Below are 56,911 nucleotides of genomic sequence, written 5' to 3'. Positions count from 1 at the left end.
GCGAAGGCGATGCGCCCGAGCTTCCTGGTGTCGATGGTCGCCGAGTGCATCAGCTCGCTCCCGCACCGCGCGTGGGCTTGGCCGGGCGGCGCAGCTCGAACAACTCGGTGACCCGGAGGTACTGAAAGCCGCCCAGGCGCGCGATCGGCTGCGCCTTCAGCACGTCGAAGTGCCCGGCAGCGTCGAGGTAGTCGTCGGCCACGTGTACGGCGATCACCTGCCCGAACACTGCGGCGCTGGCACGGTCCTGCGGCCGCAGGGGCGGAAAGTCGACGATGCGCATCAGCCGGCATTCGAGCGAGACCGGCGACTCGGCCACGCGCGCGCAGCGCACCAACTCGCACGGCGCGGGCGTCAGCCCGGCAAGCCGGAATTCGTCGACGCTGCGCGGCACTGCGGCCGACGTCGCGTTCATCGCCTCGCGCAAGTCGTAGGTGGCAAGGTTCACGCAGAACTCGCCGCTGAGCCGGACGTTTGCGAGCGTGTCCTTCTCCGCGCGGTCTTCGGGCGCGTTGTTGGCGAACATGACCATGGGCGGCGTCGCCGAAACTCCGTTGAAGTACGAGAAGGGCGCCAGGTTCGCAATGCCGTCCGGCCCGAGCGTGGACACCCAGCCGATCGGCCGGGGCGCCACGACCGAGTTGAAGAGGGAGGTGCGATAGCGCAAATCGTCGGTGGCCACGAACATGGTCAGTCCCGGTCCTCGAGCAGACCCGCACGCCGCAGCACGCCGTCCAGCCGGGCTTCGAGCTCCGGCGTGGCGGGCATCATGGGCAGCCGGTGCTCGTTGCGCGCCAGGATGCCCAGCCGTCGCATCATGTACTTCATGGGGATTGGATTGGTGTCGAAGAACACCGCCTTGTTCAGCTCGTACAGCGAAAAGTGCAGCGCGCGCGCCCGGGCGAGGTCGCCGGCGGCGGTCGCATTCGCCAGGTCGGCCACGAGCCGCGGCGCGACGTTGGCCACCGCGTTCATGAGCCCGCAGGCGCCCACGGCCATCATGGGGAACGAGTACTCCTCGAGGCCCACGAACACGCGGAACTGCGGGCCGAGCACCTTCAGCATGTCGGTGACCAAGCCCAGGTCGGCGACCGCATGCTTGATGCCCACGAGTGTGGGCACTTCATCGGCGATCTGGCGCAGCGTGTCCATCTCGACGTCGATCGCCGTGCGCCCGGGGATGTGGTAGATCATCAGCGGCAGCCGCGTGCGCGATGCGACGTCGCGATAGAACGCCGCGAGGCCCCGCTGCGGCGGGCGCACGTAGTAGGGCGTGACCACCAGCAGCGCGTTCGCACCGTCGCGTTCAGCCGCCTCGGTCAGTTCCACCGTCTCCTTGTGCGACTGCGAACCCGTGGCAGCGACGACCGGCACCCGGCCGCCGGCAGCCTGGACGGCGACGCGCAGCAGTTCCTTGCGCTCGACGAGCGTGAGGGTGGAAGGCTCCGCGGTTGTGCCGTTGACCAGCACGCCGTGCGAGCCGTTGTCGACTTGGTAACGCACGAGGCCGGCGTAGGCGTCGTAGTCCACCTTGCCGTCGCGCAGCGGCGTGACCAGCGGCGTGATGGAGCCGCGCAGGAACTTGTCGTCGAGCGCGATCATGCGGCCACCTCGGCGCGGTTGGTGTCGAAGCCGGCGCTGGAGCCGAGCAGCTTCGCCGGCAGCTTCATGTCCTCCTGCCAGAGCAGCGATTCCATGTAGATGTTCAGCGGCTGGTCCTGTACCGTCAGCTCGTACACCTGCTCGTCATACGAGGCATGGTTGTGGACCGCCCAGCCCGGCGCCGAGAGCATCAGGTCGCCTTCGCTCCATTCGTAGCGGTTGCCGGCCACGTTGCTGAAGCCCCGGCCCTTGAAGTAGTAGTTGATGGCCGCGGACACGTGGCGGTGCGGGCGGTCGACGATGCCGGGGGGACGGATTGTCATGGTCGCGAAGAAGTTCGGCGTGATGCCGTTGAACCGCGTGGTGAGCGGGTTGTACATCATGTAGAGCCGCCGGCCGACATAGCGGCTGCCGAGCGCCTCGAGCTTGTCCAGTTCGCCCTTCACGACCTGCCAGGGGAAGTGCAGCGTGGGCGAGACTGCGGGCGTCGGGTTGATCAGCGTCTCGTAGGGCATCAGCATGCCGCCGTCGCTGCCGATCGGGATCATGCCGAAAGGGCTCTGGCGCGCGGGGTCCGCCGCGTGTGCCTCCTCCTGCTCGACGTGCACGGCGTCGCTGTCCGCGCGGACATCCTCCGGCAGGTACACGTTCATGCTCTGCAGCAGCGGCACGTTGGAATAGGTCAGTCGCGCGAGCAGCGATTTGCCGGTGTTGCGATGCACGTAGGGCGTGAACGAGGGGTGGTTCCAGACGTCGTAGCGGCGGTGGCGGATCGTCTTGTCGCCGACCGTCACTTCGCCTTCGCCCTCGATGTTGAAATTCACTTCCGTTGCGTTGTGGCGGAACGCAGCGGTGGATTCACCGGGCTTGAGGACGCTCAGCTTGACCTGTATGCCGGGCGCCAGCCCGGGTGCGTTGGCGGGCGCCATGGGATGCACGATCAGGCTTTCCCTGCGGCCGTTGGCAGGCTTCGGCAGTTCGGCCAGGCGCTGTATCTCGGCATCGATGGTCGCCTTGCTGACCACCAGCGGCGACCAGTAGCTGTTGCGGTCGGCGGCGGCGCGGCCGGTGACGTCGTCGAAGGCGGCCTGCCGGGGCTCGAAGGATTTGCGGAGGGGGTTCATTGGCTTGCTCCAGGAGATGCTGCGGGATCGAAGCCGTCCTCGAAGACGGACGGCACGGGGGGGTCGAGTTCGAGCGTGTTGACGATGAGGGCGTGCGTCACGTAGCGCCCCACGAGGAAGGCGATGGCCATCGCCTCCCCCGGGGCGAAGTGCGGGTCGAGTGCGTCGAATTCGGCGCCGGCGCCGCGGCCGCGGGTGCGAATGGCCGCGATCGCGTAGCGCTGGGCCGCCTGCTGCGCCGGCGTCATGAGGTGCGCGCTGTCAGGCGAGAGGCGCCGCACCTCCGCGAGCCAGTCGCGGCCCAGACCGTGGCGCATCGACAAGCGCTCGTGCTGGTTGCGCTCGTAGCGGTTCTCCATCAGCGTGGCCACGGTGAGTACCACGGCTTCCGAGATGTCGAAGGGCACGGCGTCCTTCAGTGCGTCGGTGAAATGCATGAAGTGCAGCAGTACATCGGGCGCCTGAGCGCCGACCTGGAACATCTCACCGAGGTAGCCGAGTCGCCGCACGCGCGGGCCGAGGTAGGCGGCCAGCGCATCGGGCATCGCGTCCGTGCCCAGGCGTGGAATCCAGTCGTGCTTCATGTCGTGTGGGGAAGAAACAAGGGGATCGATTGCGGTTGGCGGTCAGCTTAGTCCGTTGTCTATAATGGATCAAGATTGATTATCGAGTGCATATACGAAATGAACACCACCGCCCGCACCGCCTCGCCCAAGGAGCCGCCTTCGGACTACCTCTCCGCCAAGGAAGCCGCGCGCATGTTGGGGGTGAAGATTCCCTCGCTGTATTCGTACGTCAGCCGCGGCGTGATCCGCTCGGTCATGCAGCCCGGCACGCGGGCGCGTCTGTACTACCGCGAGGATGTCGAGAGCGCGGGCAAACGCATGGGCGGGCGCGCCGGCATTCCCGACACGGTGGAGACGGCCGTGCGCTGGGGCCAGCCCATGCTGGCCTCGTCCGTCACCGAGCTGACAGATGGCGGGCCGCGCTACCGCGGGCGCGACGCGATCGAGATGGCGCGCCGCGGCCGCAGTTTCGAGTCGGTGAGCGAGCTGCTGTGGAGCGGGCTGGACTTTCCCGCGCTGCCGTGCTGGTCGCACCCCGAACCACCGTCCGAGGTGTTCCGCCGAGTGGAGGTGGCGTGCAAAGACGCGGGCGGGCTGACCAGCGGCCGGCTCATGGTGCTGACCAACGTGATGGTGGCGTTGTCGATGCCCGAGAAGCCCGATTTCGAGCGCGGCACCACGATGGCCGACGCCGCCAGCCTGATCTGCCTGTACGCCTCGGCGATGGGGCTGCTCGGGCCTGCGAAGCGCATTGTGCGGCCGGTGAGCGGGCGGCCGGTGGCCGAGCTGCTCGCCGCTGCGCTGCTGCCTGGCAAGTCGAGCGAGGAGGCGGTGCAGGCGATCAACGCAGCTCTCGTTGTGTGCGCGGATCACGAGCTTTCGCCCTCGACGCTTGCCGCGCGCGTGGCCGCCTCCACTGGCGCTGAACTGCGCGCGTGCCTGCACGCGGCCATCGCCACGCATTCGGGCATCCGCCTGGGCGGCGGCTGCGACCGCGCGGAGCAGCTGCTGGCCGCTGCGCGCAACCCGGAGGACCTGCGGCGTTCCATCGGCACGCTGGAGAGTGCGGGGAGGCAGGTGCCGGGCTTCAACCTGATCGCCTATCCCAAGGGCGATCCCCGCGCGCGTTTCCTGCTGGAGCTCGCGTCGCAACTGCCGGGCGCGGCGAAAACGTCCTACGGGCGGCTGGAGCCGCTGCTGAAGGAAGCGGAGACCTCCTTCGACCTCAAGCCAAGCATCGAGGTGGGGCTGATCGGGCTGGCAATGGCGCTGAAGCTGCCGCCACGTGGCGCCTCCGCGCTCTGGACCATCGGCCGTTGCGCGGGCTGGACGGCGCACGTCGTCGAGCAGCGGCTGGCGGGCTTCATGCTGCGGCCGCGCGCCAAGTACGTGCCGCCGGCATGAACACCCCGCGCTGCCTGATCGAAATCGAAGCCGACTCCAGCGTCGATCAGTCGATCAGTCGATTAGTGGAAAACCCTGATTATCGATTTTGAAAATCAATCTTTATCGATGTTGATCGGCCTTCTAAACTGCCTTCATTCCGACACGAGGCAGACGAGATGCAACCCGAACTCAACGACGAGCAGCGACTGATCCGCGAAACGGTGGCAGGCATCGCTCGAGAGCGGTTCGCCGCGGGCGCTGCGCAGGCCGACCGCCTGCGCGAGCCTCCGGTCCACAACTTGAGGATGCTGGCCGAACATGGTTTCCTCGGCCTCTCCATTCCTGCGGAATACGGCGGCGCCGGTCTCGGGCTCACCGAGGTCGTGCTGGTGATCGAGGAGACCGCCCGGGTATGCCCGAACACCGCGATCCTGCTGAGTTGCACCGATGGTGCGACCCCGCGCGTGATCCAGCACATCGGCACCGAGGCGCAGAAGCGCAAGTACCTGCCGCGCTTTGCCAAGGGCGAACTGCTCGCCGCATGGAGCATGTCCGAGGCCGATGCTGGCTCCGACCTGGCCAGCCTGCGGACCAAGGCCGTGCCGAGTTCCGAGGGCTACGTGGTCAACGGCAGCAAGATGTGGTGCTCCGCCGCGCAGGTGGCCGACCTTTTCCTGGTGCTGGTGCGCGTGGGCGATGCGCCCGGGCTCGGAGGCATCGGCGGCATCCTGGTGGAACGCGGCACGCCGGGCTTCACCATCGGCAAGCACCTGGACCTGATCGGTCTGCGCGGTACGGGCATGGCGGAGCTCGTGTTCGAGGACTGCGTGGTCCCGCGCGAGAACCTCATCGTGCCCGCCGGCGGCATGAAGGACCTGCTGGCCGTGTTCGACGCCGACCGCATCGCGGGCAATCCGCCGATCGCCCTCGGGCTGGCTACCGAAGCCCTCGCGCGCAGCGCCCAGTACCTCAAGGAGCGCCGCCAATTCGGCAAGCTGCTCGGCGATTTCCAGGGGCTTCAGTGGAAGCTCGCGGACATGGCGATCCAGCTGGAGGCCGGGCGCTCGCTGCTTTACCAGGCCGCGCGCCGCGTCGACGCGGGCACGGCGCACATGATGGACGCGTCCATCGCGAAGACCTTCATCAACGAGATGGCGATCCGCGTGACGGACGAGGCGATCCAGCTGCATGGCGCCTATGGCCTGTCCGAGGAGTTCGGCCTCGAGCGTCTGTACCGCGACGCGCGCGGTCTCGCGATCGGCTACGGCACGACACAGATCCATCGCAACATGGTCGCGCGCGAGGTGCTGAACGGCACCTGGTTCGGGTGAGAGGGATCTCCGATGAAATTCGATCGCATCTCGCTGCACACCTACAGCCTGCCCTACCGGCAGAGGGTAACCTGGAGCGACACCGTGGAAGCCGAAGCGAACTACGTGCTGCTGCGCATCGCCGACGACGAAGGACGCGTCGGCTATGCGGAGGCAACGGCCAAGCCCACCTGGTCCGGCTACACGACCCGCGCGCTCGTCGCCACGCTGCAGGAAGTCTTCCTCCCACTGCTGGTGCAGGCGCAGGGCGATTCGCCGGAGCAGCTCGCGCGCAAGCTGCAACTGATCCCCGGCCACCACCAGGCGCGGGGCATGGTGGAAAGCGCGCTGTGGATGCTGGCGCACCCGGGCGCCGGCGCCGGCCTGCAGGTCCCGGTCTCCTGCACGCTGACGCGCCAGGCGCCCGGCGCCGTCGCCGAACAGGCCTGCATGCTGCGCGAGACGCTCGGGGTCGACTGCTTCAAGCTCAAGGGCGGACAGGGCGTCGAGGCCGACGTGGAGGTGGTGCGCGCCGTGCGCCGCGCCCTTCCGCATGCGTTCGTCTACGTGGACGCCAATTCCGCGTACGCGCCGGCCCAGCTCACTGCTTATTCGGCGGCCTTGGCCGATGCCGGCGCAGCGTTCCTCGAAGACCCGTGTGCGTTCACGCCTTCGGGCTTCGGGGCGAAGGCGCAGCAGTCGCACCTGCCGCTGCTGGTGGACCTGGCTGCCACCGATGCGGGGCTGGCCGCCCACTATGCGGCGCAGGGCGCGTTCGCCGTCAGCGGCAAGCCCGGCCGCTACGGCATTCCCGAGACCTTGCGCGTGACGAACGCCGCGCGCGAGACAGGCAAGGGCGTGTGCATCGGCCTCTTCGGCGAAAGCGACCTCGGGAGTCTGCTGAACCTGCAGGTCTACGCGGCCTTGCCGCTGGACAGCGTCATCGCGCCTGCGGAACTCAGTTTTTTCGTCGGCCTGCGCGAGTACGTGCTGCGCAAGCCTCCGGCCATCGTCGATGGAGCGCTGCGCCTGCTCGACTGCGCACTGGACGACGAGGCCATCGATTTCGGGCGCATGCAGGCCCATGCGATCTCGCGCTAGTCCGTGCGGCCACCTGCCATCTGCCACCTGCCGCTTGCCAACGACATCCGGAGTTCCACCATGACCAACCGCCGCCGATTCATGCTCGCGCTCGCCGCCTCCGCGCTGGCGCGTACAGCGCCCGCCTTGGCCGAGACATTTCCGAACGGACCCATCAAGCTCGTCGTGCCTTTCCCCGCAGGCGGCACCGCCGACTTCGTCGCGCGCCTGGCCGGTGACCGGCTCTCGGCGCAGCTGAAGGTGCCGGTCGTGATCGACAACCGCGTCGGCGCGAACGGCAACATCGCCACCGAAGCCGTGGCGCGCGCGCCCGCGGACGGCCAGACGCTGCTGCTGGGCAGCACCCCCAACCTGACGATCAACCCCGCGCTGTACAAGAAGGTCAACTTCGGCACCCTGAAGGACTTCGCGCCGATCACGATGCTGGCGCAGGCGCCCAACGTGCTGGTCGTCCACCCGTCGCTGGGCGTGAACAGCGTCGCCGAGCTGATCGCAGCGGCCAAGGCCAGGCCCGGCAAGATACTGTTCGCCTCCGGCGGCAACGGCTCGACCGGCCACCTGGCCGGCGAGATGCTCCAGCACGCCGCCGGCATCCAGCTCACGCACGTGCCTTACCGCGGCGGTCCGCAGGCCGTCACCGACCTGATCGGCGGGCAGGTGCAGATGCTGTTCTTCACCGTGCCGACGGTGATGCCGCACGTCAGGGCCGGCAAGCTGAAGGCGCTCGCCGTTTCGAGCCTGCGGCGCAGTCCGGTGCTGCCCGACCTTCCCACGGTCGCCGAGTCGGGCATCCCCGGCTTCGATGCGACCCCCTGGTTCGGCCTGCTCGCGCCGGCCGGCACGCCGCGCGCGGTGATCGATCGCATCAGCCTCGAAATCGCCAAGGCATGGGGCGACGAGGACATCAAGGCCAAGCTCGCCGGGCAGGGCGCCGAGCCCTGGACCACCACGCCGGAGCAGTTCACCGCGCAGCTCAAGGCCGACCTGGTGCGTTGGCCCGAGGCCGTCAAGCGCTCCGGCGCCACCGTCGATTGAAATCACCCGAGGACTTTCCCATGGACTACGAAACCATCCTGCTGGACGTCGAGGACGGCGTCGCGACGATCACCCTCAACCGGCCGCACAAGAAGAACTGCATGAACCCGCGCATGCACGACGAAATGACGCACCTGCTGGAGGCGCTGCGCTACGACGACAGCGTGCGCGTGCTCGTGTTCACCGGCGCGGGCGACTCCTTCTGCGCCGGCATGGACATCAAGGAGTTCTTCGTCGCGCTCAAGGACAAGCCGCACGCCTACGACCGCGTGGAGCGCGTCGCCTCGGAGTGGCGCGGGCGCACCTTGCGCTTCTATCCCAAGCCGACCATCGCGATGGTCAACGGCTGGTGCTTCGGTGGCGGCTTTGCCAACGTGGAAGGCTGCGACCTGGCGTTCGCCGCGGACGATGCGCAGTTCGGCCTGTCCGAGATCAACTTCCGCATGCTGCCCGGCGGTGCCGTCGCCAAGTCCATGGCCAACCTCATGCGGCCGCGCGACGCGATGCTCTACGCGCTCACCGGCCGCAATTTCGACGGCCGTAAGGCCGCGGAGATCGGCCTCGTGAATGCGTCCTTCCCGCGCGAATCGCTGCGTGCCGAAACGATGCAGGTCGCCCGCGAGATCGCGGCCAAGGACGCCTGGGCGCTCAAGGGTGCCAAGGAGAGCTACCGCTACGCCCTCGAAATGAGCTGGGACGCTTCCATCAGCTACGTCAACGCGAAGGGATGGGAGCTGGAGAAGGTGCAGAACACCACCTGGATCGGCGGTGCGGCCGACGACTTCGTCGCGGGCAAGTATCGGCCCGGCCTCGAAGGCCACGAGACGCTGCGGGACGAGGGGCAGCCGTGAGCGCGCCGCTGGGCTGGGCCGACCTGCAGGTCGGCCAGGCGTGGCGCAGCGGGGGCCGGACGTTGACCGAGACGGAGCTGTCGCTCTTCGCGATGCTCACCGGCGACCGCCATCCGATCCATGTCGATGCCGAGTACAGCCGCTCGGCCCGTTTCGGGCAACGGCTTTTCCACGGGACTTTCGGGATCGCGATCGCCGTGGCGATGGCGACCGAACTGCCACAGCTGCGCGAACCCGTGGTGGCCGCCACCGGCGTCGACGGCTGGCGCTTCCTCGCGCCGCTCTTCATCGGCGACACGGTGCACGTGGAGGTAGAGCTCACCGGCCTGGGCGTGCCCCAGGGCGGGAAGGTCGGCGTGCTGGAGCGCCGCATCCGACTGGTCAAGCAGGACGGCGCCGTCGCCCAGCAGGGCACCAGCGGCCTCATGGTCACGCTCGCCGCCGCGGCCTAGTTTTTCAGCGAACAGGAGATTTTGAGATGGCAAAGCTTTGCCCGTTCATCGCGCGCCTGCCGGTGGCAGCGCTCGGCGTCTTCATGGCGCTGCCCTCGCACGCGCAGCCCGCGTGGCCGACGCAGCCCGTCAAGCTCGTGGTGCTCAAGGCCACGCAGGGCAAGTGCAACGACGGCTCCTTCGGCCGCGGCAGCAGCGCGCACCTCGCGGCCGAAGCCTGGCGTGCCGGCACCGGCACCGACATCAGGCACATCCCCTGTAAGGGCGTAGCCGAGATCATTCCCGCGCTGATCGGTGGCGACATCCAGGTGCTCTTCGCGTCACAGGCGGCTGCGCTGCCGCACATCAAGGCCGGCAAGCTCGTGGCCGACGCAGGCCTCAAGCCGGAGTGAAGCCATGGAGACGACACTGGCCGCACTGATCGAGCGCAACGCGCGTCTTCATGGGGGAAGGCTGGCCGTGGTCAGCAACGGGCGGCGCTACACCCACCTGGAACACGCGCGACGCATCTGGAAGCTGGCGCGCGTTCTCGGCGCGTTGGGACTCGCGCGCGGTGACCGCGTGGCGATCCTCTCGCAGAACCGTAGCGAAATCCTCGAGGCTTTCGGCGCCGCCGAGTGCGCAGGCATGATCTCGACGCCCTTCAACTGGCGCCTGTCGGTCCAGGAGCTGGTCAGGGTCGCGCTCGACTGCAGGCCGTCGGTGCTGTTCTTCGACGGCGGCAATGCCGAGACGGCGCGCGAGCTCGCCGCGGTGCTGCCCGGGCTTGCGCTCGTGACCTTCGACGCCGCTGTGAACGGCGCGGTCGAGTACGAAGCGCTGCTCGCCGGCGCGGAGTCGGACGCGCCACCGGTCGCGCCACCTGGGCCGGACGACATCGCCAACATCATCTACACCAGCGGCACGACAGGCGTTCCCAAGGGCGTGCAGTGGAGCCACGGTGCGCTGATGCACGCGGCGGGAACCATTGCCTGCCAGGCCGGAGAACGGCCGACGGATCGGCTGGCGGTGGTCATGCCCCTGTTTCACATCGGCGCGCGAATCGAATGGCTGGCGCTGCAGGCCATGGGCGGCTCGGTCATCGTGCTGCCTTCCTTCACGCCCGAGTCCTTCTTCGAGACGGTGGCGTCTGAGCGCGTGACCATGGCGCACCTGGCGCCGGTCATGGTGAACATGCTGGTCGACCATCCGGCGCGTGAGCGGCACGACCTGTCGAGCATGCGCGACATCCACTACGGCTCGGCCCCGGTGCCTGAAGCCAACCTGCGGCGCGCCGTGGCCGCGTTCGGTCCCATCTTCACGCAGCTGTACGGCATGACCGAGCACATCATCTCCTCGATGCTGCTGCCCTACCAGCAGGAGCTCGAAGGCGACGAGGTCGCGAGGCGCCGCCTGCGTTCGGCGGGGCAGCCGTATCCGGGCGTGGGTATCCGCATCCTCGACGACCGGGGCGAAGACGCGGCTCCCGGTGCGATCGGCGAGGTCGCGGTGCGGTCGGCCTCGATGATGAGCGGCTACTTCGGCAACCCGCAGGCCACCGCCGACGCGATCCGCGGCGGCTGGCTGCTCACGGGCGACCTCGGCAGCGTCGACGAGGACGGCTTCCTCTACATCGTGGACCGCAAGAAGGACATGGTGATCTCCGGCGGCGAGAACATCTACTGCCGCGAGGTAGAGGAGACGCTGCTGCTGCACCCGGCCATCCACGATGCCGCAGTGATCGGCGTGCCCGACGCCAAGTGGGGCGAAGCCGTCAAGGCCTTCGTGATCCTGCAGGACGGCGCGCAGCTGTCGCAGAGCGAGGTCATCGCCCACTGCCGCCTGCACATGGCCTCTTACAAGCGGCCGCAGTCGGTCGACTTCGTGGCGCAGTTGCCGCGGCTGCCGCACGGCAAGGTCGACAAGAAGGCGCTGCGTGCGCCGTACTGGTCCGGCGCGGGGCGCAACGTCGGCTGAGCGCTCCTTCTTCCGTCTTGGAACGCACGACGGACTCCTTCGGCGACGCGAGCGCGGCACGGTAGCGAACGCCCTCGGGTAGCTTCAGCTCGACCGTCTCCTTGCGCCCGGGTCCGCAGGCCTCTATTCGCTCGCACCGCACCGCCGCTTCGAGTTCTGTCAGCAAACTGCAAGGCAGAGCCTCATAATTATGAATTCAGTTTCGGCCAGCCGGGTCCCGGCACAGGAGACGAGCCCATGAGTTATGCCGCCTTTTATCGCCACTCCATCGAATCGCCGGAGGCCTTCTGGGCCGAGCAGGCCAAGCTGATCGATTGGCAGACGCCGCCGCGGCAGATCCTCGACGATAGCCGGCCGCCGTTCGCGCGCTGGTTCGTCGGCGGCACCACCAACCTGTGCCACAACGCGGTGGATCGCCACCTGGCCGAGCGGGCCGACCAGCCCGCCCTGATTGCCGTCTCCACCGAGACCGGGACCGAGCGCACGTACAGCTTCCGCGAGCTGCAAGGGCAGGTGCAGCGCGTCGCGGCCACTCTGGTTTCGCTGGGGGTGGGGAAGGGCGATCGCGTGCTGATCTACATGCCCATGATTGCCGAGGCCGCCTTCACCATGCTGGCCTGCGCGCGGCTAGGCGCGATCCATTGCGTGGTCTTCGGCGGGTTTGCGAGCGGTTCGCTGGCCTCGCGCATCGAGGACGCCACGCCCAAGGTGGTCGTCAGTGCCGATGCCGGTTCGCGCGGCGGCAAGGTGATCGCGTACAAGCCGCTGCTGGACGAGGCCCTTCGCCTGTCGGCCCACAAGCCCGATGCGGTGCTGCTGTTCGATCGCGGCCTGGCGCCGATGGATCTCACCGAAGGGCGCGACCACCTCGCGGCGCCCCTGCTCGAGAAGCACCGGGACGCGCAGGTCCCCTGCACCTGGCTGGACGCGACCGACATCAGCTACACCATCTACACCAGCGGCACCACGGGCCGGCCCAAGGGTGTCCAGCGCGACGTCGGCGGGTATGCGGTGGCGCTGGCGGCCAGCATGAAGCACATCTTCGACGGCCATGCCGGCGAGACCTACTTCTCCACCAGCGACATCGGCTGGGTCGTCGGCCACAGCTACATCGTCTATGGCCCGCTGATCGCCGGCATGGCGACGATCATGTACGAGGGCCTGCCCACGCAGGGACTGGACCGGCAGCCCGACGGCGGCATCTGGTGGCAACTCGTCGAGAAGTACAAGGTCACCGTGATGTTCAGCGCCCCGACCGCGGTGCGCGTGCTCAAGAAGCAGGACCCGGCGCTGCTGAAGAAATACGACCTCTCCAGCCTGCGCGCGCTATTCCTGGCGGGCGAACCGCTGGACGAGCCCACCGCGCGCTGGATCAGCGAGGGCCTGCGCGTGCCCATCATCGACAACTACTGGCAGACCGAATCGGGCTGGCCCATCCTCACGGTGGCCAACGGCGTGGAGCCCACGCCGAGTCGCTTCGGCAGCCCCGGCGTTCCGATGTACGGCTACAAGGTCAAGATCCTGAACGAGTCGACCGGCGAGGAACTGACCGGCCCCAACGAGAAGGGCGTGGTGGTGATCGAGGGGCCGACGCCGCCGGGCTTCATGCAGACGGTGTGGAAGGACGACGAGCGCTTCGTCAACACCTATTGGAAGAGTGTGCGGGGCAAGATGGTTTACTCCACCTTCGACTGGGGCATCCGCGACGCCGACGGCTACTACTACATCCTCGGTCGCACCGACGACGTCATCAACGTGGCCGGCCACCGCCTGGGCACGCGCGAGATCGAGGAAAGCATCTCCGGCCATGCCAAGGTGGCCGAGGTCGCGGTCGTGGGCGTGGCCGACAACCTCAAGGGGCAGGTGGCGATGGCCTTCGTGGTGCCGCGCGATGGCGCGGTACTGGGCGATGCCCAGGCCGCCCTGGTGCTGGAAGGCGAGGTCATGAAGCAGGTGTCCGACCAGCTCGGTGCGCTGGCGCGACCCTCGCGGGTGCATTTCGTGAGCGTGCTGCCCAAGACGCGCAGCGGCAAGCTGCTGCGCCGGGCCATCCAGGCCGTGTGCGAGGGGCGCGATCCGGGCGACCTGACCACCATCGAAGACCCCTCGGCGCTGCAGCAGATCCGGCAGTCGGTCGACGTTTCCAGGTAGGCGCCGGGCCTTCTTTCAATTCATCGAGCAAGGGCTTGTGGCGGCGCGCGGCGTCGCCCCCTATCGACCGTGGCACAATCGCGCGGTACTCGGGCCCTTCCCAGCCACAGTCGCATCCGCCAACCGGTTCAGCCGTGTCGCGGAAGGTTTCTTAACCAGCTAATGCTTCCCCCAGGGGAGCGAAGGTCAGCGCAACATGAGCGATTCGACGTCCTCCGCGTCCATCTATCACGCCTACCAAGGCAACACCTACCTCTTCGGCGGCAACGCGCCCTATGTCGAAGAGATGTACGAGAACTATCTCGCCAACCCCGGCAGCGTCCCCGACAACTGGCGCGCCTACTTCGACGCGCTGCAGCACGTGCCGGCCACCGACGGCAGCACCACGCGTGACGTCCCGCACCAGCCGGTCATCAACGCCTTCGCCGAGCGCGCCAAGCTGGGCACCATGCGCGCGGCGCCGTCCAGCGACGCCGACTCCGAGCTCGGCCGCCAGCGCACTGCGGTCCAGCAGCTGATCGCCGCCTACCGCAACGTCGGTGCCCGCTGGGCCGACCTCGACCCGCTCAAGCGCACCGAGCGTCCCGCCATCCCCGAGCTGGAGCCTTCCTTCTACGGCTTCAGCGACGGCGACCTGGAGACGGTGTTCAACACGAGCAACACCTTCTTCGGCCGCGACACGATGTCGCTGCGCGACCTGCTCAACGCACTGCGCGAAACCTACTGCGGCACCATCGGCGCCGAGTACATGTACATGACCGACCAGGGCCAGAAGCGCTGGTGGCAGCAGAAGCTCGAGAGCGCCCGTACCAATCCCAAGCTCTCGACCGAGCAGAAGAAGCACGTGCTCGAACGCCTGACGGCGGCAGAGGGCCTGGAGCGCTTCCTCCACACCAAGTACGTCGGCCAGAAGCGCTTCTCGCTGGAAGGCGGCGAGAGCTTCATCGTCTCCATGGACGAGCTGATCAACCTGGCCGGCACCAAGGGCGTGCAGGAGATCGTGATCGGCATGGCTCACCGCGGCCGCCTGAACGTGCTGGTCAATTCTCTGGGCAAGATGCCGGCCGACCTGTTCGCCGAGTTCGACCACACGGCGCCGGAAGACCTGCCCAGCGGTGACGTCAAGTACCACCAGGGCTTCAGCTCCGATGTCTCCACCCCCGGCGGCCCGGTGCACCTGAGCCTGGCTTTCAACCCTTCGCACCTGGAGATCGTGAACCCGGTGGTCGAAGGCTCGGTGCGCGCCCGCATGGACCGCCGCGCCGATCCTCAAGGCAAGCAGGTGCTGCCCGTGATCGTCCACGGCGACGCCGCCTTCGCCGGCCAGGGCGTGGTGATGGAGACGCTGGCGCTGGCCGAGACCCGTGGCTACTCCACCGGCGGCACGGTGCACATCGTCATCAACAACCAGATCGGCTTCACCACCAGCGACCCGCGCGACAGCCGCTCGACGCTCTACTGCACCGACATCGTCAAGATGATCGAGGCGCCGGTGCTGCACGTGAACGGCGACGATCCCGAAGCCGTGGTGCTGGCGACCCAGCTCGCCCTGGAGTTCCGCATGGAATTCCAGAAGGACGTGGTGGTCGACATCGTCTGCTTCCGCAAGCTGGGCCACAACGAGCAGGACACCCCCTCGCTGACCCAGCCGCTGATGTACAAGAAGATCAGCGCCCACCCCGGCACCCGCAAGCTCTATGCCGACAAGCTGGCCACGCAGGGCCTGGGCGACACCCTCGGCGACGACCTGGTGAAGGCGCAGCGCGCCGCCTTCGACGCCGGCAAGAACACGGTCAACCCGGTGCTGACCAACTTCAAGAGCAAGTACGCGGTCGACTGGAGCCCCTTCCTCAACAAGAAGTGGACCGACGCCGGCGATACGGCCATTCCGCTGGCCGAGTGGAAGCGCCTGGCCGAGCGCATCACCAAGGCGCCCGAGAACTTCACCGTGCACCCGCTGGTGAAGAAGGTGCTGGACGACCGTGCCGCCATGGGCCGCGGCGAGATCAACGTCGATTGGGGCATGGGTGAGCACATGGCCTTCGCCTCGCTGGTGGCCAGCGGCTACCCGGTGCGCCTGTCGGGCGAGGACAGCGGCCGCGGCACCTTCACCCACCGCCACGCCGTGCTGCACGACCAGAACCGGGAGAAGTTCGACGAGGGCACTTACGTCCCGCTTCAGAACGTCGCCGAGAACCAGGCGCCCTTCGTCGTCATCGACTCCATCCTGTCCGAAGAAGCGGTGCTGGCCTTCGAATACGGCTACGCCTCCAACGACCCGAACACGCTCGTGATCTGGGAAGCGCAGTTCGGCGACTTCGCCAACGGCGCGCAGGTGGTGATCGACCAGTTCATCGCCTCGGGCGAGGTGAAGTGGGGCCGCGTCAACGGCATCACGCTGATGCTGCCGCACGGCTACGAAGGGCAGGGCCCCGAGCACAGCTCGGCGCGCCTGGAGCGCTTCATGCAGCTGTCGGCCGATACCAACATCCAGATCGTGCAGCCGACCACGGCCAGCCAGATCTTCCACGTGCTGCGCCGCCAGATGGTGCGCAACCTGCGCAAGCCGCTGGTCATCATGACGCCGAAGTCGCTGCTGCGGAACAAGGACGCGACCTCGCCGCTGTCCGAGTTCACCAAGGGCAGCTTCCAGACCGTCATTCCCGACAGCAAGGACCTCAAGGCCGAGAAGGTCAAGCGCGTGATCGCCTGCTCGGGCAAGGTCTACTACGACCTGGCGAAGAAGCGCGAGGAGAAGGGCAGCGACGACGTGGCGATCATCCGCGTCGAGCAGCTCTACCCCTTCCCCCACAAGGCCTTCGGCGCCGAACTCAAGAAGTACCCCAACCTCGTCGACGTGGTGTGGTGCCAGGACGAGCCGCAGAACCAGGGCGCCTGGTTCTTCGTGCAGCACAACATCCACGAAAACCTGCAGGAAGGCCAGAAGCTCGGCTACGCGGGCCGCGCCGCCTCGGCGTCGCCGGCGGTCGGCTACTCGCACCTGCACCAGGAACAGCAGAAGGCGCTGGTGGATGCCGCCTTCGCCAAGCTCAAAGGCTTCGTGCTGACCAAGTAAGAACATCCAAGCCTGCGAAGAAACACGAAGCGGAATATCCAAAATGTCTATCGTTGAAGTCAAAGTCCCCCAGTTGTCCGAGTCCGTGGCCGAAGCCACGATGCTGCAGTGGAAGAAGAAGGCCGGCGAAGCGGTCGCCGTCGATGAGATCCTGATCGAGATCGAGACCGACAAGGTCGTGCTGGAAGTGCCGGCGCCCTCGGCCGGCGTGCTGACCGAGATCGTTGCCGCCGACGGCGCCACGGTCGTGGCCGACCAGGTCATCGCGAAGATCGACACCGAGGCCAAGGCCGGCGCAGCCGCGCCTGCCGCGGCCCCGGCAGCGCCTGCAGCCGCCCCGGCAGCGGCACCGGCCGCCGCCACTGCCGCTGCCGCTGCCACGGGAGGCGCCAAGTCCGACGTCGCCATGCCGGCCGCTGCCAAGCTGCTGGCCGACAACAAGCTCAGCACCGCCGACGTCGGCGGCACCGGCAGGGACGGCCGCGTCACCAAGGGTGACGTGCTGGCGGCGGTCGCCGGTGGCGCCACCGCGAAGGCGGCGCCCGCGGCCATCCCGACCGGCGTGCCGAAGACGGCTCTGCCGCAGGTTGCCTCGCCGGCCGCCGCGCCGGACCTCGGCGACCGCCCGGAAGAGCGCGTGCCGATGAGCCGCCTGCGCGCCCGCATCGCGGAACGCCTGCTGCAGTCGCAGTCCACCAACGCCATCCTGACCACCTTCAACGAGGTCAACATGGCCCCGGTGATGGAGATGCGCAAGCGCTTCCAGGAGAAGTTCGAGAAGGAACATGGCGTCAAGATCGGCTTCATGAGCTTCTTCGTGAAGGCCGCGGTGCACGCCCTCAAGAAGTACCCGGTGCTCAACGCCTCGGTGGACGGCAACGACATCGTCTACCACGGCTACTTCGACATCGGCATCGCGGTGGGCTCGCCGCGCGGCCTGGTGGTGCCGATCCTGCGCAATGCCGACCAGATGAGCTTCGCCGACATCGAAAAGAAGATCGCCGAGTACGGCCAGAAGGCCCGCGACGGCAAGCTGGGCATCGAAGAGATGACCGGCGGCACCTTCTCCATCTCGAACGGCGGCGTGTTCGGCTCGATGCTGTCCACGCCCATCATCAACCCGCCGCAGTCGGCGATCCTCGGGGTGCATGCCACCAAGGACCGCGCGGTGGTGGAGAACGGCCAGATCGTGGTCCGGCCGATGAATTACCTCGCCATGTCCTACGACCACCGCATCATCGATGGCCGCGAGGCCGTGCTGGGCCTGGTCGCGATGAAGGAAGCGCTGGAAGATCCCGCCCGTCTCCTGTTCGACATCTGAGGAGGAACGGATGTCCAACAAGCAATTCGACGTCGTCGTCATCGGTGGCGGCCCCGGCGGCTACATCGCGGCGATCCGCGCGGCTCAGCTCGGCTTCAACGTCGCCTGCATCGACGAGTGGAAGAACGCCAAGGGCGGCCCGGCCCTGGGCGGCACCTGCACGAACGTGGGCTGCATTCCCTCCAAGGCACTGCTGCAATCCTCGGAGCATTTCGAGCACGCGTCCAAGCACTTCGCCGACCACGGCATCCAGGTCGAGGGCCTGGGCCTGGACCTGGCCAAGATGGTCGGCCGCAAGGATGCGGTGGTGAAGCAGAACAACGACGGCATCACCTACCTGTTCAAGAAGAACAAGGTCACGTCCTTTCACGGCCGCGGCTCCTTCGTGAAGGCCGGCGGCGTCGGCTACGAGATCAAGGTCGCGGGCGCGGCCGGGGCCGAAGAGACCATCGAAGGCAAGCACATCATCGTCGCCACCGGCTCCAATGCGCGCGCGCTGCCGGGCGCGGCCTTCGACGAAGAGTTCATCCTCTCGAACGATGGCGCGCTGCGCATCCCCGGCGTGCCGAAGAAGCTGGGCCTGATCGGCTCGGGCGTGATCGGCCTCGAAATGGGCTCGGTCTGGCGCCGCCTCGGTGCCGAGGTCACGGTGCTCGAAGCGCTGCCCACCTTCCTGGGCGCGGTGGACGAGCAGATCGCCAAGGAAGCGCAGAAGGCTTTCGTCAAGCAGGGCCTGAAGATCGAGCTGGGCGTGAAGGTCGGCGAGGTCAAGACCAGCAAGAAGGGCGTGAGCGTGGCCTGGACCAACGCCAAGGGCGAAGCCCAGACGCTGGAGGTCGACAAGCTCATCGTGTCGATCGGCCGCGTTCCCAACACCATCGGCCTGAACACCGAGGCGGTGGGCCTCAAGCTGGACGAGCGCGGCGCCATCGTGGTGGACGACGAGTGCAAGACCAGCCTGCCCAACGTGTGGGCCATCGGCGACGTGGTGCGCGGCCCGATGCTGGCCCACAAGGCCGAAGAAGAGGGTGTGGCGGTGGCCGAGCGCATCGCGGGTCAGCACGGGCACGTGAACTTCAACACCATCCCGTGGGTGATCTACACCTCGCCCGAGATCGCCTGGGTCGGCCAGACCGAGCAGCAGCTCAAGGCCGAGGGGCGTGCCTACAAGGCCGGCACCTTCCCCTTCCTGGCGAACGGGCGCGCCCGTGCGCTGGGCGACACCACCGGCATGGTCAAGTTCCTCGCCGATGCGGCCACGGACGAGATTCTCGGCGTGCACATCGTCGGCCCGATGGCCAGCGAGCTGATTTCCGAGGCCGTGGTGGCGATGGAGTTCAAGGCCAGCGCCGAGGACATCGCGCGCATCTGCCATGCGCATCCCTCGCTCTCGGAAGCAACGAAGGAGGCGGCGCTGGCGGTGGACAAGCGCACGCTGAACTTCTGACACCTTGAGCGTCAAGCAAGCGTACGACGCCGAGCTGGCGGCGCGGGGGTTCCAGAGCGACCCCGCGCAGCTGCGCGCCGTGGCAGCGCTCGATCGGTGCGCGCAGGAGTGGGCCGACTACAAGGCCCAGCGTTCCAACGCCTTCAAGAAGCTGATCAACCGGCCCGAGATCCCGCGCGGCGTCTATATGTACGGCGGGGTGGGGCGCGGCAAGAGCTTCCTGATGGACTGCTTCTTCAATGCCGTGCCGCTGCGGCGCAAGACGCGCCTGCACTTTCACGAGTTCATGCGCGAAGTGCACCGCGAGCTGGCCGAGCTGCAGGGCACGGTCAATCCGCTGGAAGAGCTGGGGCGGCGCATCGCCAGGCGCTACAAACTGATCTGCTTCGACGAGTTCCACGTCGCCGACATCACCGATGCCATGATCCTGCACCGGTTGCTGGTGGCGCTGTTCGACAACGACGTGGGCTTCGTCACCACGTCGAACTTCAGGCCGGACGATCTTTATCCGGGCGGCCTGCACCGCGACCGCATCCTGCCGGCGATCGAGTTGCTGAACCAGCGCCTCGAGGTGGTCAACGTCGACAACGGCACCGACTACCGCCGCCGCACGCTGGAGCAGGTGAAGCTCTACCTCACGCCCAATGGTGCGGAGGCCGACAGGGAGATGCGCCACGCCTTCGAGCGCCTGGCCGAAAGTGCGGATGAAAATCCCGTGCTGCACATCGAAGCACGCGAGATCCGGGCGCGGCGCAAGGCGGGCGGCGTGGCCTGGTTCGACTTCAAGACGCTGTGCGGCGGCCCCCGCTCGCAGAACGACTATCTGGAGATCGCGAGCCAATTCCACACGGTATTGCTGTCCGACGTTCCGCACATGCCGGTGCGCATGGCCTCGGAAGCACGGCGTTTCACCTGGCTGGTGGATGTGTTCTACGATCGCCGCGTGAAGCTCATCATGTCGGCCGAAGTGCCGCCCGAGATGTTGTATACCGAGGGGCCGCTGGCCCACGAGTTCCCACGCACGGTCTCCAGGCTCAACGAGATGCAGTCAAAGGAGTTCCTCGCGCAGGAGCGCCGCATCGTCGACACCCGTCTTACATGAAGAAGCTGCTGCCCTTGCTCCTGATCTTCCTCGGCACCTTGCAGGCGCCGCTGTGGGCGCAGACCACCGCCACCGCCGGCACCCTGGACGTGGAGGCCGAGCGCGCCCGCCTGGCGGAAGAGCGCAAGGCGTTGGATCAGCGCCATACGCAGGAACAGGCTGCCTGCTACAAGACCTTCGCGGTCCAGGGTTGCCTCGACGACAGCCGACGGCGCTATCGCGCCGACACGGAGCACATCAAGCGCCAGGAGGCGTCGATCAACGACATCGAGCGCAAACGCCGGGGCGCGGCTGCGCTCGATCGGCTCGAAGAAAAGAAGACGACGCCGCGTCCGCAGGACACCGCCGCCGAGCGCGAGCGCGCGCTGAAGGCCCAGGAGGAGCGCGAGCGCCGCGCCGCCGACCATGCCGAAGACCGCGCGCGCATGGCGGCGGAGGCGGAAGGCAAGCAGCGGCAGTTCGAGCGCAAGCAGCGCGAATACGCCGAGAAGCAGGCCAAGGCCGCCCAGCGCCGCGGCGAAGCGGCGGCCAAGAGCGAGGCCAGCGATCGCCGGCTGGAGCGGGCGGAGAAGCATCGCCTCGACCTCGAACGCCGCAACGCGCAGAACACCAAGCCGCGCGCGGCGCCGTTGCCGACCCCGCCCTGAACAAGGCGGCCGCTCGGCGCGGCGGCTTTGTTCACGGCTTCTTCAGGCCTCTTCCGCCTCTTCGGTTTCCGGCAGCGATTCCAGCTTGAGAATGGCCAGCGAGATGTTGTCGCCGGTCCCGCAGGCGCGCCGGCGCGCTTCGGCCACCAGCAGCTCGGCGGCGACGCGGGGCGGTTGCTGCGCCAGCACCCGGCCCATCTCTTCAGGCCTGAAGTAGTGCCACAAGCCATCGCTGCAGGCCAGCAGAAGGTCGTCCGGCTCCAGCCTGGGAACGAAATGGATGTCCACAGGCGGCGGCGTGGACTTCATGCCCAGGCACCCCAGCAGGATGTTGCCTTGGGGATGGATGTTGGCCTCGTCCTCGGAAATTTCGCCGCGGTCCACCAGGACCTGCACGTAGGAGTGGTCCTTGGTGCGCTTGATCAACTCGCCGCGCCGGAAGTGGTAGATGCGCGAATCGCCGGCATGGATCCAGGCGCAGTCGCCCTCGGGGTTCATCAGGAAGGCAGCGAGGGTGCTGTGCGGCTCCTGCTCGCTGGAAATCGCGGTCAGCTTGATGACGGTGTTGGCATCTTCCAGCAACTGCCGCAGCACCTGCACCGACTCATCGCGCCCGGGCTTGTAGCGGGCGAACAACTGGCGGGCCGTCATCAGCACCTGGTCCGATGCCTTGCGCCCGCCGCTGCGTCCTCCCATGCCGTCGGCCACCACGCCGAGCACACACCCGGCCGCCCGCGGGTGGGTCATCATCATGACCTGGTCCTGCTGGTAGGGGCGATCTCCCTTGTGGAGGCCGGTGGCGGCAGCGAGTCGGTAACCTCGGACCGGAAGTGTGCTCGCACCGGCGGCGGGATCTTTCATGGGATCTAGGGGGTGAAACGACGACGTATTATCGAGTCAACCTGCGCCAGGCCCGGCAAGGCCAGAGCGCGCTCATGCGCAGCATTGCACACTGTTCCTTGGACTCCGATCTCCATTCCCCGTCCCGCCTGCTGATCGAATTGCGCATCGAGCATGCCGAGCTGGACGCGACCATCGACCGCCTGATGGAGGTCGCCGAGCCGCGCGACGAGCTTTTGCTGCGGCGGCTGAAAAAAAAGCGCCTGGCCTTGCGCGACCGGATGGTCCAGCTGGAGCGCCTGCTGGACCCGCAGGAGCCCGCCTGATGTCGATCGTGGACTGGCCCGAGGATTTCGAGGCGGACCTGGCGGCGCCGGGCGAGCGCCGCCCCGGTGCAGCGCAGCCCGGGCAACTCGCCGACGAGGTACGCGCCGCGTTCTCGCAGGACGGCGTGCTGTCGCAGGCGGCCGAGCACTTCCGCGAACGCGAAGGCCAGACGCAGATGGCGCTGGCCGTCGCGCGCGCCATCGATGAAGGCGGTGTGCTGGTGGTGGAGGCCGGCACCGGCGTCGGCAAGACCTTCTCCTACCTGGTGCCGGCGCTGCTGAGCGGCGAGCGGGTGCTGCTGTCCACCGCGACCAAGGCGCTGCAGGACCAGCTCTTCGGCCGCGACCTGCCGCGGCTGGTCGAGGCGCTGGGCCTTCCGCTGCGCACCGCGCTGCTCAAGGGCCGCGCGAGTTACCTGTGCCTGCACCGACTGAACCAGGCCCGCCACGATGCCTCGCTGCCGGAGCGCGGCAGCCTGCGGGCGCTGGCCCGGATCGAGCAATGGTCCAAGACCACGCGCACCGGCGACCTGGCCGAGCTGCCCGGGCTGGACGAGCGATCGCCGATGATCCCGCTGGTGACCTCCACCCGCGAGAACTGCCTGGGCGCGCAATGCCCGCAGTTCAAGTCGTGCCACGTGAACCTGGCGCGGCGCGAGGCCATGGCGGCCGACGTGGTGGTGATCAACCATCACCTGTTCTTTGCCGACCTGGCGGTGCGCGAATCGGGCATGGCCGAACTGCTGCCCTCCGTGCGCGTGGTGGTGTTCGACGAGGCGCACCAGCTCAACGAGACCGGCGTGCAGTTCCTTGGTGTGCAGCTCGGCAGCGGCCAGGCGCTGGACTTCGCGCGCGACATGCTGGCCGCCGGCCTGCAGCATGCGCGCGGGCTGGTCGACTGGCAGAAACTCGTGGCAGCCACGGAGCATGCCGCGCGCGAGCTGCGGCTGGCTGCCGGCAAGCAGTGGCCGGGCGCGAAGCTGCGCTGGGCCGGGCCGGCGCCGGAAGGCGTGCCGGCCGAAGCCTGGCAGGACGCCCTCGAGGCCCTGCGCCAGGCTTTCGCGGAAGCGGCGCGCGGGCTGGACACGGTCAGCGAACTGTCGCCCGACTTCGTGCGGCTGCACGAGCGCGCCGAGCAACTGAGCGAGCGTGCCGCACGCTTCGCCCGTGCCTGTGCGCCGGAATCGGTGCGGTGGGTGGACGTGGGCACGCAACTGCGGCTGGTGGAGTCGCCCCTGGATATCGCCGAGGCGGTGCGCACCCGGGTGCTGAAGACCGGGCAGGGCGAGGCGGAAGCGCATGGCCGCGCCTGGGTCTTCACCTCGGCCACGCTGGGCGACGACCCGAAGCTGCGCTGGTTCACCGAGCCCTGCGGGCTGGAACAGGCGGAAGTCCTGCGCGTGAAGAGCCCTTTCGACTATGCGCAGCAGGCGGCGCTCTACGTGCCGCGTGACTTTCCCAAGCCGAACGACCCGGCGCACAGTGCGCGCGTGGCGGAGCTCGCCGCGCGCGGCGCCGCCGTGCTCGGCGGGCGCACGCTGGTGCTGACCACGACCCTGCGCGCGCTGCGCAGCATCGGCGACGCGATGCGGCAGCACTTCGAGCCGATGGAGGCTGCGAGCCGCCCCGAGGTGCTGGTCCAGGGCGAGCTGCCCAAGCGCGTGCTGATGGAGCGCTTCCGCGAGGGGGCTGAACTGGGCCGCGCGGGCTGCGTGCTGGTCGCCTCGGCCTCGTTCTGGGAAGGTTTCGATGCGCCGGGCGATGCCCTGCAACTGGTGGTGATCGACAAGCTGCCCTTCCCGCCGCCCAACGATCCGCTGGTCGAGGCGCGCTCGCAACGCCTCGAGTCGCAGGGCCGAAGTGCCTTCGGCGAATTCTCCCTGCCCGAGGCGGCGGTCGCGCTCAAGCAGGGCGCGGGGCGCTTGATCCGCCGTGAGACCGATCGCGGCGTGCTGGTGATCTGCGACACGCGGCTGGCGACCATGGGCTACGGTCGCCGCCTGCTGGCCGCCTTGCCGCCGATGCGGCGGCTGGAGAGTGGGCAAGCCTTCGAGAGCGCGCTGGCTGACCTGGTCCACTGAAACACCGAAATCGGCTGGTGCCGTCCACCCGATACGGGCGCGCTGCGGCGCTGCAAATGCTCGTGATACCGACGGGAATCGCTGCGCTTTACGCCTTGCATCGCATCCCGTCTCGGGCGGTCCGCGCCACCCGTTTCAATGCTTCACTGGACTAATGCAGCACTGAACGCGCCGTTGCTACCAGAGCTTCCACCAGGGATCGTCCTTGGCGCGGAAGCCACGCGTCAGGTATTCGCTCTGGGGATAGTTGGTGGTCAGGACCCGCTTGGCGTCGTCGCGCAGGTCGGCCATGCCGAGCGCGTCGTACGACTGGACCATGATGTACAGCGCTTCCTCGAGCGCCGGCACCTCGCGGTAGTCGGCCAGCGCGATCTGCGCGCGGTTGATGGCCGCCAGGTACGCGCCACGCGTGTAGTAGTAACGTGCGACGTGCACTTCGTACTGGGCCAGCGAGTTGACGATGTAGTTCATGCGCTGGCGCGCATCGGGCGTGTACCGTGACTCGGGGAAGCGGGTGATCAGATCCTTGAAAGACTCGAAGGACTCCTTGGCGGCCTTCTGGTCACGCTCGGAAAGGTCCTGCCGCGTCAGCCAGGAGAACAGGCCCAGGTCGTCGTTGAAGTTGATGACGCCCTTGAGGTAGATCGCGTAGTCCATCGCCGGGCTGGCGGGATGGAGCTTCATGAAGCGGTCCAGGGTGGCGATGGCAGCAGGCCTGTCGCCGGACTTGAATTGCGCGTAGGCCTTGTCCAGTTGCGCCTGCTGGGCAAGCGGTGTGCCGGCGGCGCGGCCTTCCAGCTTCTCGAACAGGGGCACGGCCTTGTCGTAGGCGCCAGAATCGGCTTCTTCCTTGGCTTCGGCGTAGATGCGATTGGGGCTCCAGTTCGCAGTTCTGTCGGTCGTGGTCGAGGAGCACCCGGCCACCAGCCATGCGGCGGAGCACAGGGCCAGCCAGGCAGGGAGAGCCGATAATTTGGCGCGATGCATCACATCAGGCTTTCGTGAAAAAAACGCCTTCAATTATATCGACCCCCCCCTTGGAGACCCCTGCGGACGAGGGCGAGCACGACGAGGGCGCCGAGCTTTCCGACGTCTCGGAGTCGCGCAGTTTCCTGATCCACGAACCGCTGCATGGCCAGCGGCTGGACCGCGCGCTCGCGGCCCTGGTTCCGGAGTTTTCGCGCAGCTACCTGCAGCAACTGATCGAAGCCGGAGCGGTCGAGGTGCAGGGCCGCGTGCTGACCAAGCCTTCGGCCACGGTGCATGCCGGCGAGATCGGCAGCATCGAGCTGCGCCCGACGCCGCAGAGCCAGGCCTTCAAGCCCGAGTCCATGCCGATCACGGTGGTGCACGAGGACGAGCACCTGCGCATCATCGACAAGCCGGCCGGGCTGGTGGTGCATCCCGCACCGGGCCATTGGAGCGGCACGCTGCTCAACGGCCTGCTGGCGCTGGACCCTCGGGCCGCGCTGCTGCCGCGCGCCGGCATCGTGCACCGGCTGGACCGCGACACCAGCGGGCTGATGGTGGTGGCGCGCAGCCGCGCGGCCATGGATGCGCTGGTCGCGCTCATCGCGGCCCGGGACGTCAAGCGCCAGTACGTCGCGCTTGCGCACCGCAGCTGGCAAGGTGCCCCGACGCGCCATGTGGAGGGGGCGATCGGGCGCGATCCTCGCAACAGGCTGCGCATGGCGGTGGTCGATCTCGAACGGCATTCGGGCAAACCCGCGCGCACGTTGATCGAGGCGCTCGACAGCAACGAGCAGGGCTGCGCGGTGCGCTGCACGCTGGAGACCGGCCGCACCCACCAGATCCGGGTCCACATGGCCTCCATCGGCCATCCGCTGGTCGCCGACACGCTGTACGGCGGCGTGCCGGCGGCCGGGCTGCAGCGCCAGGCCCTGCATGCGTTCAGGCTCGCCTTCCTGCATCCGGCGACGGGCGCGGCGATGGAGTTCCGGGCCCCTTTGCCCCCCGACCTCGCACAGGCTATGCAGGCCTGGGGGCTGGATTACAATCGCGCCTGACGGCCCGAGAGCCGTGCCGGCGCCCCGATGCCGGCTTCGCTGCAATCGCCGACTTGCTGCAGCGCCTTCTTCCATCCTTCTGAAAAACAAGCGCCTGCAAGGCGCCTTTTCCCGGATACCGCGAATCATGAATACGGCGGATGCCAAGCGCATTCTCGAAACCGCCTTGATCTGTTCGACCCAGCCCTTGCCGGTGCGCGAACTGCGCGTGCTGTTCGACGACGAACTGGGCGCCGACACGATCAAGTCGCTGTTGTTCGAATTGCAGGAAGACTGGTCCCAGCGCGGCCTGGAACTGGTGAGCGTGGCCAGCGGCTGGCGCTTCCAGAGCCGACCGGAACTGCGCGACCACCTCGATCGCCTGCATCCGGAAAAGCCGCCGCGCTACACGCGCGCCGCGCTCGAGACGCTGGCCATCATCGCCTATCGTCAGCCGGTCACGCGGGGCGACATGGAAGACATCCGCGGCGTCACCATCAACTCCCAGATCCTCAAGCAGCTCGAAGACCGCAACTGGGTCGAGGTCATCGGCCACCGCGAGACGGTAGGGCGCCCCGCGCTCTATGCCACGACCCGCCAGTTTCTCGACGACCTGGGCCTGGAATCGCTCGACCAGCTGCCGGTGATCGAGACGCCGGCGCAGCAGGCCGGGCTGGTCGATGCGCTGGCGGATGCGGCCGATCATGGGCAGGCCGGCCTGCCGATCGAGGCGCCTGCGGCCGAGGGCGTGCCAGAGGCCGCATTCGAGGCCGCACCCGAGCCAACGCCCGCACCCGAGCCAACGCCCGAGGCCGAGCCGACGCCCGAGGCCGAGCCCGCCGCGACACCTGACATCCCCTTCGAGCCTGAGCTCCCCACCACCACCGTCGCCTCCGAGCCCGATGCCGGGCCCGACGAAGAAGACGACACCCCCGCCGTTCGTTCCGGAACCCGATCATGAGCCCATCCGATCCCGAAGACGCAGCGATGCTGCCGGCAGCCCCTCTCATCGGCGACGAAGCCGCGCCGTCCCCGGCGCCCTCCATGGATGCCGAGGCCGTGCCGGTAGAGGCGCCCCGCAAACGCCGGCCGCGCAAGCCCAAGCCCGTCGCACAGGCGCCGGTGGAGGGTGCCGAGGCCGTGGAAGCGTCTACCGATGCGGCCGCGGCAGTGGCCCCGGAAGTGTCCGCCGAGGCGCCGGCCGAACCGGCTCCCGCCGCCGACGTGCGGGTCGAGCAGCCCGCGCCACAGGTCGTCACATCCCCTCGCGACGAAGGTCAGGATGAGGACGAGGACGATGACGAGGAAGACATCGACGAAGACGAGGACGATCTCGATCGGGCCCGCCGCGCCGCCGAGCGTGAGCAGCGCAACGCCCCGCCGCCCGAGCCGATCCGTTTCACCGACGTCGTCTCGGGCCAGTTCGACGCCGACGAGGACAGTCCCGAGGTCCCACCGCTCAAGCGCGTGCTGCTGCCCGAGGCCGACTCGCCCAAGCTGCACAAGGTGCTGGCCCAGGCCGGGCTGGGCTCGCGGCTGGAGATGGAGCAACTGATCCTGCAGGGGCGCATCTCGGTCAACAACGAGCCGGCCCACATCGGCCAGCGCATCCAGTTCGGCGACCAGGTCAAGATCAATGGCAAGCCGATCCGCTACCGCATTGCGCCGCCGCCGGCGCGCGTGATCGCCTATCACAAGCCGGTCGGCGAGGTCGTCACGCACGACGACCCCCAGAACCGTCCCACCGTATTCCGCAAGCTGCCGCGCCTGCCCCAGGGCAAGTGGCAATCGGTCGGGCGGCTGGACCTCAATACCGAAGGCCTGCTGCTCTTCACCAGCTCGGGCGAACTGGCCAATCAGCTGATGCACCCGCGCTTCGGCCTGGAGCGCGAATATGCGGTGCGCGTGCTGGGCGCGCTGAGCAGCGAAGAGAAGCAGAAGCTGCTCGACGGCGTGCGCCTCGACGACGGCATGGCCCACTTCGGCACCATCGAAGAGGGCGGTGGCGAGGGGTCGAACTGCTGGTACCGCGTCACCATCTCCGAAGGCCGCAACCGCGAAGTGCGCCGGCTGTTCGAATCGGTGGGCCATGCGGTCAGCCGTCTGATCCGCATTCGCTACGGCGCCATGGTGCTGCCGCGTGGCCTGAAGCGCGGCGCCTGGATGGAGCTCGACGACCGCGACATCCGCGCCCTGTTCCAGGCCGCGGGGGGCGAGAGGCCGGGCCGCGGCCCGGGCCCGAAGGGGGGCAACCCGGAGGGTGGCGGGCGCAACAACCGTCATCGCAACAAGCGCCGCGGCAACCGCAATGGCGGCGGTGCGCAGGACGACCACCGCGACGGGCCGATCCCGAATCCGCTCTCCAGCGGCCCGCAGGCCCGGGGCCGCGGCGGCAACGGTGGCGGCGGTGGCGGTGGCGGTGGCGGTGGCGGTGGCGGCGGCGGTGCCCAGGCGCGCCGCAACCGCCAAGGGCAGGGCGGCCGTCGCGACGGTGCACCCGGCGGCGGCAACCAGCCCGATCCGATGAAGACCTCGCTGGGTTACATCGGCGCCGACAGCTTCTCGCGCCAGCGCAAGGAGCAGCGCCCGCGGCGCGGCGGCGGTGGTGGCGGCCCTTCCGGCGGCGGCAACTTCGGCGGCCAGGGCGGCGGACGTCGCCGCGGAAGATAGACCTTCCCGGGATCCCCACTGCGTGGGGGCCTCCGACTTCCTTCGGGGGACAGCACCAGCGGCGCGGCAAAGCCGGGTCCGCGGTGTTCCCCCAAAGGCGGACTTTGCCGGCCGCGTCTTTCGTCCACATGTCATCGGTGGGGATGGCGGCGCCGGTTAAAATCAGAGGCTTTGTCAAGGGAGCGCAGCCGCGGGCTGCAGCTTGACGGAACTCCTCGAAATCCAAGCAATCACGAAAGCACTTCAATGGCCATCGAACGCACCCTCTCCATCATCAAGCCCGACGCCGTGGCGAAGAACGTCATCGGCAAGATCGTCTCCCGCTTCGAGGCCGCCGGCCTCAAGATCGTGGCCGCCAAGCTGGTCCAGCTGTCGCAGGCCGACGCCGAGCAGTTCTACGCCGTGCACAAGGAGCGCCCCTTCTTCGGCGACCTGGTCAAGTTCATGATCTCCGGTCCCGTGTTCGTGCAAGTGCTGGAAGGCGAGGACGCGATCACCAAGAACCGCGACCTGATGGGCGCCACCGATCCCAAGAAGGCCGCCCCCGGCACCATCCGCGCCGACTTCGCCGACAGCATCGACGCCAACGCCGTGCATGGCTCCGACGCCGCCGAAACCGCGAAGGTCGAGATCGCCTTCTTCTTCCCCGAGCTCAAGCCCCTCTGAGGCGAGCCGCCCCTCGCATGACCACGGCCAACCTGCTCGACTTCGATCTGGAGGGGCTGGCCGCGTTCTGCGAAAAGCTCGGCGAGAAGCGCTTCCGCGCCACGCAGCTGTTCCGCTGGATCCACCAGCGCGGCGCCAGCGACTTCGCGCAGATGACCGACCTCGCCAAGTCGCTGCGCGAGAAGCTCGCTGTTCATGCACACGTCGAGGGCCTGCCGGTGCTGACGCAGCAGGCATCGGCCGACGGCACCATCAAGTGGCTGTTCGACGTCGGCGACGGCAATGCAGTCGAGGCGGTCTTCATTCCCGAGGACGACCGCGGCACGCTGTGCGTGTCCTCGCAGGCCGGCTGCGCCGTCGGCTGCCGCTTCTGCTCCACCGGGCACCAGGGCTTCAGCCGCAATCTCAGCACCGGCGAAATCGTCGCTCAGCTGTGGTTTGCCGAGCATTTCCTGCGCAAGCATCTGAAGCGCGACGACCGCGTCATCTCCAACGTGGTGATGATGGGCATGGGCGAGCCGCTGCAGAACTACGCGGCGCTGGTGCCGGCCTTGCGCACCATGCTCGACGACAACGCCTACGGGCTCTCGCGCCGGCGCGTCACCGTGTCGACCTCGGGCGTGGTTCCCATGATCGACCGCCTCGGCGTGGATTGCCCCGTCGCCCTGGCGGTCTCGCTGCATGCACCCGGCGATGCGCTGCGCGATGAACTCGTGCCCCTCAATCGCAAGTACCCGCTGGCCGAGCTGCTCGATGCCTGCCAGCGTTATCTCGCGCATGCGCCGCGCGACTTCATCACCTTCGAGTACTGCATGCTCGACGGCGTGAACGACCAGCCCGAGCATGCGCGCCAGCTGATCGAGCTGGTGCGTTCGCAGGGCATCTCCTGCAAGTTCAATCTCATCCCCTTCAATCCCTTTCCCGCGTCGGGCCTGCTGCGTTCGCCGCAGCCTCGCGTGCTGGCCTTCGCCAAGCTCCTGAGCGAAGCCGGCATCGTCACCACCGTGCGCAAGACCCGCGGCGATGACATCGACGCGGCCTGCGGCCAATTGGCCGGCGACGTGAAGGACCGCACCAATGCGGCCCGTCGCATGGCCGAGCGGCGCACGGTCGTGCTGCATCCGGCGCGCAAGAAGTCTGCCACTTCCCCTGTCCCAGGAGCAATGAACCGATGATCCAGGCCCCTTCGATCGCGCAGCAGAGGATGATGCAAGCCGTGCTCGGTGCCGTCGCCGCCGTCCTGCTGGCCGCCTGTGCGACCAAGGATGTCGGCGTGCCCAGCACCGCCGGCAATGCGGCCGGCATCGTCACCGACTCGGACGAGGGCAATGCACGCAAGCGCGCCCGGCTGCGCCTCGAACTGGCGATCGGCTACTTCGAGCAAGGCCAGCCCACGGTGGCGCTGGACGAGATCAAGCAGGCGCTGGCCGCCGACCCGAACTTTGCCGAGGCCTACAACCTGCGCGGCCTGGTCTACATGCGGCTGGCCGATGCGGGGTTGGCGGAAGACAGCTTCCGCCGCGCCATCGCGCTGAATCCGCGCGACCCGAACACACTGCACAACTACGGCTGGCTGCTATGCCAGCAGAACCGCTTCGGCGACGCGCAACAGCAGTTCTCGGCGGCGCTGGGCGTTCCCACTTATGGGGAGCGGGCCAAGACGCTGATGACGCAGGGCGTGTGCCAACTGCGCGCCGGTCAGCGTGCCGAGGCGGAGCGCAGCTTGACGCAGGCCTACGAGCTCGATGCCGGCAACCCGGTGATCGGCTATAACCTGGCCTCCCTGCTGGCGCAGCGCGAGGAATGGTCGCGCGCGCAGTTCTATATCCGCCGCATCAACAACGGCCCCTCGTCGAATGCCGAGACGCTGTGGCTGGGCATCAAGGTCGAACGCAAGCTCAACAACCGCGAGGCGGTGGCACAGCTGGCCAGCCAGTTGCAGAGGCGCTTCCCCCAGTCGCGCGAGGCGGCAGCCTATGAGCGCGGTAGCTTCAATGATTGAGAAGGCGAGCGAGTTCGGCGCCTCGGCTGCCGTGCCCTTGATGACCGGCGACAAGACCCACATGACGGCCGGCGACATGCTGCGCCAGGCGCGCGAGGCGCACGGCCTGCACCTGGACATGGTGGCCGCGGCGCTCAAGGTCACACCGCAGAAGCTGGCGGCGCTGGAGGCCGACGACATCGAGGCCTTGCCCGATCCCGTGTTCGCGCGCGCACTGGCCGCGAGCGTGTGCCGTGCCCTGCGCATCGACCCGGCCCCCGTCCTCGCCAAGCTGCCGGGCGCCCAGACTTCGGGATTGGCCCAGGCCGACCGCACCATGAGCAAGGCCCTGCCGTCGCAGGTGCGCTCGGGCAACCCTGCCGGCCGGCCGTCGCGCCCGCTGGTGACGGTGGTCGTGTTGCTGCTGGTCGGCGCGGCCGCGCTGTTCTGGCTGCCGCAATCCCTTTTCGACCGGGTCGGCGAACTCGTCGCGCGCGTCACGGCGCGGAGCGAGACGGGCGAGGTTCAGCCTGCATCGGCGGACACGCCGCCGGCACCGCCCGGGCACGTGGTGGAGTCGGTCCAGCCGGCCGCGGTCACCGCCGCACCCGCCGCACCCGCCGCGCGGCCTGTACCGGCGGCGCCGTCGCCCGGGGCGCCTGCGGTCGCGACACCGCCGGCCGCCGCCCCCGACCTGATCGTCTTCGTGGCGCGCGAGGCTTCCTGGGTCACCGTGAACGAGGCCGGCGGCAAGTCCCTGCTGCGCCGCACCGTGCAGGCCGGCGAGACGGTCGGCCTGACGGGCGCGCTGCCGTTGTCGGTGGTGGTCGGCCGCGCATCGGTTATCGACGTGCAGGTGCGCGGCCAGCCCCTCGACCTCAAGCCCCTGACGCGCGCGGGCGGCGTTGCCCGCTTCGAGGTGAAGCCATGAACGAAATCCCCTTGATGTCCGCCGACAGCCTGCCCATCGAGCCCGCCGCGCCGCGCGCGCGCCGTTCCCGCCAGGCCAGCGTGTCCTGGGGACCGCGCATCGTGACCGTGGGCGGCGATGCGCCAGTGCGCGTCCAGTCGATGACCAACACCGACACGGTGGACGCCATCGGCACCGCGATCCAGGTCAAGGAGCTGGCGCAGGCCGGCTCCGAGATGGTGCGCATCACCGTCAACACGCCCGAGGCGGCGGCGCAGGTGCCCTACATCCGCGAGCAGCTCGACCGCATGGGCGTCGACGTGCCGCTGATCGGCGACTTCCACTACAACGGCCATCGCCTCCTGACCGACTTCCCGGCCTGCGCCGAGGCGCTCAGCAAGTACCGAATCAACCCCGGCAACGTGGGCAAGGGCGACAAGCGCGACCGCCAGTTCGGCCAGATGATCGAGGCCGCCATGCGCTGGAACAAACCCGTGCGCATCGGCGTCAACTGGGGCAGCCTCGACCAGGAATTGCTGGCCAGCCTGATGGACGTCAACAGCGGCCGCGCCGAGCCCTGGGACGCCAGGCAGGTGATGTACGAGGCGCTGGTGAGCTCGGCCATCGGTTCGGCGAAACTGGCCGAATCCATGGGCATGCCGGGCGACCAGATCATCCTGAGCTGCAAGGTGAGCGGTGTGCAGGACCTGATCTCCGTCTACCGCGCCCTCGCGAAGCGATGCGACTACGCGCTGCACCTCGGCTTGACCGAGGCCGGCATGGGCACCAAGGGCACGGTCGCGTCGGCCACGGCGCTCTCGATCCTGCTGCAGGAAGGCATCGGCGACACCATCCGCGTCTCGCTCACGCCGCAGCCGGGCGAAGCGCGCACGCAGGAGGTGGTCATTGCCAACGAGATCCTCCAGGCCCTGGGCCTGCGCGTGTTCGTGCCCAGCGTCACCGCCTGCCCGGGCTGCGGCCGCACCACCAGCACCACCTTCCAGGAACTGGCCAAGCAGATCGACGACTACCTGCGCATGCAGATGCCGGTCTGGCGCACCAGGTACCCCGGCGTCGAGACGATGAAGGTGGCCGTCATGGGCTGCATCGTCAACGGCCCCGGCGAGAGCAAGCACGCCGACATCGGCATCAGCCTGCCCGGCACCGGCGAGGCGCCGGCCGCGCCCGTCTTCATCGATGGCGAGAAGGCGCTCACGCTGCGCGGCGAGAACATCGCCGCCGAATTCCATCAACTGGTCGAAAACTACGTCGAGAAGCGCTTCGGCGCAGCGACTGCTGCCTGAGCTTCGTAATCCAATGGCTGACAAACTGAATGCCGTCAAGGGCATGAACGACACCCTGCCGCCGGAATCGGCGCGCTGGGAATGGCTGGAAGGGATCGTTCGCGAGGTGACCTCGCGCTTTGCCTATTGCAACATCCGCACCCCCATCCTGGAGCACACGGCGCTGTTCGTGCGCGGCATCGGCGAGGTGACCGACATCGTCGAGAAAGAGATGTACTCCTTTCACGACCGCTCGGACAAGTACGGTGACAACGACCACCTGACGCTGCGTCCCGAGAACACCGCCGGCATCGTGCGCGCCGCGATCGAGCACAACATGCTCTACGACGGCGGCAAGCGCCTCTGGGCCATCGGCCCCATGTTCCGGCGCGAGAAACCGCAGCGCGGCCGCTTCCGCCAGTTCCATCAGTTCGACGTCGAGGCGCTGGGCTTCGCCGGCCCGGACGTCGATGCCGAGCTCGTGCTGCTGGCCAGCTCCCTCTTCAAGGCCATCGGCCTGACCGACGTGCGGCTGGAGATCAACAGCCTGGGCCAACCCGCCGAGCGCGCCCAGCACCGCGCCCAACTCATCGCGCACTTCGAGGCGCATGCCGACCAGCTCGACGAGGACGCGCGCCGCCGCCTGCACAGCAACCCGCTGCGCATCCTGGACACCAAGAACCCTGCCATGAAGGCGGTGGTGGAAGCGGCGCCCCGGCTGATCGACTTCCTCGGCGCCGAATCGCTGGCGCACTTCGAGGGACTGAAGGCGATCCTCGATGCCAACGGCGTCGCGTACACCATCAACCCCCGCCTGGTGCGCGGCCTCGACTACTACAACCTCAGCGTCTTCGAATTCGTCACCGACCGCCTGGGCTCGCAGGGCACGGTGTGCGCCGGCGGCCGCTATGACGGCCTGTTCGAGCAACTCGGCGGCAAACCGGCGCCTGCGGTGGGCTGGGCCATGGGCCTGGAGCGCGTGCTCGACCTGGTGAAGGAGCAGGGCACTGCGGTCCCCGTGCCGGTGCCCGACGCGTACGCGGTGGTGCCGGACGTGGCCGCGATGCCGGTCGTCCTGCGCACCCTGCAGCAGCTGCGCGAAGCCGGCGTGCGGGTGCAGATGCACGCGGCCACTGCGGACGGCCTGGGCAGCTTCAAGTCGCAGTTCAAGAAGGCCGACGGCAGCGGCGCCACCTACGCGCTGATCTTCGGCGCCGACGAACTGGCGCGCGGCGAACTCACGGTCAAGGCGCTGCGCGATGGGACCGGGGCCCAGGTGGCGCGTCCGCTGGCCGACCTGGCGGGCTGGGCCGCCACCCTACAATCCCCGGCTCCCAACAACTGACAGCGCATGGCCACCCATCTCGACCTCGAAGAACAGGAACAGCTCGACCAGCTCCGGCATTTCTGGAAAACCTACGGAACGTTGATCACCTGGGTCGTGGTGCTCGTCGCCGGCGCCTTCCTGGCCTGGACCGGCTGGCAGTACTGGCAGCGCGAGCAGGCCGCAAAGGCCTCGGCACTGTACGACGAGCTCGAGCGCGGCGCCCAGGCCGGCGACGCGGCCCGTGTCGAGCGCGCGCTGGCCGACATGAAAGACAAGTTCGCTTCCACCGCCTACGCCCAGCAGGCCGGCCTGCTCGCCGCCCGCGTGCTGCACGAAAAGGGCAATGCCGAGGCTTCGCGCGCGGCGCTGGCCTGGGTCGCGGACAAGGGCACCGACGCCGGCTACCAGGCTGTGGCCCGGTTGCGCCTGGCCGGTGCACTCCTGGAAGCCAAGTCCTACGACGAGGCCTTGAAGCAGCTGTCGGCCCCCATGCCGAGCCAGGACTTCGAGGCCCTCGCGGCCGACCGTCGGGGCGATGTCTACATGGCCCAGGGCAAGCGCGAGGAGGCGAAGACCGAATACCGCAAGGCCTGGTCTGCCTTCTCTCCCGCCAACGAGTTCCGCCGCCTGGTCGAGATCAAGCTCAATGCGGTCGGCGTCGATCCCCAGAGCCTGGCCCCGGCCGCCGCCAACGCGCCTGCCGTGAACGCGCCTGCCGGCAACGCATCCGCCGCCAAGTAATAACAAAGCCATGAATTCCAGCCGTCGTCCGATGCTTCCCGTTTCCGCCCTGCGCTTCGGCGCTGCCGCGCTCGTGATCGCCGCGCTCGCCGCCTGTTCCGGGACCCCGAAACCCAAGCCGGCCGAACTGCCGCCGGTTCAGGCGGTGCTGGGCGTGAGGCAGGCCTGGAGCATCCGCATCCCCAAGGTGGAGTTCCCCCTGGTCACCGACGTCAGCGGCGACATGGTGACCGTGGCTGCGAGCGACGGTACGGTGGTCATGATCGACGCCCGCTCGGGGCAGGAGGTCTGGCGCGTCAGCGTCGGCGCGTCGCTGGCGGCCGGTGTGGGCAGCGACGGGTCGATGGCTGCGGTGGTGACCACCGACAACGAACTCGTCGCCCTGCAGGGCGGCAAGGTGCTATGGCGGCAGCGGCTCACGGCGCAGACTTTCACGGCGCCGCTGGTGGCCGGCCGCCGCGTCTTCGTGCAGACGGCCGACCGCACCCTCAGCGCCTGGGACGGCCAGAGCGGCCGCCGCCTGTGGTCACAGACGCGCACTGCCGAGAACCTGGTACTCAAGCGCCCGGGCGTGATGCTCGCGGTCGGCGACACCCTGGTGGTCGGCGTCGGCGGGCGGCTGGTCGGCGTCAACCCGGCCAACGGCAGCTCGCGCTGGGAGTCGCCCATCGCGGCGCCGCGCGGCACCAACGACGTCGAGCGCCTGGTCGACCTGACCGGCAGCGTGAGCCGCGTCGGAGACTCGGTCTGTGCCCGCGCCTACTACGCCAGCGTCGGCTGCGTCGACACCTCCCGCGGCACGCTGCTGTGGACCAAGCCGGCCAGCAGCGCCGAGGGTCTGAGCGGCGACGAGCGCTTCGTCTACGGCACCGAGGAGAATGGCACCGTGGTGGCCTGGCGCCGCAGCGACGGCGAGCGCGCCTGGCAGGTCGACCGCTTCAAGTACCGCACGCTGACTGCGCCGCTGGCGGTTGGCCGATCGCTCATCTTCGGCGACAGCACGGGCTTCGTGCACGTGCTCTCCCGCGAGGACGGGGCGACGCTCAACCGCCTCGCGCCGGACGGCTCCGCCATCGCCGCGCGCCCCGTGCTCTCGGGCAACACGGTCGTGGTCGTCACCCGCAACGGCAACGTCTTCGGCTACCGGCCGGAGTAAGCGCAGGTAGGGGAGCGTGCGACCATGAAACCCGTCATTGCACTGGTCGGGCGCCCCAACGTCGGCAAGTCGACGCTGTTCAACCGTCTGACCCAGACGCGCGATGCCATCGTCGCCGACTTCGCCGGCCTGACCCGCGACCGCCACTACGGCAACGGCCGCCAGGGCCGGCACGAATTCATCGTCATCGACACCGGCGGTTTCGAGCCCGATGCGGGCAGCGGGATCTTCAAGGAGATGGCCAAGCAGACCCGCCAGGCAGTGGCCGAGGCCGACGTCGTGATCTTCGTCGTCGACGCGCGTGAAGGCGTCTCGGCGCAGGACCACGACATCGCCAACGAACTGCGCCGCCTGGGCAAGCCCTGTCTTCTGGTGGCGAACAAGGCCGAGGGCATGCGTGACACCGCCCGGCTGGCGGAGTTCTACGAGCTGGGCTTCGGCGAGGTGCATGGCATCTCGGCCGCGCACGGGCAGGGCATCCGCAGCCTGGTGGAGCTGGCGCTGGAGCCGCTGGCCCTGCCGGAGCCCGAGGACGAGGTTGACGAGGAAGAGGGCCCAAGCAAGCCGATCAAGCTGGCCGTGGCCGGCCGGCCCAACGTCGGGAAGTCCACCCTCATCAACACCTGGCTGGGCGAAGAGCGCCTGGTGGCCTTCGACCTGCCCGGCACCACCCGCGACGCCATCTCCGTCCCCTTCGAGCGCAACGGCCAGCGCTTCGAATTGATCGACACGGCCGGCCTGCGGCGCAAGGGCAAAGTGTTCGAGGCGATCGAGAAGTTCTCGGTGGTCAAGACGCTGCAGGCCATCGAATCGGCCAACGTGGTGCTGCTCCTGATAGATGCGACCCAGGGCGTGACCGACCAGGACGCCCACATCGCCGGCTACGTGCTGGAAAGCGGCCGCGCCGTGGTGATCGCCATCAACAAGTGGGACGCGGTCGACAGCTACCAGCGCGAGCAGGTGCAGCGCCAGATCGAGACCCGGCTGGCGTTCCTGAAGTTCGCCTCGCTGCACTTCATCTCGGCCATCAAGCGACAGGGCCTGGGACCGCTGTGGCAGGCCATCGCGCAGGCCCACAAGTCCGCCACCCGCAAGATGTCGACACCGGTGCTCACGCGGCTGCTGCAGGAGGCGGTGCAGTTCCAGGCGCCCAAGAAGGCGGGCATGTTCCGGCCCAAGATGCGCTACGCGCACCAGGGCGGGATGAATCCGCCGGTGATCGTCATCCACGGCAACTCGCTGGAGCACGTGACCGAGGCGTACAAGCGATTCCTCGAAGGGCGCTTCCGCAAGGAATTCGACCTGGTGGGCACACCGCTGCGCATCGAGTTCAAGACCCAGCACAACCCGTACGCCGACAGGGAAGGTTGACGGTCGCCCTTATTTTTCAGGGGACCATAAGGTTTCGTGCTGCGCTGCGGAAACCCTGTGTTATGGTGACTGGTCCAACAACTACTCTTGAACACGGAGAATATCGTGAGCAACAAAGGGCAACTCCTACAAGACCCCTTCCTGAATACCTTGCGTCGTGAGCACGTGCCGGTGTCCATCTACCTGGTCAACGGCATCAAGCTGCAAGGTCAGATCGAGTCTTTCGATCAGTACGTCGTGTTGCTGCGCAACACGGTGACCCAGATGGTCTACAAACATGCCATCTCCACCATCGTGCCGGGCCGGGCCGTCAACTTCTCGGCCACCGAGAACGACGACGCCGCCGCCTGACGGCGCGAAGCGCGGTGGCCCGGCCGCCGCGCTTCTTCTCATTGACACCGCTTGTCTGAACTGACTTCCCGAAAAGAGGGTGCCGTCGTTCTCGTCGGCGTCGATTTCGGGCTGCCCCATTTCGACGGCGAACTCGAGGAACTGGGCCTTCTTGCGCAGACCGCGGGCCTCGAACCCGTTGCGCGCCTGATCGCCAAGCGCCGCGCGCCCGACGCGGCCCTCTTCGTGGGCAGCGGCAAGGCCGAGGAAATCCGCGAGCTGGCCCAGTTGCATGGCGCCGGCGAGGTGATCTTCGACCAGGCCCTGAGCCCCGCGCAGCAGCGCAACCTCGAGCGCCAGCTCGGGGTCGCGGTGTACGACCGTACCTTCCTGATCCTCGAGATCTTCGCCCAGCGCGCCCGCTCCCACGAGGGCAAGCTGCAGGTCGAGCTGGCGCGCCTGCAGTACCTCAGCACGCACCTGGTGCGCCGCTGGTCCCACCTGGAGCGCCAGCGCGGCGGCATCGGCACGCGCGGCGGCCCGGGCGAGACGCAGATCGAGCTCGACCGCCGGATGATCGGCGACTCCATCCGTCGCACCCGCGAGCGCTTGGCCAAGGTGCAGCGGCAGCGTGGCACCCAGCGCCGCCAGCGCGAGCGGCGCGACACCTTCAACATCTCGCTGGTGGGCTACACCAACGCCGGCAAATCCTCCCTGTTCAATGCGCTGGTGAAGGCCCGCGCCTATGCCGCCGACCAGCTCTTCGCCACGCTGGACACGACCACGCGCCACCTGTACCTCGGCGATGCGAAGCGCAAGGTGTCGATCTCCGACACCGTGGGCTTCATCCGCGAGCTGCCGCATGGCCTGATCGACGCTTTCAAGGCCACGCTGCAGGAGGCGGTCGATGCCGACCTGCTGCTGCACGTGGTCGATGCATCCAACCCTCACCACCCCGAGCAGATGGCCGAGGTGCAGGCGGTGCTCAAGGAGATCGGGGCCGACAACGTGCCGCAACTGCTGGTCTTCAACAAGCTCGACGCGATCGACGCGGGGCAGCGGCCGCATGTCCTGGCCGACGAGATCGAAGTCGACGGCATGAAGATGGCGCGCATTTTCCTGAGCGCCCACAGCGGCGAAGGCCTGCCCCTGCTGCGGGCCGAACTCGCGCGCCGTGCGCTGGCGGGCCGGGAAGAGGGCATGACCCCAGGCCCCGGCACCGAATTGCACGATGGTGTCGGCGCATTGGCACAATCCCCCCACTGACAAGCTGTGACCAGAGAACTCGACGAATGAACGCAAAGCCAGTGTGGAGACGGTTTCAGGGCATGTTCAACCTGAACGACGGCCGTTGGGGCCGGGGCGACGAGCCCTCCTCGAACGGGGACCGCCCGAACGCCAACCGTCCCGACGAGGATTCGGGTCCGAACAACAACCGTCCGCGCGGCCAGGGGCCGAACCAGGGGCCGAACCAGGGGCCGCCGGACCTCGACGAACTCTGGCGCGACTTCAACCGCAAGCTCGGCGGCCTGTTCGGCGGGGGCCGTGGCGGCAACGGCGGGCGCCCCAGCGGCAATGGCGGCAACGGCATGAAGCCCGACATGAAGAACGCCGGCGTCGGCCTGGGCCTGGTGGCGGCGGTCGCCGTCCTGATCTGGCTGGGCACCGGCTTCTTCATCGTCAACGAAGGCCAGCAGGCCGTGATCACCCAGTTCGGGCGCTACAAGGCGACCGTCGGTGCCGGCTTCAACTGGCGGCTGCCGTACCCGATCCAGCGCCACGAGGTCGTTGTCGTGACCCAGATCCGCTCGATGGACGTGGGCCGCGACACCATTGTTCGCTCCACCGGTCTGCGCGACTCCGCCATGCTCACCGAAGACGAGAACATCGTCGAGATCAAGTTCGCGGTGCAGTACCGGCTCAGCGACGCGCGCGCCTTCCTGTACGAGAGCAAGACGCCGACCGACGCCGTGGTGCAGGTGGCCGAGACCGCCGTGCGCGAGGTGGTCGGCAAGATGAAGATGGACGCGGCGCTCGCCGAGGAGCGGGACCAGATCGCGCCGCGGGTCCGCACGCTGATGCAGAACATCCTCGACCGCTACAAGGTCGGCATCGAGGTGGTCGGCATCAACCTGCAGCAGGGCGGCCTGCGCCCGCCGGAGCAGGTCCAGGCGGCCTTCGACGACGTGCTCAAAGCCGGCCAGGAGCGCGAACGCACCAAGAACGAGGCGCAGGCCTATGCCAACGACGTGGTGCCGCGCGCCACCGGTACCGCCTCGCGCCTCAAGGAAGAGTCCGAGGCCTACAAGGCACGCGTCATCGCGCAGGCCGAGGGTGATGCGCAGCGCTTCAGCTCGGTGCTGGCCGAGTACCAGCGCGCGCCGCAGGTGACCCGCGACCGCATGTACACCGACGCCATGCAGCAGATCTACACCAACACGACCAAGGTGCTGGTCGACTCCAAGCAGGGCTCCAACCTGCTGTACCTGCCGCTGGACAAGCTCATGCAGATGAGCGGCCAGGCCGGCGCGGGCGCGCCGGTCGACGGTGCCAGCCCGAGCGTGGCCGGTACCGCGCCGACCCAGTCCTCGGTGATCCCGGTCGCGCCGCCCGGCGAATCCCGTGCGCGAGACGGCCGCTCACGTGACCGCGACGTGCGCTGAGGAGGAACGCGAGAATGAACAAACTAGGCTTCATCGTTTCGTCCGTCCTGGTGGCGCTGGCGCTCCTGAGCTCCACGCTCTTCGTGGTCGACCAGCGGCAGTTCGGGGTGGTTTACGCCCTGGGGCAGATCAAGGAAGTGATCACCGAGCCGGGCTTGAACTTCAAGCTGCCGCCGCCTTTCCAGAACGTGTCATACATCGACAAGCGGCTGCTCACGCTGTCCAGCCTCGACCCCGAGCCCATGCTCACGGCCGAGAAGCAGCGCGTGGTGATCGACTGGTACGTGCGCTGGCGCATCACCGATCCGCAGGCCTACATCCGCAACGTCGGCCTCGACGAGAACGCCGGCGCGGTGCAGCTCAACCGCGTGGTGCGCAATGCCTTCCAGGAGAACGTCAACAAGCGCACCGTGCGTGAACTCATCTCCACCCGCCGCGAGGCGCTGATGAGCGACGTGCAGCGTGAGATGCTGGCCGTGGTGAAGGGCACCAAGCCCTGGGGCATCGACATCATCGATGTGCGCGTCACGCGGGTCGACTACGTGGAGGCGATCACCGAGTCGGTCTACCGCCGCATGGAGGCCGAGCGCAAGCGCGTGGCCAACGAGCTGCGTTCCACCGGCTTCGCCGAGGGCGAGAAGATCCGCGCCGACGCCGACCGGCAGCGCGAGGTGATCGTCGCCAACGCCTACCGCGATGCGCAGAAGATCAAGGGCGAGGGTGATGCACGCGCCGCGGCCGCCTACGCCGAGGCCTTCGGCCGCGACCCGCAGTTCGCCCAGTTCTACCGCAGCCTCGATGCCTACAAGCAGAGCTTCAACAAGAAGAGCGACGTGATGGTGCTGGACCCGTCGTCCGACTTCTTCCGCGCGATGCAGAGTTCGGGTGGTGCCTCGGCGGCCGCCCGGCGGTAGAGAGCCGGGGGCGGCGTGAGCGGGGAAACCTTCTGGAGCGCGCTGGCGCTCGTGCTGGTGATCGAGGGCATCCTGCCCTTCGTCTCGCCCGGCAACTGGCGGCGCGGCTTCGGCCAGCTGCTGCAGCTGCGGGATGGGCAGCTGCGCTTCTTCGGCCTCTGCAGCATCCTCCTGGGTCTGCTCCTGCTCTGGGTTCTGGCGTAGCGACGGCCCGGTAGAATCCGGGTTTAACCACGCCCCCGATCCTCCATGTCAGCCTGGGTCCTCCCGGATCACATAGCCGATGTGCTGCCCTCCGAGGCGCGTCACATCGAAGAACTTCGACGCCAACTGCTCGACACCGCCCGTGGCTACGGCTGCGAGCTGGTGATGCCGCCTCTCCTGGAACACCTCGAGTCTCTTCTGTCCGGCACCGGCGAGGCGCTGGGCCTGCAGACCTTCAAGCTGGTGGACCAGCTTTCCGGCCGCAGCCTGGGCCTGCGCGCCGACACCACCCCGCAGGTGGCTCGAATCGACGCTCACTTGCTCAACCGACGCGGCGTGGCCCGGCTGTGTTACTGCGGCCCGGTGCTCCACACCCGCCCCGACCGGCCGCACGCGACTCGCGAGCCGCTGCAGTTCGGCGCCGAGATCTACGGCCATGCCGGCCTCGAGGCCGACACCGAGGTGCTGCGGCTGGCCCTGGACTGCCTGCGCGCGGCGGGCGTGAAAAACGCCGTCATCGTCGACCTGGCCGATGCCCGCATCGTGCAGGCGCTGCTGGCCGACGTGTCGGCCGACGCCGCCACCATCGCGCGGGTGCACGCGGCCCTGGCCGCCAAGGACGCCAGCGGCCTGGCCGAGCTCACCGCCGGCTTTCCCGCCGCATCGCGCGACGGCTTGCTGGCGGTGCTGACGCTCTACGGCGACATCGGCGTGCTCGACGAAGCAGCGAAGCAGCTCCCCGACACGGCGGCCGTGCGCCAGGCACTGGGCGAACTCCGGCAACTGGCGAGCCGGCTCGATGGCGCCCAGGTGAGCTTCGACCTGGCCGACCTGCGCGGCTATGCCTACTACAGCGGCATGCGCTTCGGCATCTACACCGAGGGCGCGAGCGACGCGCTGGTGCGCGGCGGCCGCTACGACGAGGTCGGCGCCGTGTTCGGCCGCAACCGTCCTGCCGTGGGCTTCAGCCTCGATGTGCGCGAACTGGTGGGCGTGCTGCCGGCGCGGCCCCTGCGCGCCGCGATCCGGGCGCCCTGGAGCGATGCCCCGGGACTCGGCCGGACCATCGCCGAGCTGCGCAGCCGGGGCGAGACCGTGGTGTGCGTATTGCCGGGCCACGAGAGCGAGATCGACGAATTCCACTGCGACCGCGAGCTGATCGAGCAAGCCGGGCAGTGGACCGTCAGGACGATTTGAATCTTCGAGAGCGAAACATCATGAGCGTTACCACCGGACGAAACGTGGTCGTCGTCGGCACCCAATGGGGCGACGAGGGCAAGGGCAAACTGGTCGATTGGCTGACCGAGAGCGCGCAGGGCGTGGTTCGCTTCCAGGGCGGCCACAACGCGGGCCACACGCTGGTCATCAACGGCGTGAAGACCGCGTTGCACCTGATCCCCAGCGGCATCATGCGGCCCGGCGTCAAGTGCTACATCGGCAATGGCGTGGTGCTGTCGGCGGCGAAGCTCTTCGAGGAGATCGAAGGGCTCGAAAAGGCCGGCGTCGAGGTGCGCTCGCGCCTGCGCATCAGCGAGGCCTGCCCGCTGATCCTGCCGTTCCACGCCGCGCTGGACATCGCGCGCGAGGCCTACCGCGAAAAGGGCGGCATCGAGAAGATCGGCACCACCGGCCGCGGCATCGGCCCGGCCTACGAGGACAAGATCGCGCGCCGCGCGCTGCGCGTGCAGGACCTGAAGCATCCCGATCGCTTTGCCGACAAGCTGCGCGTGCTGCTCGAGCTGCACAACCATGTGCTGACGCAGGTCCTGGGCGCATCGGCCATCGGATTCGATGCGGTCTACGACGAGGCCATGCGCCACGCCGAGATGCTCAAGCCGATGATGGCGGACGTCTCGCGCGAACTCAACGACGCCCATCGCGCCGGCGCCAACCTGCTGTTCGAGGGCGCGCAGGGCACGCTGCTCGACGTCGACCACGGCACCTACCCCTACGTCACCTCCAGCAACTGCGTGGCGGGCAACGCCGCGGCGGGCGCGGGCGTGGGGCCGGGGCTGCTGCACTACATCCTCGGCATCACCAAGGCCTACTGCACGCGCGTCGGCGGCGGTCCGTTCCCCACCGAACTGGACTGGGACAAGCCCGGCACCGTGGGCTACCACCTGAGCACGGTGGGCGCCGAGAAGGGCGTCACCACCGGCCGCAGCCGCCGCTGCGGATGGTTCGACGCGGCACTGCTCAAGCGTTCGGCCCAGGTCAACGGCCTCTCCGGGCTGTGCATCACCAAGCTCGACGTGCTGGACGGCCTGAAGGAGCTGCAGCTGTGCACCGGCTACCAGCTCGACGGCGAATACACCGACATCCTGCCGCTGGGCGCCGACGAGATCGCGCGCTGCAAGCCGGTCTACGAGACGCTGGAAGGCTGGAGCGAGAGCACGGTGGGCATCACCCACTACGACAAGCTGCCCGTCAATGCGAGGCTCTACCTGCAGCGCATCGAGCAGGTCACGGGCGTGCCGATCCACATGGTGTCGACCAGCCCGGACCGCGACCACACCATCATGATGCGCCACCCGTATCTCGCGGAATGACGTTCGCCCCTGCAAAGACAAACAGTCCCCGACCCAACGCAATGATGGAGATGTGCGCATGCTGACCGAAGACGGCAAACACCTGTACGTGAGTTACGACGAGTACCACAACCTGATCGAGAAGCTCGCGATCAAGGTGCATCAGTCGGGCTGGCAGTTCGACACCATCCTGTGCCTGGCGCGCGGCGGCATGCGGCCGGGTGACGTGCTCTCGCGCATCTTCGACAAGCCGCTGGCGATCATGTCCACCAGCTCCTACCGCGCCGATGCCGGCACGATCCAGGGGCACCTGGACATCGCGCGGTACATCACCACCCCCAAGGGCGAGATCGCGGGCAGGGTGCTGCTGGTGGACGACCTGGCCGATTCCGGCCACACCCTGCACGCCGTGGTGGAGATGCTCAAGAGCAACTACAAGCCGATCACCGAGCTGCGCAGCGCCGTCATCTGGACCAAGGCGCTGTCCACCTTCACGCCGGACTACTCGGTCGAGTACCTGCCCACCAACCCCTGGATCCACCAGCCCTTCGAGGGCTACGACTCGCTCGGCGCCGAGAAGCTCATCGAGAAGTGGTCGGTTTAGGGCCTGTTAACGCTATGCATGGGACCGCTTGCATAGCGTTAACAGGCCCTAGCCTCGATCCGGCAACCTTCTTTCAAGGCCGCACGCCCTGCGTCGCCTCGGGCATCCGGCCCACGTAGCGCCCGCGCGGGCGAATGACCTGCGTCACTTCCAACTGCTCCAGGCCATGCGCCAGGAGCCCGACGCTGCGCGCCGTGGCGAATAGCCCGAAGGCCGCGTCGGCGGGCAACTGGTGGTGAGCCACGAGTGCCGCCAGGGCCACGTCGATGTTGGGCTTCAGGCCCGTCAACTCGGTCGCCTTGCCGATGAAGCGTGCAATGGCCGGCGGGGGCTCGAACAAGGAGAGCAGGGCCGCCGCGCGCGGATCGCCATCGGGATAGAGGTGGTGGCCGAATCCCGCCAGCGGCAGGCCGCTGGACAGGTAGTGGGTGATGACCTGGTCCTCGCCGAGCCGCTCGACCTCGCCGAAAAGCACCTGGACCCGTCCCGACGCGTCGCCATGCAGGGGCCCCGACAGCGTGGACAGGCCCGCCAGCAGGCAGGCCGGCAACGAGGCTCCCGTCGAGGCGGCGATGCGCGTCGTGAAGGCCGAGCTCGTCAACTCATGGTCCACCAGCAGCACCATGGCCGTGCGCAGCAGCTCGGCCACTTGGGGCGACTGGTTCCATCCTTGCGCGAAACGCAGATGAAGCGGCTGCTCTGCCTTCTGCGCGCCGAAGCAGTCGGCCAGTTGCCCCACCAGGCTCTGCGCCTCGGCGTGCAGGACCCGGGTCAGGCGCCCCCGTGTCGAGTGTCCGCCGGCGGCCAGGGCCGCGAGGGCCGTGAACGCGGCGACCCGGCCCGGCTTGCCTGCCCGTACCGCCCGGCGGATGCCGAAATCGACCGGCTGCTGCGCATCCCATAGCAGGCGCGCGACATCCTCCAGGCTGGCTGAGCCTGCCAGCGCGACGGCGTCCTGCCCCCGGTAGTAGAGCCGCCCGCGGTGGAAGGACGACAGCGAGGTGGGGATGCTCGGCTCCACGCCGAACAGCGTGTTGGTGGCCAGCGTCTCGTGCTTGCGGCCGGCCTGCTTGCGCCGTGCCAGGGCGGCGACGTCTTCGGCGCGGTACAGGCTGCGGCGGGTATCGGCCGGGTCGGGCATGACTTCCAGCTTGCCGCGGCTCACGTAGGCGTACACCGTTTGAGGCTGCACCTCCAGGAGGCGGCAGGCCTCGGCCATCGAAATCCAGGATGCCATGGTGGAACGGCTCGAGAAGTTTATATATTGATTTTATATGTCAATATTGCGTTGTGGATCAAGTATTAACTACCATGAGGCCACCCTGATTCGCACCTTTTCGAGCCCATGAAACCTCGGGTCCTGCAACTCAATCCGATCCTGATCCCTTCGATCAACGACAAGCTCGCTGCGCTGTACGAGGTCCACAAGCTCTTCGAGACGCCCGACCCGGGCGCCTGGGTGCGCGAGCACGGCTCCACCGTCGATGCGCTGATCACCGGGGGACACACAGGCGTTTCACGAGCGATGCTGGAGCAACTGCCCAGGCTCAGGGTGGTGGCCGTCAACGGTGTCGGCACCGACGCCGTCGACCTGGCCTATTGCCGTGGCCGCGCCTTGCCCGTCACCGCGACCCTGGGCGCGCTGACCGAAGACGTGGCCGACCTGGCCATCGGGCTGCTCATCGCGGCCTGCCGCAACCTGTGCGCGGGGGACCGCTTCGTGCGCGAAGGGCAGTGGGAACGCCATCCGCAGCCCGGGGCCATTCCGCTCGCCCGGCGCTTCAGCGGCATGGACGTCGGCATCGTGGGGATGGGCCGCGTGGGCCGCGCGGTGGCCGTGCGTGCCGCCGCCTTCGGCTGCACCATCCGCTACACCGACCTGCGCGCCATGGACGACGTGCCGCACCTTTTCGTGCCGCAGCTCGTCGAGCTCGCTCGCGATTCGGACGCCTTGGTGCTGTGCGCGGCGGCCGATCAGGCCGAGGGCATCGTCGATGCGGCGGTGCTGGACGCGCTCGGCCCGCGCGGTTTCCTGGTCAACGTGGCCCGCGGCCGCCTGGTGCAGGAGTCTGCCCTGGCCGAGGCGCTGGTCGCCGGCCGCATCGCCGGCGCCGGGCTGGACGTGTTCGTCGACGAGCCCCGCGTCCCGGCGGCGTTGCGCCAGTCGGACCGCACGACCCTCCAGGCCCACCGCGCCAGCGCCACTTGGGAGACCCGCACGGCCATGGCCGAGATGGTGCTCGACAGTCTCGCGCAAGCCCTGGCCGGCCAGCGCCCGGCCATGAGCCTGACCACCTGACCCAGGGCGGGGCCCGCCCGACCTTGGGACGTTTCGCAGCGCAACTTCACGGAGACACATCTTGATCAAGCAACGCATCGCCATCGCGATGGCCCTGGCCCTCGGCGCCGTCGCCCACGTACCGAGCCTCGCTCAGGGCTATCCCTCGCGGCCGGTCACTCTGGTGGTTCCCTTTCCTCCCGGCGGCGGAACCGACACAGGCGGCCGCGTGATCGCGGAGCAATTGGCCAGGCGCTGGGGACAGAGCGTGGTCGTCGAGAACAAGGGCGGCGCCGCGGGGCAGATCGGCGCCGAATACGTCGCCAAGGCCAAGCCCGACGGCTACACCTTGCTGCTGGGCAACATCGGTACCCAGGCGATCAATCCCTCGCTCTACCCCAGGATGGCCTACGACGCCGCGAGCGCGTTCGCGCCCATCTCCCTGGTGGCCGAACTGCCGCTGGCGATGATGGTCAATCCGTCGGTGCCCGCGAAGACGCCAGCGGAGTTCGTCGCGCTGGCCAAGTCCCGGCCGGGGCAGCTGAGCTACAGCAGTTCGGGCGCGGGCGGCGCACCCCATCTGGTGGCCGAGATGTTCAAGGACCAGACGGGCACCTTCGTCCTGCACGTGCCTTACCGGGGCGGCGGGCCGGCGATCGCCGATCTTCTCGCCGGCCACGTGCAGCTGTCCTTCATGACGGTGCTGGAAGCATCGGGGAACATCAAGGCCGGAAAACTGCGCGCCCTGGCGGTGACGGGCGGCAAGCGCGTGCCGGCCCTGCCCGATGTGCCCACGCTGTCGGAGACCGTTCTTCCCGGCTTCAACGCCATCTCTTGGATCGGCCTGGTGGCACCTGCCGGCACCCCAAAGGACATCGTGGACAAGATCGCGTCCGACGTGCGCGCCGTGCTGGCGGACGAATCGGTCAAGGCGCGGTTCGCGGCGCTGGGCGGCGTGCCCCGGAGCACGACGCCGCAGGAGTTCGACAAGCTGATCGCGGACGACCGGCAGCGCTACGCCCAGATCATCCGAAGCCGCAACATCTCCGTCGAATGAACGTCGCGATTCACCGAAAACCGAAGAGGAGACACCCATGCCCTTCCAGCCCCTGCTCAAGATCCTGGCCCTGACGGCCTCGCTCGCCGTGGTTCCGATGCTCGCGTCGGCGCAGGCCTATCCGGCGCGCGCCATCAAGATCATCGTGCCGGCCCCGCCGGGCGGCGCGATCGACACCATCGCCCGCGTGGTCGGCGACAAGCTCGCGGCCTCGATGGGCCAGCCGGTGGTAGTGGACAACCGGCCCGGCGCTTCCAACAACCTCGGCACCGACCTGCTCGCCAAGTCGCCTCCCGACGGCTACACCATCGGCATCGTGGGCGGCAGCCACAACATCAACAAGTTCCTGTTCAAGAACCTGGGCTGGGACCCGGAGAAGAGCTTCGAGCCGATCGTCTACACGCACGTGGTTCCGCTGGTGTTCGCGATCAACCCGCAGGTTCCTGCCAAGACCTTGCCCGAGCTGGTGGCGTGGATGAAGGCCAATCCGGACAAGGCCAAGGTCGCGACCTCCGGGCGCGGCAGCGCGCAGGAGATGGCCGCCGAGATGTTCCGCATGGCCTCGCGCGCCGACATGCTGCTGGTGCCGTACAAGGGCTCGTCCGCCGCGCATCCGGACCTGCTGGGCGGCCGCACCGCGCTCTACATCGACACCATCAGTGCGATCCTGCCGCAGGTGAAGGCCGGCAACGTCCGTGCGGTCGCGGTGTCGACGCTCAAGCGGTCCTCGGCCTTGCCCGAGGTGCCGACGGCGGACGAGCAGGGGCTCAAGGGTTACGACGCCAACACCAACGGCGGCTTCCTGGCGCCGGCCGGCACGCCCAGGCCGATCGTCGCGAAGCTCAATGCCGAGATCAACGCGGCGCTGAAGCTGCCCGAGGTCCGCGCCAAGCTCGAGGCCGCCGGCATCGAGGTCCAAGGCGGTACGCCGCAGGACTACGCGGCGCTGATCAGGTCCGACCTCGCCAAGTGGGGCAAGGTCGTCAAGGAGGCGAACATCGAGCCGGAGTGATCATGGCGACCCGAGCAGCTCGGTATAGCGCCGCTGCATTTCCTCCGGCGACAGTTCCTCGATGCCGTGGCCCACGTTCCAGCGGTGGCCGAACGGGTCCTTGAAGGCGCCGGAGCGCTCCCCGTAGAACTGGTCCTGCACCGCGATCTCGAGCGTCGCGCCCGCCTTCACCGCGCGCTCGACCAGCGCATCCGCATCGTCCACGTGCAGGTGGATGCTGACCGCGGTCGCGCCGATGCTCAAGGGCCCGCGGATGCCGTATTCGGGAAACTCGTCGCACAGCATCAGCGTGGTGCCGCCGAGGTCCAGCTCCGCATGGCCGATGCGGCCCGATGGCTCGGTGAGTCTGAATTTCTCGGTGGTGCCGAGCACCTCGCCATACCAGGCGATCGCCTTGGCGGTGTCGTTCACGCAGAGGTAGGCGAACAGCTCATGAACAGCCATCAGGAACTCCCAGGACACTTGTGCCCGCAGTGATCGGAATCGGCCATTGTCGGACGCCCCGCCGTCGGCGTCGACTGCAGCGGGTGGACTAGCATGGCACCATGCCCAAGCCCATCACCGAACTGATCCACCACCCCTACCAACCGCCGGCCCCTTTCGCCGCGCCCCAGCCGGGCGTCTACAAGGCATCCACCGTCTTCTTCGCCGACGTCGCCGCCATGCGCGCGCGCGACTGGAAAACCAAGGCCGGCTACACCTACGGCCTGCACGGCACGCCGACCACCTTCACGCTGGAAGAGCGCCTGGCGACGCTGGAGGGGGGCACCGAATGCCTGCTGGTGCCCAGCGGCCTGGCCGCCATCTCGCTGGTGGCTTTCGCCTTCCTCAAGACAGGCGACGAGGTGCTGGTACCCGACAACGCCTACGGACCCAACAAGGCGCTGTGCAGCGGGGAACTGGCCAACTTCGGCATCACGCACCGGCTCTACGACCCGATGGACCCGGCCGACCTCGCCGCCAAGCTGTCCGACCGCACCCGGCTGGTGTGGTTGGAGGCGCCCGGCTCCGTCACCATGGAATTCCCCGACCTGCCGGCCCTGGTGGCGGCCTGCCGCGCGCGCGGCGTGCTCACCGCGCTGGACAACACCTGGGGCGCGGGCCTGGCCTTCGCACCTTTCGACTTCAACGGCAGTGGCCAGGGCGTGGACACCTCCATCCAGGCGCTCACCAAGTACCCCAGCGGCGGGGGCGACGTGCTGATGGGCAGCGTGATCACGCGCGACGAGCAACTGCACCGCGCCCTGAAGCTCACCCATATGCGCATCGGCTTCGGCATCGGCGTCGGCGACGTCGAGACCCTTCTGCGCTCGCTGCCCAGCCTGAGCCTGCGTTACCAGGCGCACGACAGCGCGGCCCGCGAACTGGCGCGCTGGCTGGCCGATCGTGCCGAGATCGCGCAGGTGCTGCACCCGGCCCTCGAAAGCTCGCCCGGCCATGCCAACTGGCTGCGCCTGTGCGGCGCCACCGACCTGGCCGCGGGCCTGTTCTCGGTCGTCTTCGACGACCGCTACAGCGCAGCTCAGGTGGATCGCTTCTGTGACAGCCTGAAGTTGTTCCGCCTGGGCTACTCGTGGGGCGGCCCCATCAGCCTGGTCGTGCCTTACGACATCAGCCTGATGCGAGACCCGGAGGTCTCGCGCTGGCCCCACAAGGGCACGCTGGTGCGCTTCTCGGTCGGCCTGGAAGACGTCGACGACCTGCGCGCCGATCTCGATCGCGGCCTGGCCGCGCTTTGAGCCGCTCCGACGCACGCCGGGGCACTCTGAACCGGCCCGGTTATCGCGTACATTGGGCGCACGCAGTCACCCCGGACTGCCTTCCAGGAAGGAGCACACGTGGCAACACCGAACTACGGCTACGAGAAGCGTCAGAAGGAGTTGGCCAAGAAGAAGAAAAAGGAAGACAAGGCCCGCGAGAAAGCCGCCCGCAAGCTCAATCCGAGCAGCCCCGGGCTGGCGCAGGGCGACCCGGAGACCGACGTCGCGTCACTCGAGCATGATGCGCCGACCGTGCCGGAACTGCCGACCAAGGACGGCTAGCCTCTGCAGGCACGCCCGGGGCATTGATCGAAATTTGAACGCCGCCGCGGGCAGGTCCGCGGCGGCTTTTTTCAGTGGCCTAGCGCGGGCCGAGCAACTTGCGCAAGGCCGGCCAGACGTTGTCCAGCATGCGCGGCTGGGCCGCCGCCGTGGGATGGATGCGATCGGCCTGGAACAGCGAGGCCGACTCCGGTCCGTCCGCGATGCCCTTGAGCAGAAAGGGTACCAGTCCCGCCTTGGTCGCCCCCGCCACCTTGGGAAAGATCGCCTCGAAGCGCCGCGTGTAGTCGCCGCCGTAATTGGGCGGCACCTGGATGCCGACGATCAGCACCTGCGCGCTGGCGGCCTGCGCCGCCTTGGTCATCTGCATGAGGTTGTCCTCGGTGCCGGCCAGCGAAAGGCCGCGCAGCGCGTCGTTGCCGCCCAGTTCCAGCACGACGTGGGTCGGCTTGTGTTGAGAGAGCAGGCCGGCCAGCCGGGCCCGGCCGCCCGCCGTGGTGTCGCCGCTGATGCTCGCGTTGATCACCGTGGCGGCGATCTTTTGCTCCGCGAGGCGCTTCTCCAGCAAGGGCACCCAACCTTCGCCGCGCTTGAGGCCGTACTCGGCCGACAGCGAGTCGCCCACCACCAGGATGACCGGTTGCTTGCCCGCCGCCTGGGCCCATACCCTTGCGGCCCATGGTCCCGCGCTGCCGGCGAGCGTGCCGGCCAAGATAAAGTGACGCCGATTCACCACGTCCAGACCTTTCAATGTCCTCGATCCAACCCGCCGCCATTGTCGCCGTCGAACATGTTTTCAAGTCCGTCACCGACTCCACCGGCACGCTGGACATTCTGCAGGACATCGATTTCACCCTGGGCGAGCGGGAAACGGCCGCCATCGTCGGTGCGTCCGGTTCGGGCAAGAGCACGCTGCTGTCGATCGTCGCCGGCCTGGACACACCCACCCGCGGCACCGTCAGGCTCGCCGGCGAAGACCTGTTCGCCATCGACGAGGACGAGCGCGCCGCGCTGCGGGCGCGCAAGGTCGGCTTCGTGTTCCAGAGCTTCCAATTGCTCGGCAACCTCAGCGCCCTCGAGAACGTGATGCTCCCGCTCGAACTGGCCGACCGCCGCGACGCGCGCAAGGCGGCCACCGAGATGCTGGGCCGGGTCGGCCTCGGCCAGCGGCTGAACCACTACCCCAAGGTGCTCTCCGGCGGCGAGCAGCAACGCGTCGCGCTGGCCCGTGCCTTCGTGGTGCAGCCGGCGCTGCTCCTGGCCGACGAGCCCACCGGCAGCCTGGACTTCGCCACCGGCGAGCAGGTGATGCGGCTGATGTTCGATCTCAACCGCGAGCTGGGCACCACGCTGGTCCTGGTGACGCACGACCGCGGCATCGCCGCGCAGTGCGAGCGCCGCATCACCATCGAGGCCGGGCGCGTGGGCTTCGACGACCAGGGCGTGTAGGGCGCCTCGACACGGGTGCCCACGCATGAGGTGGGACGCCTGCGGACGCGAGCGCAGGGATGCGGGGACGCGGGCGCAGATACCCGCGTGAACGCTGAAGCGCGCAACTCCCCAGGCGACTGCAAGGCCTGAGCGCAGGAGGGCGGCGATCAAATGTCGCTTTTTGTCGCGAGATTCGTCGGATTGCCTTGGCCCTTTTCAGAATCGGCGCGCTGAAGCGGTGAGCGGGTCTTGCGGGGCTTGTCCCTCAATGCCGACGCGAACTCGCCAGCCATCACTCCCGAGGCTCCCCCATGCGGTCTGCGCCAGCCCATCGACTGTCCACCAAGCCCTTCCTCCATCCCTGCCTGGCGGTGGCGTTCACACTGAGTGCCGGCGTTGCGCAAGCGCAGCCCACGCCCCCGGTCGACGTCCCCGGCGCGGGGCAACTCCAACGGCAGATCGAGCAGACCCTGCAGTCTCCGCCGCCGGCCGTTGCACCGCCCACCCGGGCCGCCGAGCCGGCGATCGACCGCAGTGGCCCGCTGCTGATCGTCCAGCAGTTCAGCATCGAAGGCGCCAGCCTCATTCCGGCCGACGAACTGGCGCGCCCGCTCGACTCCTATCGTGGCAAGCCCTTGAGCCTCGGCGAACTGCAGGCCGCGGCGCAGGCCCTCGTGGCGCTCTACCGCGATCGCGGCTGGTTCGCCCGCGTGCTGATTCCGCCCCAGGACGCCACCGCCGGGACCCTGCGCGTTCGCGTCATCGAAGGCCGCTTCGGCCGCGTCATCCCGGCCGATCCCGCGCCGGCGCGTGCCGACGCTGCCTTCGTCGAAGCCATGGTTGCCCGCGGACTGCATCCGGGCGAGCCCTATGCACAAGAAGACCTCGAACGCGGCCTGCTCCTGGCCAACGATCTGCCCGGCGTGCGCGCCGATGGCGTGCTGCAGGCCGGCACGCAGACCGGCACCAGCGACCTGGCCCTCTACGTCCAGGACACCCCGCTCTTCAGCGGGCAGGTGGGCCTGGGCAATGCCGGCAGCCGCTTCACCGGCCGCGCCCAGGCGCACGCACAGCTCGCGCTGAACAACCCTTCCGGCCGCGGCGACCAGGCCACGCTCACGGCCCTGGCGGCCGAAAGCCTCGACTATCTGGCTGCCGGCTACAGCGTTCCGCTGGGCACGGGCGGCTGGCGCGCCAGTCTGGCCCATTCCGAACTCCACTACCGCCTGGGCCGTGACTTCGCGCGCCTGGACGCAAGGGGCAGTGCCCGCACCACGACCCTCGGCCTTTCGTATCCCTTGAAGCGCAGCGGCGACGCCAGCGTCTGGATCGGCCTGAACGCGGAGCAGGGCCGCTACAACGACGACACCCTGGGCGCTACGCTGCGCCAGCGCCACGTCGACACCGCGACGCTCGCCTTGTGGGGCCAGGCCCGTGACGGTTGGAAAGGCGGCGGCATCACCGATTGGCGCGTCGCGCTCGGCCACAGCCGCCTGGCGCTGGCCGAGCCCGTCGACCGCGCGCAGGACGCAGCCGGCCCGCGTGCTGCCGGAAGTGCGACGCGCCTGAGCTACGAGCTGCGCCGCGAGCAGAACCTCGTTGCGCCGTTGTACGGGCGCATCCGCGTGGCGGGCCAGTTCGCTTCGCGCAACCTCGATGCCTCGCAGAAGATGGCCCTGGGCGGCCCTTCCGGCGTTCGCGCCTTCCCCGCGGATGACGGATTGGGCGACAGCGCGCACCTGATGCAGTTGGAAGTGCATCGGCCTTTCACCTGGAGCGCGCCCGGCAGCTTCGACGGCTTCGTCTTTCTCGATGCCGGTCTCGTGCGTCAGCACCACCGGCCCTGGGCCGGCTGGGACACGCGCAACGGTGGCCGCAACAACTACGGCCTGGCCGCCGCAGGCGCAGGCCTGAACTGGACTCACCCGACCGGCCTGGCCGCCAGCCTCACCCTGGCGGTGCCGCTCGGCCACCACCCGGGCAGCGGGGTCAGTGGACGCAACCAGGACGGCAGCCGCACCGGGGCCCGGGTGTGGCTGAGCCTGCGGTATCGCTTCTGAACACGCGGTCCGTCCAACGTGACATCCCATACCGTTTCGTTTCAAAGGGGCGCTTTCATGCATCGCCACGCCAGCCTCAACCGAGCCCGTCGCCTGGTCTTTCATCGCGCCCTGGGCACCTGCGCCGTTGCCCCTGAGACGGCCCGCTCGGCGTGTGGAGGCAACTGCGTCGCCGCCGGCTCGTCCTCGCGGCTGCAGCAAGTGCAGCTGCGAGTGCGTCCCGAAGTGCGCCTCGATCGCTTGGCTTTCGCCCTGGTGACGGTGCTGGGCCTGTGCGCCGCCACCTCGGCAGCGGCCGAACTCAGCCCGCCGGCTGCCAACGCCTTGCCTACGGGAGGCCAAGTGGCCGCCGGCAGCGCCAGCCTGAGCACCAGCGGCAGCACGATGACCGTAGGCCAGGCCAGCCAGCGCGCCATCATCAACTGGTCCAGCTTCGACGTGGGCTCTGCGGCAGCGGTGAACTTCGTGCAGCCCAATGCCGCGGCCGTCGCGCTCAATCGCGTCACCGGCGGTAGCGCCAGCCAGATCTTCGGGCGCCTCAGCGCCAATGGTCAGGTGTACCTGGTCAACCCGTCGGGCGTGCTCTTCGGTCGCAGCGCGCAGGTCGATGCCGGCGGGCTCGTGGCCTCCACGCTGGGCATCAGCGATGCGGACTTTCTTGCCGGCCGCGACCGCTTCACGCAGGGTGCGGGCGAGGGCGCCTCGGTGGTGAACCAGGGCCGCATCAGCGTCGCGCCGGGCGGGCGCATCGCGCTCTTGGGCACGCGCGTGAGCAACCAGGGGCAGCTGCTGGCACCGGGCGGCGATGTGGCCTTGGCTGCGGGCCGCCAGGTGACGCTGGCAGCGGGGGCGGATGGGCATCTCCAGCTCGGCGTGGATGCCGGCGAGCTGGCCACGCTGGTGAGCAACGGCGGCCTCGTCCGTGTCACCCTGGCACGGGCTGAGCGTCCACGAGATTCGATACACCATCAGGAGAGTTCATGCATCGCCATGCCAGCATCAACCGAGCCTACCGACTGGTCTTCAATCGCGTGCAGGGCACCTGTGCCGTGGCGCCTGAGACGGCCCGCTCGGGCAGAGCAGGCGGTACTGTCGCCAGCGCACCCCTCGGCTTGCTGCATGCGCGTCTTCATTGGTGGGGCTCTGCCATGGTGTTGGGGCTGGGCCTGTGCTGGGCCTTGGCCTCTGCGGCAGAGCCCGTCCCGCCGCCGGCAGCTGCGTTGCCCATGGGAGGCCAGGTCACTTCCGGCAGCGCCACTGTGAACGTCAATGGCAGCACGATGACCGTAGGCCAGGCCAGCCC

General features: G+C 68.4%; 53 protein-coding genes and 1 pseudogene. 45 read left to right on the top strand and 9 right to left on the bottom strand.

From position 1 onward, the window contains the following. Positions 1-49: 49 nt before the first annotated feature. From ABEA07_RS24775 to ABEA07_RS24760, 4 genes are read right to left on the bottom strand one after another with little or no spacing between them, the layout of a single operon-like run. Complete coding sequence (locus ABEA07_RS24775) at positions 50-688, bottom strand: flavin reductase family protein (RefSeq protein ID WP_345541222.1); 639 nt, start codon at positions 686-688, stop codon at positions 50-52. 2 nt (positions 689-690) lie between these two features. Further along, complete coding sequence (dapA, locus tag ABEA07_RS24770) at positions 691-1,602, bottom strand: 4-hydroxy-tetrahydrodipicolinate synthase (protein WP_345541221.1); 912 nt, start codon at positions 1,600-1,602, stop codon at positions 691-693. Beyond that, positions 1,599-2,726, bottom strand: coding sequence for a cupin domain-containing protein (locus ABEA07_RS24765; protein ID WP_345541220.1), 1,128 nt, complete (start codon positions 2,724-2,726; stop codon positions 1,599-1,601). The genes dapA and ABEA07_RS24765 overlap by 4 nt, the downstream gene beginning before the upstream one ends. Continuing rightward, complete coding sequence (locus tag ABEA07_RS24760; RefSeq protein ID WP_345541218.1) at positions 2,723-3,310, bottom strand: carboxymuconolactone decarboxylase family protein; 588 nt, start codon at positions 3,308-3,310, stop codon at positions 2,723-2,725. Before ABEA07_RS24760 ends, ABEA07_RS24765 begins: the two co-directional genes overlap by 4 nt. 99 nt (positions 3,311-3,409) lie before the next feature. Here ABEA07_RS24760 and ABEA07_RS24755 point away from each other — a divergent pair, with 99 nt between their 5' ends. From ABEA07_RS24755 to ABEA07_RS24690, 14 genes are all read left to right on the top strand, one after another. Beyond that, positions 3,410-4,696: a citrate synthase gene (locus tag ABEA07_RS24755; RefSeq protein WP_345541216.1), complete on the top strand. Its 1,287-nt coding sequence runs from the start codon at positions 3,410-3,412 to the stop codon at positions 4,694-4,696. Positions 4,697-4,854: 158 nt separating this feature from the next. Beyond that, entirely contained in the window at positions 4,855-6,009 is a 1,155-nt protein-coding gene (locus ABEA07_RS24750; RefSeq protein WP_345541215.1) for an acyl-CoA dehydrogenase family protein, read from the top strand. A 12-nt stretch (positions 6,010-6,021) separates the two neighbouring features. Beyond that, entirely contained in the window at positions 6,022-7,089 is a 1,068-nt protein-coding gene (locus tag ABEA07_RS24745; protein ID WP_345541214.1) for a mandelate racemase/muconate lactonizing enzyme family protein, read from the top strand. A gap of 60 nt (positions 7,090-7,149) precedes the next feature. Beyond that, positions 7,150-8,124 carry a tripartite tricarboxylate transporter substrate binding protein gene (locus ABEA07_RS24740; protein WP_345541212.1) on the top strand — a complete coding sequence of 325 codons (975 nt, stop codon included), beginning with the start codon at positions 7,150-7,152 and terminating at the stop codon, positions 8,122-8,124. Positions 8,125-8,144: 20 nt separating this feature from the next. After that, positions 8,145-8,975 carry a p-hydroxycinnamoyl CoA hydratase/lyase gene (locus tag ABEA07_RS24735; protein WP_345541210.1) on the top strand — a complete coding sequence of 277 codons (831 nt, stop codon included), beginning with the start codon at positions 8,145-8,147 and terminating at the stop codon, positions 8,973-8,975. Further along, on the top strand, positions 8,972-9,427 hold the full coding sequence (locus ABEA07_RS24730; protein WP_345541208.1) for a MaoC/PaaZ C-terminal domain-containing protein: 456 nt from the start codon (positions 8,972-8,974) through the stop codon (positions 9,425-9,427). Before ABEA07_RS24735 ends, ABEA07_RS24730 begins: the two co-directional genes overlap by 4 nt. Before the next feature lie 26 nt (positions 9,428-9,453). Continuing rightward, positions 9,454-9,819: a tripartite tricarboxylate transporter substrate-binding protein gene (locus tag ABEA07_RS24725; RefSeq protein WP_345541207.1), complete on the top strand. Its 366-nt coding sequence runs from the start codon at positions 9,454-9,456 to the stop codon at positions 9,817-9,819. Positions 9,820-9,823: 4 nt separating this feature from the next. Next, positions 9,824-11,383: a class I adenylate-forming enzyme family protein gene (locus tag ABEA07_RS24720; protein WP_345541206.1), complete on the top strand. Its 1,560-nt coding sequence runs from the start codon at positions 9,824-9,826 to the stop codon at positions 11,381-11,383. Positions 11,384-11,620: 237 nt separating this feature from the next. After that, complete coding sequence (locus ABEA07_RS24715) at positions 11,621-13,534, top strand: propionate--CoA ligase (RefSeq protein ID WP_345541205.1); 1,914 nt, start codon at positions 11,621-11,623, stop codon at positions 13,532-13,534. A 196-nt stretch (positions 13,535-13,730) separates the two neighbouring features. Next, positions 13,731-16,610 carry a 2-oxoglutarate dehydrogenase E1 component gene (locus ABEA07_RS24710; protein WP_345541204.1) on the top strand — a complete coding sequence of 960 codons (2,880 nt, stop codon included), beginning with the start codon at positions 13,731-13,733 and terminating at the stop codon, positions 16,608-16,610. A gap of 43 nt (positions 16,611-16,653) precedes the next feature. Next, positions 16,654-17,931: a 2-oxoglutarate dehydrogenase complex dihydrolipoyllysine-residue succinyltransferase gene (gene odhB / locus ABEA07_RS24705; protein ID WP_345541202.1), complete on the top strand. Its 1,278-nt coding sequence runs from the start codon at positions 16,654-16,656 to the stop codon at positions 17,929-17,931. Positions 17,932-17,941: 10 nt separating this feature from the next. After that, positions 17,942-19,378 (top strand): dihydrolipoyl dehydrogenase, encoded by a 1,437-nt coding sequence (gene lpdA, locus ABEA07_RS24700; RefSeq protein ID WP_345541200.1) that lies wholly within the window; start codon positions 17,942-17,944, stop codon positions 19,376-19,378. A gap of 4 nt (positions 19,379-19,382) precedes the next feature. Continuing rightward, positions 19,383-20,480, top strand: coding sequence for a cell division protein ZapE (zapE, locus tag ABEA07_RS24695; protein WP_345541199.1), 1,098 nt, complete (start codon positions 19,383-19,385; stop codon positions 20,478-20,480). After that, complete coding sequence (locus tag ABEA07_RS24690) at positions 20,477-21,127, top strand: hypothetical protein (RefSeq protein WP_345541198.1); 651 nt, start codon at positions 20,477-20,479, stop codon at positions 21,125-21,127. The genes zapE and ABEA07_RS24690 overlap by 4 nt, the downstream gene beginning before the upstream one ends. A gap of 42 nt (positions 21,128-21,169) precedes the next feature. On the opposite strand, the gene ABEA07_RS24685 is transcribed toward ABEA07_RS24690, so the two are convergent. Continuing rightward, entirely contained in the window at positions 21,170-21,988 is an 819-nt protein-coding gene (locus tag ABEA07_RS24685) for a PP2C family protein-serine/threonine phosphatase (RefSeq protein ID WP_345541197.1), read from the bottom strand. A gap of 98 nt (positions 21,989-22,086) precedes the next feature. Here ABEA07_RS24685 and ABEA07_RS24680 point away from each other — a divergent pair, with 98 nt between their 5' ends. Next, the gene (locus ABEA07_RS24680) at positions 22,087-22,293 is read left to right on the top strand and encodes a DUF465 domain-containing protein (RefSeq protein WP_345541196.1); all 207 of its coding nucleotides are present in this window, start codon (positions 22,087-22,089) and stop codon (positions 22,291-22,293) included. Then, positions 22,293-24,374, top strand: a complete 2,082-nt coding sequence (gene yoaA / locus ABEA07_RS24675) for a DNA repair helicase YoaA (protein ID WP_345541194.1) — start codon at positions 22,293-22,295, stop codon at positions 24,372-24,374. The genes ABEA07_RS24680 and yoaA overlap by 1 nt, the downstream gene beginning before the upstream one ends. Positions 24,375-24,551: 177 nt before the next feature. Here the strand turns inward: yoaA and ABEA07_RS24670 are convergent, their stop codons facing one another. Further along, positions 24,552-25,361 (bottom strand): outer membrane protein assembly factor BamD, encoded by an 810-nt coding sequence (locus ABEA07_RS24670; protein ID WP_345541193.1) that lies wholly within the window; start codon positions 25,359-25,361, stop codon positions 24,552-24,554. 50 nt (positions 25,362-25,411) lie between these two features. On the opposite strand from ABEA07_RS24670, the gene ABEA07_RS24665 reads away from it, so the two are divergent. The 20 genes from ABEA07_RS24665 (at position 25,412) to ABEA07_RS24570 (ending at position 45,728) form a co-directional block, all read left to right on the top strand. Further along, positions 25,412-26,401 (top strand): RluA family pseudouridine synthase, encoded by a 990-nt coding sequence (locus ABEA07_RS24665; RefSeq protein WP_345541191.1) that lies wholly within the window; start codon positions 25,412-25,414, stop codon positions 26,399-26,401. Between the two features lie 127 nt (positions 26,402-26,528). After that, positions 26,529-27,341, top strand: a complete 813-nt coding sequence (gene scpB / locus ABEA07_RS24660) for an SMC-Scp complex subunit ScpB (protein WP_345541190.1) — start codon at positions 26,529-26,531, stop codon at positions 27,339-27,341. Beyond that, a complete protein-coding gene (locus tag ABEA07_RS24655) occupies positions 27,338-29,050 on the top strand; it encodes a pseudouridine synthase (protein ID WP_345541189.1) in 1,713 nt (570 codons plus the stop codon). The genes scpB and ABEA07_RS24655 overlap by 4 nt, the downstream gene beginning before the upstream one ends. Positions 29,051-29,296: 246 nt before the next feature. Continuing rightward, complete coding sequence (ndk, locus tag ABEA07_RS24650; protein WP_345541188.1) at positions 29,297-29,716, top strand: nucleoside-diphosphate kinase; 420 nt, start codon at positions 29,297-29,299, stop codon at positions 29,714-29,716. A gap of 17 nt (positions 29,717-29,733) precedes the next feature. Beyond that, positions 29,734-30,891, top strand: coding sequence for a dual-specificity RNA methyltransferase RlmN (rlmN, locus tag ABEA07_RS24645; protein WP_345541187.1), 1,158 nt, complete (start codon positions 29,734-29,736; stop codon positions 30,889-30,891). Then, positions 30,888-31,718 carry a type IV pilus biogenesis/stability protein PilW gene (gene pilW, locus ABEA07_RS24640; RefSeq protein ID WP_345541186.1) on the top strand — a complete coding sequence of 277 codons (831 nt, stop codon included), beginning with the start codon at positions 30,888-30,890 and terminating at the stop codon, positions 31,716-31,718. The genes rlmN and pilW overlap by 4 nt, the downstream gene beginning before the upstream one ends. Further along, a complete protein-coding gene (locus tag ABEA07_RS24635) occupies positions 31,711-32,628 on the top strand; it encodes a helix-turn-helix domain-containing protein (protein ID WP_345541185.1) in 918 nt (305 codons plus the stop codon). The genes pilW and ABEA07_RS24635 overlap by 8 nt, the downstream gene beginning before the upstream one ends. After that, complete coding sequence (gene ispG, locus ABEA07_RS24630; protein WP_345541184.1) at positions 32,625-33,911, top strand: flavodoxin-dependent (E)-4-hydroxy-3-methylbut-2-enyl-diphosphate synthase; 1,287 nt, start codon at positions 32,625-32,627, stop codon at positions 33,909-33,911. Before ABEA07_RS24635 ends, ispG begins: the two co-directional genes overlap by 4 nt. Positions 33,912-33,924: 13 nt before the next feature. After that, complete coding sequence (gene hisS / locus ABEA07_RS24625) at positions 33,925-35,235, top strand: histidine--tRNA ligase (protein ID WP_345541183.1); 1,311 nt, start codon at positions 33,925-33,927, stop codon at positions 35,233-35,235. A 6-nt stretch (positions 35,236-35,241) separates the two neighbouring features. Further along, a complete protein-coding gene (locus ABEA07_RS24620) occupies positions 35,242-35,958 on the top strand; it encodes a YfgM family protein (protein WP_345541181.1) in 717 nt (238 codons plus the stop codon). A gap of 10 nt (positions 35,959-35,968) precedes the next feature. Beyond that, positions 35,969-37,114 carry an outer membrane protein assembly factor BamB gene (gene bamB, locus ABEA07_RS24615; protein ID WP_345541180.1) on the top strand — a complete coding sequence of 382 codons (1,146 nt, stop codon included), beginning with the start codon at positions 35,969-35,971 and terminating at the stop codon, positions 37,112-37,114. A 24-nt stretch (positions 37,115-37,138) separates the two neighbouring features. Then, positions 37,139-38,485, top strand: coding sequence for a ribosome biogenesis GTPase Der (gene der / locus ABEA07_RS24610; protein ID WP_345541178.1), 1,347 nt, complete (start codon positions 37,139-37,141; stop codon positions 38,483-38,485). A gap of 105 nt (positions 38,486-38,590) precedes the next feature. Then, positions 38,591-38,836 (top strand): RNA chaperone Hfq, encoded by a 246-nt coding sequence (hfq, locus tag ABEA07_RS24605; RefSeq protein WP_093201554.1) that lies wholly within the window; start codon positions 38,591-38,593, stop codon positions 38,834-38,836. Between the two features lie 51 nt (positions 38,837-38,887). Further along, positions 38,888-40,081 carry a GTPase HflX gene (gene hflX / locus ABEA07_RS24600; protein WP_345541174.1) on the top strand — a complete coding sequence of 398 codons (1,194 nt, stop codon included), beginning with the start codon at positions 38,888-38,890 and terminating at the stop codon, positions 40,079-40,081. A 62-nt stretch (positions 40,082-40,143) separates the two neighbouring features. Beyond that, positions 40,144-41,478, top strand: coding sequence for an FtsH protease activity modulator HflK (gene hflK, locus ABEA07_RS24595; RefSeq protein ID WP_345541173.1), 1,335 nt, complete (start codon positions 40,144-40,146; stop codon positions 41,476-41,478). A 14-nt stretch (positions 41,479-41,492) separates the two neighbouring features. After that, complete coding sequence (gene hflC, locus ABEA07_RS24590; protein WP_345541172.1) at positions 41,493-42,392, top strand: protease modulator HflC; 900 nt, start codon at positions 41,493-41,495, stop codon at positions 42,390-42,392. Positions 42,393-42,407: 15 nt separating this feature from the next. Continuing rightward, the gene (locus ABEA07_RS24585) at positions 42,408-42,596 is read left to right on the top strand and encodes a DUF2065 domain-containing protein (RefSeq protein ID WP_345541170.1); all 189 of its coding nucleotides are present in this window, start codon (positions 42,408-42,410) and stop codon (positions 42,594-42,596) included. Between the two features lie 45 nt (positions 42,597-42,641). Continuing rightward, complete coding sequence (locus tag ABEA07_RS24580) at positions 42,642-43,793, top strand: ATP phosphoribosyltransferase regulatory subunit (protein WP_345541169.1); 1,152 nt, start codon at positions 42,642-42,644, stop codon at positions 43,791-43,793. Positions 43,794-43,813: 20 nt separating this feature from the next. Then, positions 43,814-45,145, top strand: coding sequence for an adenylosuccinate synthase (locus ABEA07_RS24575; RefSeq protein WP_345541168.1), 1,332 nt, complete (start codon positions 43,814-43,816; stop codon positions 45,143-45,145). Between the two features lie 58 nt (positions 45,146-45,203). Beyond that, on the top strand, positions 45,204-45,728 hold the full coding sequence (locus ABEA07_RS24570; RefSeq protein ID WP_345541166.1) for a phosphoribosyltransferase: 525 nt from the start codon (positions 45,204-45,206) through the stop codon (positions 45,726-45,728). A gap of 73 nt (positions 45,729-45,801) precedes the next feature. Here ABEA07_RS24570 and ABEA07_RS24565 read toward each other — a convergent pair whose 3' ends face one another. Further along, positions 45,802-46,965, bottom strand: a complete 1,164-nt coding sequence (locus ABEA07_RS24565; RefSeq protein ID WP_345541164.1) for a citrate/2-methylcitrate synthase — start codon at positions 46,963-46,965, stop codon at positions 45,802-45,804. 108 nt (positions 46,966-47,073) lie between these two features. Here ABEA07_RS24565 and ABEA07_RS24560 point away from each other — a divergent pair, with 108 nt between their 5' ends. From ABEA07_RS24560 to ABEA07_RS24550, 3 genes are all read left to right on the top strand, one after another. Continuing rightward, positions 47,074-48,027, top strand: a complete 954-nt coding sequence (locus ABEA07_RS24560) for a 2-hydroxyacid dehydrogenase (RefSeq protein WP_345541163.1) — start codon at positions 47,074-47,076, stop codon at positions 48,025-48,027. Positions 48,028-48,115: 88 nt separating this feature from the next. Continuing rightward, positions 48,116-49,063, top strand: a complete 948-nt coding sequence (locus tag ABEA07_RS24555) for a Bug family tripartite tricarboxylate transporter substrate binding protein (RefSeq protein WP_425584171.1) — start codon at positions 48,116-48,118, stop codon at positions 49,061-49,063. 37 nt (positions 49,064-49,100) lie between these two features. Then, positions 49,101-50,075 carry a Bug family tripartite tricarboxylate transporter substrate binding protein gene (locus ABEA07_RS24550; protein ID WP_345541160.1) on the top strand — a complete coding sequence of 325 codons (975 nt, stop codon included), beginning with the start codon at positions 49,101-49,103 and terminating at the stop codon, positions 50,073-50,075. Here the strand turns inward: ABEA07_RS24550 and ABEA07_RS24545 are convergent, their stop codons facing one another. After that, complete coding sequence (locus tag ABEA07_RS24545; protein WP_345541158.1) at positions 50,076-50,519, bottom strand: VOC family protein; 444 nt, start codon at positions 50,517-50,519, stop codon at positions 50,076-50,078. Positions 50,520-50,620: 101 nt separating this feature from the next. Here ABEA07_RS24545 and ABEA07_RS24540 point away from each other — a divergent pair, with 101 nt between their 5' ends. Together ABEA07_RS24540 and ABEA07_RS24535 are read left to right on the top strand one after the other, a co-directional pair. After that, a complete protein-coding gene (locus tag ABEA07_RS24540) occupies positions 50,621-51,814 on the top strand; it encodes a cystathionine beta-lyase (RefSeq protein ID WP_345541157.1) in 1,194 nt (397 codons plus the stop codon). A 99-nt stretch (positions 51,815-51,913) separates the two neighbouring features. Then, positions 51,914-52,117 carry a hypothetical protein gene (locus tag ABEA07_RS24535; RefSeq protein ID WP_345541156.1) on the top strand — a complete coding sequence of 68 codons (204 nt, stop codon included), beginning with the start codon at positions 51,914-51,916 and terminating at the stop codon, positions 52,115-52,117. Between the two features lie 79 nt (positions 52,118-52,196). Here the strand turns inward: ABEA07_RS24535 and ABEA07_RS24530 are convergent, their stop codons facing one another. After that, positions 52,197-52,829 carry an arylesterase gene (locus tag ABEA07_RS24530; RefSeq protein ID WP_345541154.1) on the bottom strand — a complete coding sequence of 211 codons (633 nt, stop codon included), beginning with the start codon at positions 52,827-52,829 and terminating at the stop codon, positions 52,197-52,199. 38 nt (positions 52,830-52,867) lie between these two features. On the opposite strand from ABEA07_RS24530, the gene ABEA07_RS24525 reads away from it, so the two are divergent. From ABEA07_RS24525 to ABEA07_RS28695, 4 genes and pseudogenes are all read left to right on the top strand, one after another. Continuing rightward, positions 52,868-53,566 carry an ABC transporter ATP-binding protein gene (locus ABEA07_RS24525; RefSeq protein ID WP_345541153.1) on the top strand — a complete coding sequence of 233 codons (699 nt, stop codon included), beginning with the start codon at positions 52,868-52,870 and terminating at the stop codon, positions 53,564-53,566. A 293-nt stretch (positions 53,567-53,859) separates the two neighbouring features. Next, on the top strand, positions 53,860-55,608 hold the full coding sequence (locus ABEA07_RS24520) for a ShlB/FhaC/HecB family hemolysin secretion/activation protein (RefSeq protein WP_345541152.1): 1,749 nt from the start codon (positions 53,860-53,862) through the stop codon (positions 55,606-55,608). Between the two features lie 57 nt (positions 55,609-55,665). Next, positions 55,666-56,436: pseudogene (locus ABEA07_RS28700) on the top strand (two-partner secretion domain-containing protein); the annotation flags it as partial. 152 nt (positions 56,437-56,588) lie between these two features. Further along, on the top strand, positions 56,589-56,911 hold a 323-nt coding region (locus tag ABEA07_RS28695; RefSeq protein ID WP_425584170.1), incomplete at its 3' end, for an ESPR-type extended signal peptide-containing protein.

Origin of the sequence: Variovorax defluvii, assembly GCF_039541515.1 — a bacterium.
Lineage (GTDB): Bacteria > Pseudomonadota > Gammaproteobacteria > Burkholderiales > Burkholderiaceae_C > Variovorax > Variovorax defluvii.
Note: the sequence above shows the minus strand (reverse complement) of the source record. Positions and strands in the feature narration are given on the sequence as shown.

Coding starts and splice junctions, on each gene's coding strand:
- ABEA07_RS24775 (WP_345541222.1), bottom strand. CDS start 688: ATGTTCGTGGCCACCGACGATTTGCGCTATCGCACCTCCCTCTTCAAC.
- dapA (WP_345541221.1), bottom strand. CDS start 1,602: ATGATCGCGCTCGACGACAAGTTCCTGCGCGGCTCCATCACGCCGCTG.
- ABEA07_RS24765 (WP_345541220.1), bottom strand. CDS start 2,726: ATGAACCCCCTCCGCAAATCCTTCGAGCCCCGGCAGGCCGCCTTCGAC.
- ABEA07_RS24760 (WP_345541218.1), bottom strand. CDS start 3,310: ATGAAGCACGACTGGATTCCACGCCTGGGCACGGACGCGATGCCCGAT.
- ABEA07_RS24755 (WP_345541216.1), top strand. CDS start 3,410: ATGAACACCACCGCCCGCACCGCCTCGCCCAAGGAGCCGCCTTCGGAC.
- ABEA07_RS24750 (WP_345541215.1), top strand. CDS start 4,855: ATGCAACCCGAACTCAACGACGAGCAGCGACTGATCCGCGAAACGGTG.
- ABEA07_RS24745 (WP_345541214.1), top strand. CDS start 6,022: ATGAAATTCGATCGCATCTCGCTGCACACCTACAGCCTGCCCTACCGG.
- ABEA07_RS24740 (WP_345541212.1), top strand. CDS start 7,150: ATGACCAACCGCCGCCGATTCATGCTCGCGCTCGCCGCCTCCGCGCTG.
- ABEA07_RS24735 (WP_345541210.1), top strand. CDS start 8,145: ATGGACTACGAAACCATCCTGCTGGACGTCGAGGACGGCGTCGCGACG.
- ABEA07_RS24725 (WP_345541207.1), top strand. CDS start 9,454: ATGGCAAAGCTTTGCCCGTTCATCGCGCGCCTGCCGGTGGCAGCGCTC.
- ABEA07_RS24720 (WP_345541206.1), top strand. CDS start 9,824: ATGGAGACGACACTGGCCGCACTGATCGAGCGCAACGCGCGTCTTCAT.
- ABEA07_RS24715 (WP_345541205.1), top strand. CDS start 11,621: ATGAGTTATGCCGCCTTTTATCGCCACTCCATCGAATCGCCGGAGGCC.
- ABEA07_RS24710 (WP_345541204.1), top strand. CDS start 13,731: ATGAGCGATTCGACGTCCTCCGCGTCCATCTATCACGCCTACCAAGGC.
- odhB (WP_345541202.1), top strand. CDS start 16,654: ATGTCTATCGTTGAAGTCAAAGTCCCCCAGTTGTCCGAGTCCGTGGCC.
- lpdA (WP_345541200.1), top strand. CDS start 17,942: ATGTCCAACAAGCAATTCGACGTCGTCGTCATCGGTGGCGGCCCCGGC.
- ABEA07_RS24690 (WP_345541198.1), top strand. CDS start 20,477: ATGAAGAAGCTGCTGCCCTTGCTCCTGATCTTCCTCGGCACCTTGCAG.
- ABEA07_RS24685 (WP_345541197.1), bottom strand. CDS start 21,988: ATGAAAGATCCCGCCGCCGGTGCGAGCACACTTCCGGTCCGAGGTTAC.
- yoaA (WP_345541194.1), top strand. CDS start 22,293: ATGTCGATCGTGGACTGGCCCGAGGATTTCGAGGCGGACCTGGCGGCG.
- ABEA07_RS24670 (WP_345541193.1), bottom strand. CDS start 25,361: ATGCATCGCGCCAAATTATCGGCTCTCCCTGCCTGGCTGGCCCTGTGC.
- scpB (WP_345541190.1), top strand. CDS start 26,529: ATGAATACGGCGGATGCCAAGCGCATTCTCGAAACCGCCTTGATCTGT.
- ABEA07_RS24655 (WP_345541189.1), top strand. CDS start 27,338: ATGAGCCCATCCGATCCCGAAGACGCAGCGATGCTGCCGGCAGCCCCT.
- ndk (WP_345541188.1), top strand. CDS start 29,297: ATGGCCATCGAACGCACCCTCTCCATCATCAAGCCCGACGCCGTGGCG.
- rlmN (WP_345541187.1), top strand. CDS start 29,734: ATGACCACGGCCAACCTGCTCGACTTCGATCTGGAGGGGCTGGCCGCG.
- pilW (WP_345541186.1), top strand. CDS start 30,888: ATGATCCAGGCCCCTTCGATCGCGCAGCAGAGGATGATGCAAGCCGTG.
- ABEA07_RS24635 (WP_345541185.1), top strand. CDS start 31,711: ATGATTGAGAAGGCGAGCGAGTTCGGCGCCTCGGCTGCCGTGCCCTTG.
- ispG (WP_345541184.1), top strand. CDS start 32,625: ATGAACGAAATCCCCTTGATGTCCGCCGACAGCCTGCCCATCGAGCCC.
- hisS (WP_345541183.1), top strand. CDS start 33,925: ATGGCTGACAAACTGAATGCCGTCAAGGGCATGAACGACACCCTGCCG.
- ABEA07_RS24620 (WP_345541181.1), top strand. CDS start 35,242: ATGGCCACCCATCTCGACCTCGAAGAACAGGAACAGCTCGACCAGCTC.
- bamB (WP_345541180.1), top strand. CDS start 35,969: ATGAATTCCAGCCGTCGTCCGATGCTTCCCGTTTCCGCCCTGCGCTTC.
- der (WP_345541178.1), top strand. CDS start 37,139: ATGAAACCCGTCATTGCACTGGTCGGGCGCCCCAACGTCGGCAAGTCG.
- hflK (WP_345541173.1), top strand. CDS start 40,144: ATGTTCAACCTGAACGACGGCCGTTGGGGCCGGGGCGACGAGCCCTCC.
- hflC (WP_345541172.1), top strand. CDS start 41,493: ATGAACAAACTAGGCTTCATCGTTTCGTCCGTCCTGGTGGCGCTGGCG.
- ABEA07_RS24580 (WP_345541169.1), top strand. CDS start 42,642: ATGTCAGCCTGGGTCCTCCCGGATCACATAGCCGATGTGCTGCCCTCC.
- ABEA07_RS24575 (WP_345541168.1), top strand. CDS start 43,814: ATGAGCGTTACCACCGGACGAAACGTGGTCGTCGTCGGCACCCAATGG.
- ABEA07_RS24570 (WP_345541166.1), top strand. CDS start 45,204: ATGCTGACCGAAGACGGCAAACACCTGTACGTGAGTTACGACGAGTAC.
- ABEA07_RS24565 (WP_345541164.1), bottom strand. CDS start 46,965: ATGGCATCCTGGATTTCGATGGCCGAGGCCTGCCGCCTCCTGGAGGTG.
- ABEA07_RS24560 (WP_345541163.1), top strand. CDS start 47,074: ATGAAACCTCGGGTCCTGCAACTCAATCCGATCCTGATCCCTTCGATC.
- ABEA07_RS24555 (WP_425584171.1), top strand. CDS start 48,116: ATGGCCCTGGCCCTCGGCGCCGTCGCCCACGTACCGAGCCTCGCTCAG.
- ABEA07_RS24550 (WP_345541160.1), top strand. CDS start 49,101: ATGCCCTTCCAGCCCCTGCTCAAGATCCTGGCCCTGACGGCCTCGCTC.
- ABEA07_RS24545 (WP_345541158.1), bottom strand. CDS start 50,519: ATGGCTGTTCATGAGCTGTTCGCCTACCTCTGCGTGAACGACACCGCC.
- ABEA07_RS24540 (WP_345541157.1), top strand. CDS start 50,621: ATGCCCAAGCCCATCACCGAACTGATCCACCACCCCTACCAACCGCCG.
- ABEA07_RS24525 (WP_345541153.1), top strand. CDS start 52,868: ATGTCCTCGATCCAACCCGCCGCCATTGTCGCCGTCGAACATGTTTTC.
- ABEA07_RS24520 (WP_345541152.1), top strand. CDS start 53,860: ATGCGGTCTGCGCCAGCCCATCGACTGTCCACCAAGCCCTTCCTCCAT.